Source organism: Nonomuraea sp. NPDC049152, from assembly GCF_040648355.1.
In the GTDB taxonomy this organism is placed as follows: Bacteria; Actinomycetota; Actinomycetes; order Streptosporangiales; family Streptosporangiaceae; genus Nonomuraea.
Map to the genome: position 1 here is coordinate 166026 of NZ_JBEZDO010000012.1, position 56364 is coordinate 222389.

The following is a 56364-nucleotide window of genomic DNA, read 5'->3' on the forward strand; positions in this document are numbered from 1 at the left end:
CCTCGGACACGCCGCGGTGTGGTCAGCGGGCCGGCGATCGGGGAGCCGGGCGGTCTTGACGCGGTCTTGACGCCTGACCAGGGCAGACAGGCACGTGTGCGTTCGTCGATATGAGAGCGTGATGTCGGGGGTGGCCGAGAATGGCCAGGAGAAGGCAGCTCGCCTCGACGCCGGAAAGTCCGCTGCGGACCTGGTTGCTCGAGGGCCTGCAGACCGATCGCGAGCAGATCGAGCACGGCCCGCACGTGAAGCACCCGTGGTGGCGGGTCATGTGCCTGACGGGCGTGGACTACTTCTCCACGCTGGGCTACCAGCCGGGCATCGCCGCGCTGGCGGCCGGGGTCCTCTCGCCACTGGCCACGATCTTCCTCGTCGCGCTCACCCTGTTCGGCGCGCTGCCGGTCTACCGGCGGGTGGCCGAGGAGAGCCCCTACGGCCAGGGTTCGATCGCGATGCTGGAGCATCTGGCCCCGCAATGGTGGGGCAAGCTGTTCGTGCTGACGTTGCTCGGCTTCGCGGCGACAGACTTCGTCATCACGATGACGCTCTCGGCCGCCGACGCCACCGCGCACATCCTGGAGAACCCGTTCGCCCCGCAATGGCTGGAAGGTCAGCGGGTCCCGGTGACGCTGTTCCTGCTCGCCCTGCTCGGCGGCGTGTTCCTGGTGGGATTCACCGAGGCGATCGGCATCGCCGTCCTGCTGGTCTTCCTCTACCTGGGTCTCAACGCGATCGTCGTGGGGTCCGCGATCACGCACGTCCTCGAGACGCCCGGCCTGGTGGTGAACTGGCAGAACATGCTCACCGCGACCTACAGCAGCCCGATCGCCATGATCGGCCTTTCCCTGGTGGTGATGCCCAAGCTCGCCCTCGGCATGTCCGGGTTCGAGACGGGTGTCGCGGTGATGCCGATCATCGAGGGCGACCTGCGGCAGCGGATCAAGGGCGCCAAACGGCTGCTGACCGTCGCCGCGCTGATCATGAGCGTGTTCCTGATCCTGAGCAGTTTCGTCACCACCGTGCTGATCCCTCCCGAGGAGTTCCAGCCGGGCGGCAAGGCCAACGGCCGTTCCCTCGCCTATCTGGCGCATGGCTTCCTCGGCGAATGGTTCGGCACGCTCTACGACGTCAGCACCATCGCCATCCTGTGGTTCGCGGGCGCGTCGGCCATGGCCGGGTTGATCAACCTGGTCCCCCGCTATCTGCCCCGGTACGGCATGGCACCTGAGTGGACCGGCGCCGTGCGCCCTCTGGTGCTGGGCTTCTCCCTGATCGCGTTCACCATCACGATCATCTTCGACGCCGACGTGGTGGCGCAGGGCGGCGCGTACGCCACGGGCGTCCTCGTCCTCATGCTGTCGGCCGCCGTGGCGGTGACCCTGTCGGTCCACAAGCGGGGCCTGCGCCGAGCGCGGCTCGGGTTCGGGCTGATCTCAGCCGTGCTCGCCTACACCCTGGTGGACAATGTCATCGAGCGTCCGGAAGGCGTGAAGATCGCCTCGTTCTTCATCGCCACGATCATCGTCACCTCGCTGATCTCCCGGGCGACCCGCTCCACCGAGCTCCGGGTCACCGAGACGCACCTCGACCCACTCGCCGAGCGCTTCGTCAACGAGGCCTGCGGCGAGATCCACGTGATCGCCAACGAGCCGCACCGGCGCGACCAGGCCGAGTACAACGACAAACTGCGCGAGGTCTGGCTCAACCACCGGCTGCGCAGCTCGGAGCCGGTGATGTTCGTCGAGGGCACCGTGCTCGACGCGTCCGAGTTCAAGACCGAGCTCCGGGTGAAGGGCGAAGAGCTGTACGGCCACCAGATCCTGCGCTTCGAGAGCTCGGCCATCCCCAACTCGCTGGCCGCGCTCCTGCTCTACCTGCGCGACCGCACCGGCGGCGCGCCGCACATCTACTTCCACTGGGCGGAGGGCAACCCCGTCGTGGCCATGCTGCGCTACCTGCTCTTCGGCGGCGGCGACGTGCCCGCGCTCACCCGCGAGGTCGTGCGCAAGGCCGAGCCCGACCTCGAACGCAGACCACGGGTCCACGTCAGCTGACGCTCATCGGTGTGTCGCGGGTCCCGCCGTTCCCAGGCGGCTACAGGTCAGGTCCACAGCGCCCCGAGGCGTTCGGCGGCGTCGGCCGCTTGCCGTACACCGGCCTGGAAGGAGGTCTCCCAGGCCGACGCGTCGTGCAGGTCGGGACCGAACGCCTCCAGTGTCGCCCGGTCGGGGGCGATCGAGATGGCGGCGCCGCTCGGGAAGACGTGGGCCAGCGGCTCGATGACCACCACCGTGTCGGCGTCGCCCGCCAGGTCTGCGTTGGCGCCCCCGCGGAAGGCGCCGTCCATGTAGCGGTGGCCGTTGACCGTGATCGGCGGGTAGACGCCCGGCACCGCGCAGCTGGAGGCGACGGCGGACAGCAGCGACGCGTCGCCGTCGCGATCCCAGACCGCGGGTTCGCCTGTTTCCGCGTTCACCGCGGTGATCAGGAGGCGCCGGCCGGGCCAGTCGCGTGCGGTGACGAGGGTGGCCATCCGGTCCAGGTGGGTCTGCTCAGGTGCGACGTCGGCGGTGAGAGCGATCTTCCCGACCCTGCGCAGCTTGTCCCCCTGTTCGAGCGAGGGGTCCGCGAGCGTCGCGAAGACCTCGGCCAGCCTCCCCTGCTCGCCGGTGCCGCCCGATCGTGTGGAGGTGGCCAGGCGGTCGAGGTTCTCGCCGGTGGCGAGCATGGCGCCGACGATGGCGCCTGCCGAGGTGCCGACGATCAGGTCGGCGTCGGCCAGGTCCACACCCGCGCGGCGCAGGCCGACGGCCAGCCCGGCCAGCCATGCCGTACCGACGACGCCGCCGGGACCGAGTACGAGAGCACGTGTCATGCGATCATCCTGTGACCTCAACAGGAGTTGAGGTCAACTCGGGTCAGCCTGGAGAAGGGCCGCGCGCCCCCGGGCAGCCGTCGCCGTCCGCCCGGCTCAGGCTCGCCCCTCCTTGCGCGCCCTGATGGCCCGGTTGGACGGGCCGAGCCACATCAGGACCAGTGCCGCGAGAGTGGCCGCCACGCCGACGCCGTCCAGGACGTGCAGCATCGTCGGGACGACGTCGGTGAGGTCCAGCAGCCAGATGCCGAGGCCGATCAGAGCGAACGGGATGATGGCGATCCGCGCCCAGTTCCTGCGTGCCCAGACGAACGCCCCGAACAGCAGGAACATCGCTCCGACGAACGCCATAATCGAGGTTCGCGCCGTGAGTGTGGAGTGGGCGTCGTCCAGGGCCGCCGCGATCAGCGCCTGCCCCAGGTCGGCGGCGTCGGCGGAGCCGCCGAGCTCCCTCTTCACCAGCTCGTCCATCAGGCCGCGCAGCATCTCCTTGCCGCCGGTCAGTGTGACGACGAGGCTGCCGATCCCGGCGAGCGCCGCAAGCGCGACGAGACCCGCTGCCGCCTTCAACGTCGCCGGTCTCGCCGGCGACGAGCCGCTGCGATTCTCGTCAAAGGAATGCTGACCGCGGTGCTGCGGCTCGGGCGCGTATGCGTGCTGTGATGCCATGATCACTCCTGGTCGAGGATGATTGTCATGCTGAAACGCCCGGCGAATCGACTGGCGCGGGCGGGCCCATTTTCGGGGTGAATCCCGGCGGGGTGAGTAGCAATGCTCTATGTTTCGATCACCGATGTCCATCGGAAGTCGAAAGAATCTTCGGATAAGTTCGGCGGGAACTGGGATCAGTTTCCGCGCGGCTGTCCGCGAAACAAGGAAAGCGAGGACGCGAGCCGGCCATGTCAGCGCCGCTTCCCGAACTGGTGCCGCCGACCGATGCGATCACCGAGCTTCTGAACTGCCCGCCCGCGCTGCTCGACACGACGTTAGACCAGTTCCGCACGTTGATCGTCGTACGGCAGACGGGGTCGGCCCTGCAGGCGGCACGGCTTCTCGGCAGGGAGCAGTCCAGCGTCCAAAAGCAGCTCGACACTCTCAACCGCTATTTCCAGTCGCTGTGCGGAGAGATATTGGTGAGTAAACGCGGCAGGGGAAAGGACTTCGTTTTCACCCCTACCGGCGAGCTCGTCGTCGATGGCGCACGAGACATGCTCGCTCGTTGGATGGACGACCTTGGCGAATGCCGGCGCCGTATCGGGAGAACATTGACCGTCGGCACGACGGAATTCACGCTCTGGATTCTCAACCGGGCCTGGGAGACGTTGGCGGACGAATTCGCGCGTCGTGGCGTCGAATTCCGGCTCGTGCACGTCCGCACCAGGGATTTCTGGTCCCGCCTGGACGAGGGCCAGGTGGACCTGTTGTGCGGCAGCGTCGTCACGCCGGTCGGTGACCGCGCCCGGCACGACAAGTACGACGTCATCGAGTGGCGCCGCGGCAGCCCTGTCCTGCTGACCAACCTGCCGGAGGCCGATCTGCCCGGCGCCTCGGTGGCGACGAGCGCGCTCGAGAAGCTGCCGCTGATCGTGCCCGTGAGCGGGCTGATCGCCGACTTCCTGGTGCGCTGGTTCGGCCCCGCGTTCCGCGACCGCCTGAACATCGCGGCCGAGATCGAGGATCTCCAGTACGGCGTCGCGCTGCTGCGCTCGCGGCTGGCCAGGGGCTGCATGATCGTGACCCGCACGCTCGGCCGGCGCGCGGTCGAGGGGGCGGCGGAGGGTACGGCACTGCGTGTCGTCGAGCTGACGCACGACGTCGAGCCCAAGCTGGAAATGGTCTCGGCGGTGTTCACCCGGAAGGGCGAGCGCGAGCGGTACGGGCCCGACCACCCGCTGAACCTGCTGTGGGAGGCCCTGCGCAGGGAGGCGGCCGAGACCGGCCACCCCTCGGGCGGGTAGCCGGGGGGTGGCAGGGCGATCGGCCTCGAAGCGGGCGGCCGGTCACGTCGAGCCGAGCGCGGTCCTGATGTGCTCCATCAGCATGGCCTCTCCGGTCCGGCCCGCGAGGCGGTGGCACGTCTCGTACGCCTCGCGCGCCGCCGCGTGGTCGCCTTGCTCGGCGCGCGCCTGCCCGAGCTGGAGCACTGCATGGACGACGTCCCCCGCGAGGTCCCCGGCCAGTTCCAGCACCCAGTGGAACGACGCCTCCGCCTGCGACGTGTTCCGGTGCGTCACCCACAGCAGGCAGGTCGCCGCGGGGTAGGCGTCGCTGGCCGTCCGCGGTACCCGCCGCCAGGCCGCCTCGGCGTCGGCCAGATCGCCGCGCCGCATCGCCAGCACCCCGTAGCAGAACCACGCCCTCGGTTCCAGCGGGCCGTACCCCACCTCGCTGAGCCGGCCGATCCCGATCTCCGCGCCCTGCGAGCCGTGCTCGTAGGAGAACATGAGCCCGACCAGGGCCGCGCCCCACGCCGCGTGCAGAGGATGCCCGGTGTCCATGGCCCGCTCGTACGACCGCAGTGCCGCGCCGAGGTCCCCCTGTGACAGGAAGTGGGCCGGTCAGGGCGAGACCCCGCGGGTCGGCCCGAGCCGGTGGGCCCCACCGGCTCGGGCGCGCAGACCTTCGTCATGGCCGTCGCCGCTGATGCCCGCGCGCCGCCGGGTGGGCCGTCGAAGCTGGTCAGTCGGTGCCGAACTCCATCGCGGCGCGGTCGAGCATCTCGTCGTCGCCGGAGACCTTGCCGCGTGAGGCGATGGTCTCGGCGCCGCCCTGGGGCATCGCGCCGATCAGTTCGGTCGAGGCCGCCTGGGCGGCACCCATGAGCGCGGGATGGGAGGTGCCGACCATGCCGAGGCCGGCGTACTGCTCGAGCTTGGCGCGCGAGTCGGCGATGTCGAGGTTGCGCATGGTGAGCTGGCCGATCCGGTCCACCGGACCGAACGCCGAGTCCTCGGTGCGCTCCATCGACAGCTTGTCCGGGTGGTAGCTGAAAGCCGGGCCGGAGGTGTCCAGGATCGAGTAGTCCTCACCGCGCCGCAGCCGCAGCGTCACCTCGCCGATGACCGCCGTGCCGACCCAGCGCTGCAGCGACTCCCGCACCATCAGCGCCTGCGGGTCGAGCCAGCGGCCCTCGTACATCAGCCGGCCGAGCCGCCGGCCCTCGTTGTGATAGGCCGCCAGGGTGTCCTCGTTGTGGATCGCGTTGACCAGCCGTTCGTACGCCGCGTGCAGCAGCGCCATCCCTGGAGCCTCGTAGATGCCGCGGCTCTTGGCCTCGATCACCCGGTTCTCGATCTGGTCCGACATGCCCATGCCGTGCCGTCCGCCGATCGCGTTCGCCTCCATCACCAGGTCGACCGGGGTGGCGAACTCCTTGCCGTTGATCGTCACCGGGCGGCCCTGGTCGAAGCCGATGGTCACGTCCTCGGTAGCGATCTCGACCTCGGGATCCCAGAATCGCACGCCCATGATCGGGTCCACGGTCTCGATGCCGGTGTCGAGGTGCTCCAGGGTCTTGGCCTCGTGGGTGGCGCCCCAGATGTTGGCGTCGGTCGAGTAGGCCTTCTCGGTGCTGTCGCGGTAGGGCAGGTCGTGCGCGAGCAGCCACTGCGACATCTCCTTGCGGCCGCCGAGCTCGGACACGAAGTCCGCGTCGAGCCAGGGCTTGTAGATGCGCAGGTGGGGGTTCGCGAGCAGGCCGTACCGGTAGAACCGTTCGATGTCGTTGCCCTTGAACGTCGAGCCGTCGCCCCAGATTTGTACGTCGTCCTCGAGCATCGCCCGCACCAGCAGGGTCCCCGTGACGGCCCGGCCGAGCGGAGTGGTGTTGAAGTAGGGGCGCCCGGCCGAGCGGATGTGGAACGCACCGCAGGTGAGCGCGGCCAAGCCCTCCTCGACCAGCACCGCGCGGCAGTCGACCAGGCGCGCGGTCTCGGCACCGTACGCCAACGCGCGGCCGGGCACCGAGGCGATGTCGGGCTCGTCGTACTGGCCGATGTCGGCGGTGTAGGTGAACGGGACGGCACCCTTGTCGCGCATCCAAGCGACGGCGACCGAGGTGTCGAGGCCGCCCGAGAACGCGATGCCGACGCGCTCGCCGGTGGGCAGGGAGGTAAGAACCTTGGACATGAGAGAAGTATGCATTGTGGCGCATGATCATGCAAGATCTCGAGAACGCCCGGGGTGGGCGCGCCGATCTCGGGGTATCGGGCACCGGCCCGCGCTTGCCGCCACCGATTGCCCGCCACATATCCCGGACGGCCGGACAAGCACCCTGCGGTAATGCCTTTCAGCCTTTCGTCCAAGTACAGGTGTAGGCACTGGACGATGAAGGGAGCTGGGCCGGTGCGGCTCAGACAAGCAGGACCGGCGGTGATCGACTACCTCCCCGCCGGTCAGACCTGCCGGCAACCCCGGGGCGAACTCGTCCCTACGCCTGTGAGCCCGCTGAAAGACACCGAGGAGTATGGGACCTTCTGGATAGACCCGAAGGATTTGGGGCCGGATGAGACGCTCGTCGTGGTGATGCACTCCTCCCAAAACGATCTGAGCAAGAGCTCTGGGGGAAGTGTTGGTGTGATGCGTGGACCGGTCGCGCCGTGCGTACCGGTCGCCGAGGATGACAGCGACAACGCGCCGGGCGGAGGAGGAAGCGTCGAACCACCGTCCTCACCCGGCGTCCCGTAGCTCCCGTCCGCACTGTGCGTGATGCGGGAGGAGGCCGGCAGGGCTCTCGCTGCTGTAGATCGTTGAGTAGCCTGCCTGAGCAGATCTCGTAACGGCTACCCACCGCGGAGATGAAGTGCACCTTCGGGAGCTACAGGAACGCGCTATCCGTATCCACGATCTCTACGACGAGCTCAACCGTCGAGAGCGCAATCGAGCCTGGACGCGCGAGGAATTCATGTTGGGCTTCGTCGGTGATGTCGGTGACCTGGCCAAGCTCGTCATGGCCGAAGAAGGTGCGAGGGAGATGCCGGGCGGACGGGAGGCGTTGGAACACGAGCTGGCCGACTGCCTGTGGTCGGTTCTGATCTTGGCCTACCGTTATGACGTCAACCTTGGCGCGGCGTTTGAGCGGACCATGGATGAACTCGATCAAGCGATATCCACGAGGCTGAGCGCAGATCCTTCTTAGCGACGACCGCTGCGGGCATCTCAGGGCGTCTGCCGGAGCAGAGCACGGTGGCGGATGGCGAACCACAGCGCCCACACCACGAGCGTGGCGTTGGCCGCGTAGAGCACGAAGGCCCCGCCACGTGCGATCAAGATCAAAAGCCCGACCAGCATGCCCGCCGCGGGAAGGATCGACATCACCGTGAAGGCCGGCGACCGCCCACGCAGCAAGATCCCCATGACCACGATGGCCGCCACCACGGCCACGTAGAAGAGGGTCTCCACCCAGTAGAAGTCGTTCCAGAGCCAAACCGCGACTGTGGTGATCGTCCCCCCGACCAGGAGCACTCCGAACAGGATGGGCAGGGCGATCGCGGCGGCTGTGCGCCTGCGCAGGGCTCCCCACGTCGCCAGCACCGGCATCATGATCAGCAGACTGTGCAGGAAGTAGGCCGTCGGCATGATCTGGTTGAGGTCGTAGGGGGACTTCCACGGGGAGAACGCGGCGAAGATCGGCAGAGGCGCGCCCAGTACGGCAGCAAGACCGCTCACCAGCCCCAGCGCCGGATGGTGACCCGCTGGACGCGTCGCCCGGTGTCCTGAAGCAGGCTCATGGTGACCGGGCAGGACACCAGCAGACTGCGGTGCCGCCGAGCCGGGCAGGAGGAGGGTGGCAGGGGCGCCGTTGGCGGCCACAGGCCCGCCGAGCAGGGACTGCACCACCTGCTGAGCGGTCGGCCGCTGCTCGGGCCGCTTGGCCAGGCAGGCCGCCACAAGCCCGCGCAACCCCTCGGGCAGCGCCGACAGATCCGGCTCCACATTCAGCACCCGATTCCACACCGCGGGCACGCTGTCGTCGCCGAAGGCAGGCCGCCCGGTCGCGGCGAAGACCAGCATGAGCCCCCACGCGAAGACGTCGGTAGGAGGTCCCACCGCCTCGCCCGCTACCTGCTCTGGCGCCATGTAGGCGGGCGTGCCGATCAGCCCGCTGGTCATCGTGGCCGTGGACTCCAGCGCCCGGGCGATGCCGAAGTCGATGACTCTGGGCCCGTCCGGGCCAAGCAGCACGTTGCTGGGTTTGAAGTCCCGGTGCACGATCCCGGCCCGGTGGATCGCGGCCAGCGCGGCCGCGGTGCTGATCGCCAGCCGCCGCAGGCCGCCAAGGCCGCGCGGCCCGTCGCGTGCGACGAGCTCCTGCAGGGACTCGCCCGCCACGTACTCGCTGACCACGTACGGCTGCTCGCCGTCCGCGTCGACGTCCAGGACGCGCGCGGTGGAGAACTCCTCGACCTGCCGGGCCGCCGCCACCTCCCGCACGAAGCGCCGCCGCGCCTCGGGATCCTTCACCAGGTGGGGGTGGAGCACCTTCACCGCGACCTTGTCCCCGTTGGGGGAAACACCCAGGTACACCGTCCCCTGTCCACCCGAGCCCAGCACCGACTCAAGCCGATATCCAGCTAAGCGATCCAGCATGGTGGAGAGCGTAGTCCCGGATGATCTGGGCCCCCCTTATTCGCCGACCTCACCCGCGCCTTTCTCACGACTGCGGATCTGGCAGGCGCGATCCTCGACGGGGCCAGGAAGGCAGACCCGGGCCATCACCCAGGCCGTCAGCCGCGCGGGCAAGAACCGGCGCAGGCGGTTGTGGGGCGGCCCCGGGCCTCGGACGAGGAGGCCGGGGCCGGGGCCGGTCAGGCGTGGTCCGCCGGCACCTTCGGGGATTCGTCGGTCCAGCCGGAATCCACGACGGCGCTCCAGCGGGTCGGCCGTAGATCCGCGCAGCCCTGCTTGCCGGCAGACCTGGCGACGGACAGCAGGCGTCCGGTGTTCTTGTCGAACAGCACCCGCGACTCGGTGCCGTAACGGGGCTCGCAGCTCCGAAGCGCCACTCCCACGGCGTCGCGGCCCAGCGGATCCCGGACGTCGCCGAGGGAACGGACTTCGGGCAACTCGGCCATCATCCTGAACAGCGCGGCCCTGACCTCGGTCGGAGCCGGCAGGTCGAGCAGCAGCTCGGCCGCCTGTTCGAAGAGGATCTCATCTCGTAGCTCGTCGCTGATGTCGCCGGGACCCTGCCACTGGACCAGAACCTCCCTCAGCGCCTCCGGCTCGGTAGGCAGGCTCTCGATGTCGGCGACGGAGACCGCCTTTCCGTTGACGTTGGGCCAGCTCGACCCCGGCTCGGCGAAATCGTTCAGCCGCCCGGCGTAAGGCGTCTTGCCTGTCTCATCGTCCAGCGCCCGGTTGCCGCGGGTGCACGTGAAATGCGCCTGATCCGAGCTCCACTCGCCCTTCTTGGGCGGCGGTGCCCCCTTGGCGGCGTCCAGCCGGGCCCAGGAGTGGACTATCCACCAACTCGGATCCGCGGGTGATCTCGCCACCCAGGTCTCGTCCCTGCAGACGCCGTGGAATGTTCTCTCGTCCATGAACAAACCGCCCGAGTTCACACCCTGGGTGTGCCAGTACCGGCCGGTGGTGGCCGGGATCTTCACGGTCTGCTCCGCGGCGGCGAGCAGCAGGCCGCGGGCGGCGGGCTCGGCGGACCTGCCGCCGGCACCGCCGGAGGTCAGGGTCACGGCGACGGCGAGCACCGCCGCCGTACCCGCGGCGAACGTCCAGCCCAGACCGATGCGGCCGCGGCGGGGGACGACCGAGATCGTGGACCGCCGCGTCGCCGCGGCGGCGATGATCCGGTCGAGCCGTTCCGGGTCGTCGATCGGATCCATCGCGGCGGGACGGACATCGGCGAGCGTCTTCATCACATCGGTCTTCTTCACCGGGTCGACTCCTTTGCGGTGACCAGCGATTCGGAGCGGGAAAGGACAGTACGGGTGATCGTGTCGGCCTCTGCGGCCATCGCGCGCTCAAGCCTGCGCCGGGCGCGGTGCAAGCGGACGAAGAACGTCGCGGTGGAGCAGCCGACGACCTTCGCCGCTTCCGCGGGACGCAGCCCATGCCAGGCGACCAGCGTGAGCAGTTCACGGTCGTCGTCGGAAAGGGCAGCCAGCCCCCGCAGCACGGCTGTCCTCTCGGTCACCGACTCGGCGACGTCGGCCGCTGCCGGCTCCTCGGCCGAGATCCAGGCCGCCAGCTCGCTCTCCAGTGACTGGCGGCGAGCTTCGGCGCGGTACAACTCGCGCAGGATGTTGCGGGCGACGCCGAGCAGCCATGGGAGCGCCTCGTCGGGCACGGCGTCGATCCGACGCCACGCGACGCAGAACGTCTCACTCGCCACCTCCTCCGCGTGCTGCCGTCCCACTCGACTGACCGCGTACGCGTACACGTTCGAATAGCAGGAGTTGTACAAGCCGGTGAACCGGTCCTGAGGACCAGGTTCGGTCATGCGTGCTCCCTTCCCCTAAGTGCGCCATTACCAGGGAATGAGCGAATCGCTTCACTTCTTACAGCCTGAGTGGAACCTGTGCCGAGAGGTCAACGGGTGGGGAACGACGTCTTCGCTACCGTTCCGTCAGCACTCTTCGGTGAGGTCTCTGGCGGTGAGGGCGGCCTCCAGCAAGCGGGCCTCGGCGGGGATCATGAGGTCCAGGCCGGTCAGGGCGGTCACCCTGTGGAGCCGGTAGTCGAGGGTGTTGCGGTGGATGTGCAGGTCCTGGGCGGTCTGCCGGCGGTTGTGTCCCCGGTTGACGAAGGCGCGAAGGGTGTCGATCAGGTGCGGGCGACCGTTCAGCGGGTCGAGCTTCGCGGCGAGCCTACCGAGCCCGCTGCCGGGCCTGGCCAGCTGGTATTCGAGGAGGACGTCGTCGAAGCGGTAGAGGCCGGTCGGGCGGCCGAGGCGCTGGACGATCTCCATGACCTTGCACGCCTCGTCGGCGGCGTCAGGCACGAGAGCCGGCTCGGCGGCCCAGGCGGCGGTGGCGACGACGGGCCGGCCGGTGGCCTCAGCGATCCTGGTCACGAGGCCCGGCAGGTCGGGCGTCCCGGGTAACAGCGCCACACCTCCTCCGCCGGTGCAGCGGCCGCCAGGTGCGCGTCATGACAACCGGCAGGTCACCTCGGTCGCCATCGCGTTCGGCGGCTGCTCGGCGACCGCGTCGCGGCCCTGGTTGCGGGTGCAGCAGCTTGACCGCCACGGGCACGCCGTCGCCGCCCCCGACCCAGGTAGACGGTGCCCTGCCCGCCCACCCCGAGCCGCCCCTCCGTGCGGTAGGGCCCGACCTCCTTGGGGTCCTCGGCTAGGGCCAGCACCTCGGCAGCCTCCAGCCAGTCAAGTGGTCCAAGACCGTATCAGAGCGGCCCGGCGGCCAGTTGGGGGATGAGTGCTCAAGCGGCACCTCACGGTCGTCAGCCCGCCCGAGCAGGGGAGCGGCGGCTTCAGGATGAGACTCCCTCAGTACGGTCGATGAGCACCTGGACGCCGTCGAGGATGCGGTCAAGGCCGAAGTCGAGCGGGTCGACCGCCGCCGGTGCGAACGCGCCCTCCGCGATCGCCTTGGTGAGGGCTGGGAAGCGGTCGGCGTGGCGGTCGAGCAGTTCGCCGGTCAGGCGGCCCCATTCCCTGTTGTGGTCCTCGTCGAAGTCGGCCAGTTGCTGGGCGAGGTTGCGTACCTGCCCGACGACCAGGAGGAAGACCTGGTGGCGCTGGCCGGCCGCCAGACCGGTCGACTCCAGGGCGGCGAGCGCGGCGTCCATCCAGCCGAGTTGGGCCGGGCCCATGACCTGGCGGCGCATCGCGGTGGCCGCGAGCAGCCAGGGGTGGGCCTGGTAGAGCGCCCACAGCAGGCGGGCCCATGCGGTGAGCCCGGGCCGCCAGCCGGGGCCCGCGGCCAGCAGGTCGGGGCGCTCGGCGGAGACGGCTTCGACCATCAGCTCGACGAGTTCGGCCTTGCTGGGCACGTAGCGATACAGGGCCATCGCCGAGACATCGAACTCGGCGGCGACCCTGTTCATCGAGACGGCCTCCAGGCCCTCGGCGTCGGCGAGGGTCACCGCGGCCTCGGCGATGCGGCGGGGGGTGAGGCTGGGCTTGGGGCCGCGGGCGGGCTGGTCCTGTTCGCCCCACAACAGCGCGATGCCCGCCCGCAGGTCGCGCGTTCTCTTCTCCTTGCTCTCCCGTGGCTTGGCGGCCCTGGCCATGGCGGCTCCCTCGTCGCGGTGCTCGAACGGACGCCGGTTGACACCCGTCTTCAACTGTATATAACGTAAACCTCGCGGTTAACACCATAAACAGTTTAGGGGAGTAACTCATGCTTGGCATCGTCATCGCCTCCACCGCGGCCGTCCTGGCCGCACCCGCCGCGGGCCTGCTCGGCTACCGGCAGCTCAAGCGCGTCGCCCACGCCAAGCGGCTGCGCATCACCGGCCCGCACGGCATCGACGAGTCCGGGTTCATTCGCATCGGCGGCATCGACCAGTGGATCTCGATCCGGGGCGAGGACCGCCGCAACCCGGTGATCCTGGAGCTCCACGGCGGCCCCGGCGCCACCAACCTCGTCTTCGCCCCGCGCACCCGCGCCTGGGAGCGGCACTTCACGATCGTGCGATGGGACATGCGCGGCGCCGGCAAGACCTTCGGGCACGGCGGCCCGGACGGGCAGGGCGAGATGACCCTGGAACGGCTACAGCGCGATGCCCTGGAGGTGACCGAGCACGTCCGCGCCCGGCTCGGCGTCGGAAAGGTCCTGCTGGTCGCCCACTCCTTCGGTTCCGTCCTCGGGCTGCGCCTGGCCCGCAACCACCCCGAGCTCTACTCCGCCTACGTCGGCACCGACCAGAACATCAACGCAGGCGGACGCGACCACACCGCCTACCGCGCGCTGGTGGAGCGGCTCGGCAAGGCGGGCAAGCGCAAGGAACTGGCCGCCGTCACCGAGATGGGCCAGGACAGGTCGGCCTGGAGCGTCGAGCAGTGGTCGCAGTACAACAAGCACACCGTCGGCTCCGACCCGCTCACCTTCGACACCGTCAAGACCGTGGTGGTCGGCTCGCTGCTGACCTCGCCGCTGTACTCCCTGCGCGAGCTGCGCACCTACATGAAGGCCATGTCCTTCTCCGAACGCGTCGCGCCCGAGTCCGTGACGATCGACGAATGGGCCGAGGGGACCACGTTCGCCATCCCGTTCTTCATCTTCCAGGGCGAGCGCGACGTGATCACCCCGCCCGAGCCGGTCAGGCGGTTCTTCGCCGACGTCACCGCCCCGATCAAGGACTTCGCGCTCATCGAGGACGCGAGCCACTTCGCCTCCTTCCGCCGCCCCGACCGCTTCCTCGACCTGATGCTCACCAAGGTCCGTCCGGTGATCACCAGCAAGCCGATCGCCTCGTGAGGCGTCACGGCGCGGCACACCCGGGGCCCGCGCCACCTCGCGGAGCGCTCGCGGGCTTACCGCCTCCCGCCCGAGCAGGTGCGAGGTCGCGGCCGAGACCCGTCACCCGCTCGGCCGTCAGGTCGAAGGCCGGGAGCGAGCGCCCGTCGGCGCCGAGGGTGATCACGCCCGTTCCGTCGATGCGGCCGACCCTGGCCGCGGACAGGCCGCGGAAGGTGAAGGCGCGCACGCAGGCGTCGGTCCGGTCGGGCTCGCAGGTCAGCAGGAAGCCGTAGCAGGGGAAGCACGTGCACCACCACGCCAGAGGTACGCCACGGGGCGAGGGGAGAGCCTCCAGGCTGACGTCCGCGCCGAACGTGCCCCATTCGAGGAGCATCGCGAGTGAGCCGACCAGTCCGGCCATGCTGATGTCCTTGGCCGCCACGGCCAGGCCCTTGCTGGCGATATCGGCCAGGAGGCGGACGTCCTGCGCCAGATCCTCGCCGCGCTCGTCGAAGGAGGGAAAGAACGGGAAGTCCTCCCGCACGGCGCCTTCGGTGCAGGCGGCCACGACCAGGTCCTGACCGGCGCGGACATGGGTGGCGGACAGCACGGCGTCGGCGGATCCGACGGCGAAGGCGGAGATCGCAGGGGCGGCGTCGGAGGAGATCGTGAGATGGCCGCCGACGATCGGGACGTCATAGAGCCGTGCGGCGTACCGCATGCCTTCCAACGCCGTGCGCGCGCCGGCTTCGTCCGCGACGATCGTGTCCACGATCCCCAGGGGCAGCCCGCCCATCGCGGCCACGTCGTTGACGTTGGTCAGCACGGCCGCCACGCCGGCGCCGAAGGGGTCGGCGCGCACGAACGGTGGCCAGAGCGCCTCGCCGCAGGCGATGACCGTGCGGCCGGCCACGTCTACGGCGGCGCCGTCGTCGCCGGGCCCTTCGACCCATCCGGATGCGCCGAGCACCTCGGACACCAGCCCGATCGAGCGTTTGGCCAGGATCGCCGGACTGTTCGCCACTGCCGCGACGACGTCGTCGAGCTCGGCCATGAGGCCCACCTCTTGTCGGAAAGTAAACGAAAATCGTAATATAGACAACGTGGGACCTGGTTTCCTCTCACTACCCACCGTGGCGGGCCGCACTCACGTCCTGGACAGGGGCCTCGCCCCCGATGTCGTTGCCGGCGTGCTGGAGAGCGCCGGGGAGCACATCGACGTCTGGAAGTTCGGCTGGGGCATCGCCTACCTCGATCGCGGTCTCGATCGCAAGCTGCGCCTTCTGCGCGCTCACCACGTGACCTGTTGCATGGGCGGGACGCTGCTCGAGGTCGCCTGGTCACAGGGCAAGGCAGAGGAGTGCCTGGCCTGGGCGGAGCGTGCGGGGCTGGACGCCGTCGAGGTCTCCCGCGGAGTCGTCGAGATGGCCCTGGACGACAAGCGGGAGCTCATCAAGAAGGCAAGCCAGGCCTTCACAGTCTTCGCGGAGACGGGCCGCAAGGACGCCGAAGCGCCCCTGTCGGCAGGCCAGTGGCAGGAGGAGATCGCCGAGGACCTGGCCGCCGGTGCCACCTGGGTGATCACCGAAGGCCGGGAGAGCGGGACGGTCGGCATCTACGACGGATCGGGCCGTCCCCGGCTGGACATCATCGACGCCGCTGTCAGCGCGGCCGGCCTCGAGCGGGTGATGTTCGAGGCTCCCCGTATGGCGCAGCAGGCATGGCTGATCAACCGGTTCGGTCCTGCGGTCAACCTCGCGAACATCGCGCCGGATGACGTGCTCCCGCTGGCCACCCTGCGGCTGGGACTGCGGGCGGACACCGTCGCGCTCTCCGTGAAATGACGCCGAACATGATCCCGAGGGCCTACCGCGACGTTTCCGTGGCCCGCGTCGACAGGCCGGACGACCTGCGGCGGCTCTTTCTGGGGCGGGAGGCCTACCGGCGCACGCGGTTCCTGGTGGTCCGCGACGACGAGGGCGGCACGTCACTTCTGCGGGTCGAGAAGGAGTCGGACGAGCCGCTGTTCTCGCCGATCAAGACGGTCGAGGTGCTGGCGCGGCCAGAGGAGTGCGCGTACGTCCTGGCGCCCGAGGCTGATACGGCGGTGCCGTCCACGCTGGCGCGGATCGCTCTCTCGCGAGCTCCGGGCGTGCGGGCCGTGGTGGTCGAAGGCCTGTATGGACATGTCAGCTTCATCGTGAATCCCGACCCGTTGCGGCTGGCCGTACAGGAGGTCGTGCCGCCTGAGCCGCCCAAGCTGCTCGACCAGGTGCGGCGGCTGCTCGAGGTGGCTGAGGACCTCCCGCCGATCGTGCCGGTGGCCGATACGGTCACCTTCGAGAAGCTCGCCCTGCAGGCGCCGGCCGAGTGCTACCTGCTGCCGTGCAGCGGATCCGGCGTGACCGTCGCCGACGTGCCGACGGCCTACCTCGACCGGCGGCCCGAGCTCAGGAGCTGGGTCATGCTCGGCTGCGCCCGGTCGCGGGAGATTCACGAGTGGTTCTACGGCGAGCGCGCGGCCACGGTCGAGATCTGCCCCAGGTTGCGCGCCCGCGATCCCCGTGTCCCTACGCTCACCAAGTGCTGCCTGCTCGAGGACCGGATCGAGTACGCCGACCGGCTCGTCGTCGTGCCATGGGGCGCCACGTTGGCTCAGGTGCGCACAGCGCTGGAACACCTGGCGCGCGGATGGGAGCCGTCATGGCAACCCGTCTGACCGAATCTGCCGAGTACGCCCACCTGTGGAGCACGCCGTACCTCAGAGCCGTCTTCGACCAGCGGCTGCAGACCTGGCTGGACATCCTGGTCGCGTTGGCGGCGGCGCAGGCCGAGCTCGGGCTGATCCCGCAAGCGGCGGCCGGGCAGATCGCCGAGCACGCTCGGGCGGAGCATCTCGACCTCGAGTTCGTGGCCGCCGAGACCCGGCGGACGTCGCACTCCACGTTGGGACTCATCCGCGGGCTGCAACGGCTGCTGCCCGAGCCCGCGCGGGAGTACGTCTACTACGGCGCCACCGTCCAGGACCTCACCGACACCTGGTTCGGGCTGGTGATGCGGGACGTAGGCAGGCTCATACAGGACGACCTGATCAGGACCCACGGCTCGTTGCTGCGACTGGCCGCTGAGCACAGGGACACGGTCATGAGCGGACGCACGCACGGCCAGCCCGGCGCCCCGATCACCTTCGGTTTCAAGGTCGCGACCTGGGCCGACGAGGTGGGACGCCATATCGTCCGGCTCTCCGAGGGCGGCGAGCGCTGGTCGGTGGGCCAGCTCGCGGGAGCGGTCGGCGTGCTGGGCTTCTTCGAACCGCACGGTGCGGAGTTGCGCAAGCTGTTCTGCGCCAGGCTCGGGCTGCGCGATCCGCTCGTCTCGTGGACCACGGCGCGCGACCGCGTGGCGGAGTTCGGCACGGTCCTGAGCATGGTCGCGGCCACGCTGGCCCGCATCGGGAACGAGGTCTACGAGTTGCAGCGACCGGAGATCGCAGAGCTGTACGAGCGTACGGCCAAGGCCACCGTCGGCAGCATCACCATGCCGCACAAACGCAATCCCGAGATCAGCGAGCATCTGGACACGCTCGCCCGGCTGGCGAGGGCGGCCGCGAGCGTCCTGGTCGAAGGCATGGTCGGCGGGCACGAACGGGACGGACGCGCCTGGAAAGCGGAATGGGCGGCGCTGCCCGACGTCGCGCTCGCGGCGGGAACGGCCGCCAGCCTCGCCACCGGCCTCGTCGACGGTCTCGTCGTCGACAGCGACCGCATGGGGGAGAACCTCCGGAGAACCGGCTGGGCGTCGGAACGAGTCCTGGCCGGGTTGTCACGGCAGCTGGGCAAGCACCGGGCGCAGAATGTGCTGCACGAGGCACTACGCGAGGACGCCGACCTGGTGAGCGGGCTCGCCTCCCGTGGTGTGGCCGACCCCGCAGACCTCGCTCGCTGGACCGCGCGCCCAGAGCTCGCCACCGCGGCCGCGATGGTCGACGAGGTGGTCGCCCGCGGCACGCCAGAGGCCCGCCGATGAATCACCCGCGCCGTCCCCTGGCCCTGCTGCCCACGCCGCTCCAGCGGTTCGCCGGCATGTACCTGAAACGGGACGATCTCACCGGGTTCGGACTGGCCGGCGCGAAGGCGCGGGCTCTGGAATACCTCCTGGGCGATGCCCTGGCGCGCGGGGCCGACGTGCTGGTCACTGGTGGTTCCCCGGGTTCCAACTTCATCGCGGGGGCCGCGCTGGCGGCGTCGGTTTGCGGCGTGGAATGCGAGGTGCTCGTCTCCGGGACGGCCCGGGAACAGGCGCCCGCCACCCTCAACATGGTGACCTGCTCGGGCGCGAAGGTGCTCTACACCGGCTCCGACCGGGCCGAGCTGGACAAGCTGATCGACGAGCGCGTCGCTCACCTGCGTAAGAACGGGCGCACTCCCTACGGGATCCCCCGGGGTGGCGCCACGCCCGTCGGAGCGCTCGGCTTCGCGCGCGCCGCCGAAGAGCTGGCCGGGCAACTGGGCTTCGACGAGGCGGCCGTCGTGCTGCCGGTGGGATCGGGGGCCTCGATCGCCGGGCTGCTCGCGGGGCGGGAGGCCATCGCGGCCAGGTGGCACGTCTACGGCGTGTCGGTCAGCCGGCCGCTGCCCCAGATCCGGGGCGAGATCCTCGCGCTGGTCACGCGCATCCGCCAGGAAGCAGTGACGGGGTGGGAGCTGATCGACGCTACGGGGGCGGCGGACGATCGGGACGTGCGCACCATGCTGGCCGCGCTGCGCGCCGACGGCGTCCTGTTCGACGCCGAGCACGGCACGAAGACGCTGGCCGCGGCCACGCGGCTGCGCGCCAGAACGGAGCTTCCCATCGTGCTCTGGCACACCGGCGGCCTTCCCACCGCGCTGAGCCTGCTGGGCAGGGCGGCGACATGACCGGCGGGCCCGCGGAGGAACTGGTGGCGGCGGGCTACGCATGGGAGGCGGCCGACGCGCCCTGGCTTCACGACGCGCTGGGCCTCGCCGACCTGGCCCACTGCGTCGAGCTCGCGGACCGGGGAATCCTGCCTGACCGGGCCCGCGGCCCGCTGCTGGGCGCCCTGCTGGACCTCGCCGCCATGCCCGCCGAGGCCGTCGGCTACGACCCCAGCTGCGGCGAGCCGTACGTCTCCCGCGAACGTCACCTCCTGGCACGCGTCGGCGCCGACGCGGGGTGGCTGCGGGCGGGACGAACCCGCCGCGAGGCCGTGCGCACCGCCTTCCGCATCCGGGTGCGCCGGCAGATCCTCGACCTGGTCGAGGCCGCCGCCGCCCTGGCCGCGTCCCTCGCCGACCAGGCGGAGCGACACCTCGGCACGCTCATGCCCGACTACACCTACCTGCAGCAGGCACAGCCGACCAGTTTCGGGCATTACCTCCTCTCCTTCGCCGACCCCGCCCTCCGCGACGCGGCACGCCTGATCGCCGAATTCGGTCACGTCAACGCGGGGCCGGCCGGGTCAGGGGCCGCCAACGGCTCGCGGATCCTTGACGACCGTGACGCGACGGCCAGGGCTCTCGGCTTCGACCGCGCGATCACGCACACCCGCGACGCCATGTGGCAGACCGACCCGTTCATGCACGTCCTGGCCGCGGCCGCGAGCTTGCTCCTCACCCAGGACAAGCTCGCGGAGGACCTCGAGATCTTCGCCAGCGCCGAGTTCGGCTTCGTCTGCCTGGCCGAGGCGTACGGCCGCCCGAGCATCCTCATGCCACAGAAGCGCAACCCGTACGCCCTCACGGTCATCCGCGGGACGGCGGGCATCATGCTGGGCCGCCTGACCGGCCTGACCGCCGTCATCAAGACGCCGTCGGCCCGCAGCGACAACCTCATCTACCTGTACGGCGAGCTCCCGCGAGCCCTCGATCTCACCCACCGGGCCACCCGCCTGACCACCGGGGTGATCCGCACGCTCGAGGCTGACGCCGTACGCATGCGCAGCGCCCTGGACACCGGGCACACCCAGGCCGCCGACCTGGCGGAACTGCTCATGCGACGCTTCCGCACCGACTACCGCACCGCTCACCGGGTCGTCCAGCACGCCGTACGGCAGAGCGCCGCGGTGGACGCCGAGGCGATCGCGCGCGCTGCGACCGAGGTCATCGGAGACCGCTGGCAGCTCGACGACGCGGAGCTGCGGGTCGCTCTCACGCCCGAGGCGCTGGTCGCCTCGCGCACAGGCCTGGGCGGAGCCGCGCCGTCGGCCATGATCCCGATGATGGAAGGCGTCCGCGAGCAGGCCGCCGGGCTGTGCGAGGAGACGGCGACCCGCCGCGCGGCGCTCCAGGCGGCGGAGGACGCGATCCGCGCCCGCGCCGCCCGCCTGGCAGGACGGTGAGGAGGTGTCCATGATCCAGGTCGTCAATCTGGGACTCCGGGCATTCGCCGACGCGGTGGCGGCGCAGGGCGCGGAGGTGGTCCATGTCGACGTCAGGCCACCGGCGCACGGCGATCCGGTGCTGGTGCGAGCGCTGACCGACCTCTACCGAGCCGATCAGGAGACCGCGAACGCCGAGGTGCTGCGCAGGCTCGACCAGGAGGTTCCCTACGTGGTCGACGTCCGCCCGGCCAAGGACGTGGTCCCAGGGATGGGCGACCGGATGATCCTGCACGCCGGGCCGCCGATCGCCTGGGACGCGGTGTGCGATCCGTTGCGGCGCTCGATGCGAGCGTCGGTCGTGGCGGAGGGCTGGGCGGACGACCTGGCCGGAGCCGAGAGGATGCTGGTAGCTCGGGAGGTCGACGTGGCCGCGGCCAACGAGCATGACACCGTGGTGCCGCTGGCGACGGCGCTCGGGCCGAGCATGCCGGTCTGGGTGGTGGACAATCCCGCGGGCGGAACGCGCGCCTTCGCGCCGCTGGGCCAGGGGTCCGGTGACGTGGCCTGGCTGGGCAGGGAGTCCGTCGCGGCCATCGAGCGGCTGGTCTTCCTTCGCGCTGTGGCCGGTCCGATGCTCAAGGACGTCGTGGCGCGGTTGGGGCCGATCGACCCGTTCGCGATCGCCGCTCAGGGCGTGCAGATGGGCGACGACGTCCACATGCGCGTGCAGGCGTCGACCGGCCTCCTCCTGCGTTCGATGCTGCCCGGGATCGCCGCGCTCGACGACGCGGTGCCGCTCGCCGCGTACCTGTCGGCCAACCACCTGTTCTTCCTCACCATGGCGATGGCGAGCGCGAAGGCGCTCACGCTGTCGGCCGAGCGGGTCCCTGGCTCCAGCATCGTCACCACCATGGCGCGCAACGGCACCACGTACGGCGTGAAGCTGGCGGGGGACCGGCGATGGTTCGTCACGGACAGCCCACCGGTGGAGGCGGCGCTCTTCTACTCTGGCTACGGGCCGTCGGACGCCGCACCCGACATCGGCGACAGCGCCGTACTCGAGCTCGTCGGGCTCGGCGGCGCGGCGACCGCGGGGTCGCCCGCGGTGGCGGCGTTTGTGGGCGGCTCCATGGCAGAGGCCGCCCGTGTCACCGGCGAGATGCGCCGGATATGCGCGGCCGAGAGCACCCGGTTCAAGCTGCCCACGATGGACTTCCGCGGCACACCCCTCGGCGTGGACGTGCGCAGGGTCGTCGAGACCGAGGTCACGCCGCGGGTGAACACCGGCATCCTGCACGCCCGCGACGGAGCCGGCCAGATCGGCGCGGGCGTGGCGACGGCACCCTTGGCGGCCTTCCGTGAGGCGCTGCTGGCTCTGGCGGAGGTCCGATGAGCACGCGGACGGTCGATGCCCGGTGGCTGGGCGGATACCAGGTCGCCGTGAGCGCGGGCCGCTTCCGGTTGCTCGTCGACGAACCGGAGAGCGTGGGCGGCACCGACACCGGCCCCCAGCCCACCGACTACCTGCTGGCTTCCATCGCATCCTGCTTCGCGCTCGCGCTGGTGCACAGCGCGCGCAAGCGCGGCGAGGAGCCGGACGCGGTGAGGGTGAGCGTCACCGGGACCTATGACGGGCCGCGCTACAGCGAGATCGCGATCGAGATCGTCTCTTCTCTCTCCGACGAGCAGGCGCAACGCCTCATCGAGGCCGCCGAACGCGTCTGTTACGTCAGCAACACGCTGCGCGATCCGCCGCGGATCACGATCCGTCATGCCGCGGCCTAGCCGTTGCGCAGCGCGATCCAGATCGCCCTGGCCGGGCGGTCGATCTCGTTGGCCCAGCGGTGCGGCACCTCACCGGAGAAATGAAGGGAGTCGCCCTCGGACAGGGGATAGGTCTGATCACCCACGCGGAAGGTCAGCGTGCCCTCGGTGACGTGAACCAGTTCCTCGCCCGGGTGCCGCATGAGCTTGTCACCGCTCGAAGCGCCGGGCGTGACCGTCGCCATGGCCGCCGCCGTCTGGAACTGCCGGTAGGAACCGGTGATTCCGGCGAGGGCCAGGCCCTGGTGCGGCGTGTAGACGGTCGGGCGCTGATCACGAGGGGTGTAGTGCACCGGCTCGGGTGGCTGCTCGTCCTCTTCGACGAAGTAGCGGACGGGGACGTCGAGCGCCGTCCCGAGCTTGAGCAACGTGGTGATCGTCGGGACCATCCCGTTGCGTTCGATCTTGTGGATGGCGGCGGCGGACACGTCGCTGAGGGCGGCCAGCTGTTGCAACGAGTATCGCTGTGCCGTACGTACGGCACGCAGTTTAGGACCGATCTGGCTGACGATCTCGTCGACCTGAGGACCCTCGGTCATGAAATCCCCTCGTCATTGACATCACGAAAGACCATGCAGGATAGTCAACGTGTAGTCCTCTATAATGTATGGATATTGTGCCGCACGGCGGGGGCTGGGTCCATGGCACAGAGGGTGATCATCATTGGCGGGGGCGCCGCCGGCATCGGTGCGGCAGGTGCGGCGAAAGCCGCTGCGCCCTCGGCGGAAGTGATCGTCTACACCGAGTTCGAGGACGTGGGATACAGCCCGTGCGGCATCCCGTACGTCCATGGCAAGGAGATCCCTGACTTCCAGCGGCTGTTCCTGGCCGACAGGCAGGCCTACGTCGACGCCGGGATCGACGTCAGATACGAGACGAGGGCACTGGGCTTCGATCCGGCGGCGCGGACCGTCCAGATCGAGGGTGAGGACCAGGCCGGCTACGACGCCCTGATCGTCGCGACCGGCTTCGGCTACAGGCGTCCAGGCGTGCCCGGCGAGGACCTCGACGGCCTCTACTACGTCAAGAACATCCGCAGGGCCATGGCCTGGGACGAGGTCCTCGACAGCGTACGGCACGCGGTCGTCGTCGAAGCCTCGCCGCTCGGCCTCGAGATGGTGACCGCCCTGGCCCATCGCGGCATCGACACGCACGTCGTCGACCCGCATCCGTGGGCACTCGGCGAGCTGTGCGATCCCGACACCGTCGCCCCCGTCCAGGAATCCTGGGCCGAGATGGGCGTGACGATGCACTGGGACACGAAGCTCCAGGGCTTCATCGGCGACGGCGACGGGCACGTCAAGGCCGTGGCGACCAGTGACGGCGAGTTGCCGGCGGAGCTGGTCGTGGTGGCGACCCACAAGGCGCCCAACAACGCGCTGGCCGTCGCCGCCGGGCTCAGAACCGGTTCGACGGGAGGGCTGGTCGTCGACGACCACATGCGCACGTCCGCGCCGCACGTCTGGGCGGCGGGCGACGTGTGCGAGATCCCGCACGGTCTCGGCGGACTGCCTCTGCAGGGGCTCACCGGGAGCCACGCCTACGCCCAGGGCAAGGTGGCGGGCACCAACGCCGCGGGCGGAGACCGCGCGTACCAGCCGGTCTACGTGCCATGGGCGATGGTCGCGGGCGCGTGGATGATCGGCGGGGCCGCGCTGGGCGAAGTGGCGGCCACCGCGCTGGGCGTCCCGCACGTGGTCGGCAGGGCGACCGGTATCTCCCGGGCGCGATACTTCCCTGGCGTCAGGCCGATCACGATCAAGCTCCTCGCCGAGCCGGGCACGCTGCGCCTGATCGGCGCGCAGATGGTCGGCGGCGAAGGGATCAAGGAAAGGGCCGACTTCCTGGCGCTCGCGATCAGGAAGGGCATCACCCTGTACGACCTGGCGTCGATGGAGAACGTCTACTCGCCGCCGATCGGCGCGCTCAACGAGCCCATCGTGACGGCCGCGCAAGCCGGGGTGGCGACGTGATCAGCCGGTGGGTGCGCGAGAACGCCCAGCGCTACCTGCTCAGGGACGCGCAGGCACGCGTGGCCCGCGCCCACGGCCGGACTCCGCCGCCGGTCCGCGGCTCCTTCTTCTGGCGCAGGATCTTCGTCCCGATCTGTCGGCTCGCACCGTGGCCGGTACGTCGCAGGGTGATGGCCGCGATGCCCGGTAGCCACCGCGAGCACTGGCCCAAGCCGACGACGCCGGCCGGCCCCGCGATCTAGTCCAAGGAGGTCACCATGCCGAAGACCGTCTCCACCGAGCTGCCAGCCGAAGGCGAGACCCTGTACGACCCCGAAGAGAAGGTGTTCCCCGACGTCCAGGCCGAGCCAGGGCAGAAGGCCTTCATCTTCATCCACACCGTCCCGTACGAGGGCTCCGTGGCCCTCGTCAACCTGCTCACCTCGACCCGCCTGGTGCGCAAGGGCTTCGACGTGAACGTCGTCCTGTACGGCCCCGGCGTGCTGCTCGCGTCGGGCACACGGGGCTATCCCGGCGTCGGCCAGGAGGCCTTCCCCGGTCATCTCGCCATCAACAACCAGATCAAGACCCTCCTGAAGGAGGGCGCCACGATCTACGCCTGCCGGTTCGCGATGGGCGCGCTGTACGGCTTCCGCGAGGACGACCTCATCCCGGGCGTGACCCCGTTCAACCCGCTCGACGTGCTCGACTCCGCGCTCACCGCGTGGAAGGAAGGCGCGTTCCAGCTGAACACCTGGACGGTTTGAGCGCCCGCCCGATGCCGGGTGAGGGCGCGCTTTCACCCGGCGGGCAGCTGGGAGGCAACGATGAGCAAGGCCACCGGGATACACGACATGGGGGGCACTCAGGGCTGGGGCCCCGCGCCCGTCCCCAGACCCGATGAGCCGGTCTTCGCGGAGCGATGGCAGGCGCGCGCCTTCGCCCTCACCCTGCTGTCGATACGGCTGTCCGGCACGAACCTCGACGCCTTCCGTCACGCCGTGAACCGGCTCGACCGGCAGGATTACCTGGACGACGGCTACTACGGCCGGTGGTTGCGCGGCGCGGAGAACCTCCTCCTCGACAGCTCGATCATCGCGCCGGGCACGGTGGAAGCGCGCGCCGCCAACCTCTCAGGGAGCCTGGCCGAGGAGCCCGGACCGCCGGTGCCGAACAGGCCGGATTACGCCCCGGCCGCCGCGGGCTCCCTCCGGGAGGTGTCGTCCGCGCCCCGGTTCGCCGTGGGCGCCGCCGTACGGGCGAAGACCTTCGATCCATCGGGGCACACGCGCCTGCCGCGGTACGTGATGGGACACCGAGGCAGCGTCGTGATCGTCCAGCCCGCGCAGGTCCTGCCCGACACGAACGCCCACTTCCAGGGCGAGAACCCGCAGTGGGTGTACACGGTGCGCTTCACCTCGGCCGAGCTGTTCGGATCGGGCGCGGAGCCGTTCGCGCTCAATGTCGACCTCTACGAGGACTACCTGGAGGAGGCGCCATGACGGATGAACGGGTGCCGGCCGAGCTGCGCGTCGAGGCGCTCGAACAGCTGCTGGTCGAGCGTGGCCTGGTCGATTCCTCGGTCATGGACAAGTACATCGCGATGTACGAGACGGACATCGGCCCGATGAACGGCGCGCGCGTCGTGGCCAGGGCGTGGACGGATCCCGGCTATCGGGAGCGGCTGCTCGGCGAGGGCACCGCCGCCGTCGCCGAGCTCGGGTTCAAGGGACCGCAGGGCGAGCACATCGTGGTCCTGGAGAACACGCCTCGCGTCCACAACGTGGTGGTGTGCACGCTCTGCTCCTGCTATCCATGGCCGCTGCTCGGCCTGCCGCCCTCCTGGTACAAGGATCCGGCCTACCGATCCAGGATGGTCCGCGAGCCGCGCGCGGTACTGGCCGAGATGGGCCTGCGGCTGCCGGACGACGTCGAGGTCCAGGTGTGGGACAGCAGCTCGGAGGTGCGCTACTTCGTGCTCCCGATGAGACCCGCGGGGACCGAAGGGCTCTCGGAGGAACAACTCGTCCCACTCGTCACGCGGGACGCGATGGTGGGCGTCGCCCAGGTGACGGCATGACGCTCCCGATCCGGCTGGACGTGGACACCCCGGCCGCGCCGCCCCGTTCGAACGGCGAGCTGGTGTTCGCCGAGCCGTGGGAGAGCCGCGCGTTCGCCATGGCCGTGGTGGCCGGCGAAGCGGGCGCCTTCGCCTGGGAGGACTTCCGCCAGGCACTGATCGCGCGGATCGCGGCCAAGCCGGACGCCCGCTACTACCTCTCCTGGCTCGAGGCGCTCGAACAGGTGCTCGCCGTCGAAGGTGAGGTACGCGAGCGGGCGGCGCGGCTCGCCGCCCGGCCGGCGGGGCACGATCACATGATCGACTGATAGATCTCGGCGTGTCGAGCGGCGCAGGCCGCCCAGGTGAACCGCGGCACGACCAGGCGGCCACCGGCGACCAGCGTGACCCGCTGCGCCTCGTCGGACATGATCCGCTCCAGCGCCGCCGCGAGCGCCACCGGGTCGCCCACGGCGGGCAGCAGGGCGTCCACGCCGTCCGTGAGGAACTCCCTGAACACCGGCAGATCGCTGGCCACGACCGGCAGATCGGACGCCTGCGCCTCCAGCGGGGCCAGGCCGAAGCCCTCTTCGATCGACGGGTACGCCAGGGCGTCGGCACTGCGGTACCACGCCGCCAGCAGCTCCTCGGAGACCGTCCCCAGCTGCACCACGTCGAGGCCGAGACCGGGCAGCAGAGCCAGCGCCTCACGGCGGTAGGTCTCGTAGTCGCGGAAAGAGTGGCCACCCAGGATCACCAGCACCGGCCGCTCACCCCGCAGCAGGCCCAAGGCGCGGAACAACGTCTTGCTCCCCTTGCGCGGCTCGATGCCGCCGACGGCCAGCAGCAGGAACCGGTTCCGCGCACCCACGGACGCGCGCAGCGCGGCTCTCCGGCGGGCGCTGACCGGAGGGAACCTGGCCGGGTCGACGCCGTTGCGAACGACCTGGGCGGCGACGCCGTAGTCCTGGAGCAGCACGCGGCGCCAGTGCTCGCTGACGACCAGGACGTGGCCGGGCTCCACGATCGCCCTGCGCTGGCAGTCGATGAGGGCCTGCGTCGTGAAGTCGTCGACGTGATGCACCGTGCGCACCACCCGAGGGTGCACCTGCGGCGCCGCACGACCGGAGATGCAGTCCTGAGCGTGCAGGATGTCGAACTCGCCGGCCACCTTGCCCAGCCCGGTGACCATGGCGTCCACCGAGGCGAAGACCTTCTCCTCCAGGGAGTCGCTCGTGACCGTGACGGGGAACAGCGTGAACGGCACCTTCAGCGCGCGGAAGAAGCCCTCGGTGCCGAGAGCGAAGACGTGCACGTCGACACCCAGGTCGGCGAGCGCCTCGGCCAGAGCGAGGGTGTGGACGACTCCGCCGCGCGGTCTGGTGGAGTAGGTGAGGAGGGCGACGCGGCTCATGAGGCGGCCTTGCGGGTGGCGATCGCCGCCGCGGTGAGCGCCGCGCGGGCGGCGGTCCCGGTGACGACGCATCCCGCTCCGGTCAGCTCGCGTACCTGGTGTCGGTATCCCTGTGGATCCAGCTCCGTGCCGAGGACGTACGCGACCACCTGCGGGCCGTTGAGACGGGCGAGCTCCGGTGCCAGGATCCCGGCGGGATCGGGGTGAGCGCCATGGCCGAGCACGACGTCGAGCAGCACCACGGCGACGTCAGTCCCGGTCTCGCGCAGCAGCTCGATCCGCGCCTCCGGGTCGATCATCGGGTGCGGCCTGCCTCGCGTGTACTCCTCTTCGCCCAGGTCCAGGCAGACATGGGAACGCGGTGGCGCCGGCAGGCCATAGCGGGGGTCGATCGGTGTGTTGGACCAGACGGGACCGAGGACGCGGCTCAGCACCACGATGGCCTCGTAGCAGAGCGTGCCGCCGGAGAACAGCCCCCGCACCGTGGTACGTGCCGGCGCGAGGCGGGAGACGGCCTCCTCCACGCTCGGGCCGTAGCACCGATCGAAGGACGGCACCGGCCTGCCCAGCAGCTCGAGCGCCTTGACCACAGCGCCTTCGAGCGTGTCACCCTCCACCCCTACCAGGGCCGTGACGACAGGAGTCCTGCGCGCCGCCGCCACCACGCGCCGCGCCACCTCGTCGTCGGGCGGTTTGGAGACCAGGAGGATCAGCGCCGTCGCGGGGTCGTCGTCGAGCATCCGGACGGCCCGCTCCGCCATAAGCCCGCCGACCTCGGCCGTCAGGTCGCGGCCACCCACGCCGACGACCTCCGACACGCCGACGCCGCAGCGATCGAGCAGGCACATGACCTCCTGTGCCCCGGTGCCGGCCGCCGCCACGACCCCCACCGGTCCGGCGCGCACCACGTTGGCGAATCCCAGACCCACCCCCGAGAGCATCGCCGTACCCGCGCCAGGGCCCATGAGCAGGCGGCCCCGCCGTACGGCGTGGTCCTTGAGCGCGATCTCGTCGGCGACGGAGACGTTGTCGCTGAACAGCAGCACGTCGAGGTCGTGGCCGAGCGCCTTGTGAGCCTCCAGGGCGGCGTAGTCCCCTGGAACGGAGATGACGGCGATGCTGCTGCCGGGCTGCTGCCCCAAGGCCTCCTCGAGCGAGCGCGGGCGCTGCTCGACCGGACCGCCCTCGCGGGCCCCGAACATCGCCCGCTCGCCCTCCGCGAAAGCCGCCTCCGGGTCGCTCGCCCGAACCGCGAGGATCAGATCGTACGGCGACGCCTCCGGAGGGTCGAAGCCTTCCTGCCGCAGGGCATCGAGGTTGGCCGCTGTCGCCATCACGGCGGTCGCCGACTCCACGCCCTCGGCGTCGCGCATCGCCCGGGCGCCGAGCAGTTGAAGGACGGAGTCCAGGTAGGTGTCGCGCAGCACGCGTACGGCCCGCTTCACGCCGCTCCCCGACCGGTGAGACAGCCGACGACGCGGGTGGTCATGGCGTGCGCGACGACCGCGGTTCTGTTCACGGGGTCCACCCTTCGCCGTTCTGGCGAATCACCCGAATGCCGTCTAGGATCCGACTTATCTCACTGACGATAGTGAACGAGTGACGCCTTGCCAAGCAGCCGGATCCCACCGGAGTACGCCGAGCTTGCCCGGCGGCTGCGAGCCGCCGAGGACAGGCTGTTTCCGCTCGCGATGGTCGACACCGAGCGCTACCAGCGGGCGTTGCAGCTGGTGGGCGCGCTCGCCAGGCGCCTGGCCCGTGCCGGTGACTACGCGGAGCTGGCCGCCGCCGAGGGGCGGATGCGCGGCTGGCTCGACGAGGTGGGCGTATCCCTGGACGGGCTCGACGCCCAGCTGGTGATCGAGGCCGCGATGTCACACCGGTTCCGCGAGCTGCTCACCTCGTCGCGGGAGCAGGCGGTCGAACGTGCCCGTGCCGCCGGGCTGGAGTGGGCGGTCCTCGAGGAGCCCGACGACGCGGCCTGGCGCGGCGGATCGGCGCGGTGGGTCGAGACGCACCTCCCGACCGGCACCGTCATGGTCCGCTCGGTGGTCGCCGAGCCGGTCATCACCTACAGGCTGGAAGTCACCGGCGACGCGGTCCGCGTCGAGGAGTTCACCTCACGGGAGGCGTGGCTCGCGGCGGTCGAGGAGGTACGGCGGGCGCTCACATCGGAAAGTTAACGCCGCTTCTATTTTGGTAGAATCGAGCGATCTGGTCGTACGGCACGGGAGGTGCCTGTCGTGACGGCTACCGAGGTCAGCGAGCTCATCCTCGATCTCCAGGCCCGAGGTCTGCGGCTCGAGGCGCAGATGGAGCGGCGCAGCGGCGGCGCCGGGCCCACCGACTGCGGGATGCTCTGGGTGGACGGGCTTCCCGTCACCGCGCCCACCGAGGGTGTCGCCAAGGACTCCCCGTACGTCCTGCGCGCCGACGACGACGGTTACGGCATCTACCGAGACGGTGTACGGCTGGCCGACGCATCAGCCCAACGCCGGCCGCGCTTCTACGACCTGACCACCGCCGACGGCGTGCCGTACTGGCAGATCGCCCTCCTGCACCTGGACTCGGTGGCCAGCACCGTGGTTCAGCACTGCGCCTACTGGGGCAACGACGACCAGTGCACGTTCTGCGGCATCGGCCTCTCGCTCGCGGCCGGCCGTACCATCGCGCGGAAGACACCCGAGCAGCTCGCCGAGGTCGCGACAGCGGCCCGCGACCTCGACGGCGCCGTCGACGCCACCCTGACCACCGGCAGCACGCGCGGCGTCGACCGCGGCGCCCTGTACGTGGGACGCTGCGGGCAGGCCGTCAAGCAGGCCAGCGGGCTCCCCGTCGAAGCGCAGTTCGAGCCGCCCGCGGATCTGGACGTGATCGACGAGGTGGGCGCCATGGGCGTCGACTCGGTCGGCATCCACATCGAGACCTTCGACCCCGCGGTGCTGGCACGCGTCGCGCCCGCCAAGGCGCGCACCGGCATCGACGGCTACTTCGCTGCGTGGGAACGGGCCGTCTCCGTCTTCGGCGCAGGACAGGTCTCGACCTACGTGATCCTCGGCATGGGGGAGGACCTCCAGATGACGATCGACGGCTGCAAACGGGCTGTCGACGCCGGCGTCTACCCGTTCATCGTCCCGCTGCGCCCGGTCGTCGGCACTCCCATGGCCGGCTGGAAGCCGCCCCCGCGCTCCTACACGCGTCCGATCTACGCCAAGGTCCTCGCCTACATGGCCCGGCGCGGCATGACGTCCGCCACGACCAAGGCAGGCTGCGCCCGCTGCCAGGCCTGCTCAGGGCTGAGCTCGATGGAGTCCCTGCTCCACATCGGCCCACGTCCGGCCGCCTGAGGCCGCCATGCTGCGAGCGCTCGGCAGAGACTGTCACCCGGCCGCCACGCCGGAGGAGCTCGCGGCCCACTACGCGGTACGCCATCGCGTCTTCGTCGACGAGCAGCGCATCTTCCACGGCACCGACCGCGACGTCCGCGACGACGACCCGCTGACCCTTCACGTGATCGCATACGCCGCCCAGGTGATCGGCGGGGCCGTCCGGCTCTATCCCCTGGACGAGGCCGGCGAGCTCTGGCAGGGCGACCGCCTCGCCGTCCTGCCGGAGCACCGCGCCCACGGCCTCGGAGGTCCCCTCGTGAGATACGCGGTCAGGACCGCGAGCGAACGCGGCGGCCTGCTGATGGTCGCCCACATCCAGCTGCGCAACGTCGGCTATTTCCAGCGCCTGGGCTGGCATCGCGACGGCGACGTGGAGGTCTACGCCGGCCTCCCGCATCAGCCCATGGCGATCGACCTGCGAACATAGCCGGCTCACATGATCATCCCGATGACCGGCGGCGCGTAGGCTTCGAACATGGACGCCACCTACACTCTCGGACCCGAGTCCGGCCGGCTCCTGGTCAAGACGTCCAGGACCGGCCTGGGCGCGAAGGCCGGTCACGACCTCACCATCGAGGCCACGCGCTGGCACGGCGAGGCCACGATCGACATGACCGCCCCTGCGGGCTCCTCGGTGACAGTCGAGGTCGACGTCGCCTCACTCGAGGTCCGGCAGGGAACCGGCGGCGTCAAGCCGCTGACCGACGCCGATCGCGCGGAGATCGGCAAGATTCTGCGAGAGAAGATCCTGCGCACCGACCGGTTTCCCACGATCACGTTCCGGTCCACCCAGGCCGAGGGGACAGCGGAGTCGTTCCACGTTGAGGGCGATCTCACCATCGTCGGCGTCACACGACCCGTCACGGTGGAGGGACGGTTGGCCGAGGGCAGGGCCAGTGGCTCGACGACCGTCGTGCAGAGCCGATGGGGCATCCGGCCCTACTCGGCGTTCTTCGGCGCGCTCAAACTGGGCGACGACGTCGAGGTCCGGTTCGACCTGGCCCTCACGCCGGGTGGGTGAGCTTCAGGAAACCGCTCAGCCTCGTGCGGGCGTGCCCGAGGGTGGTCTGCGTGGGGCGCGGCAGCGCACGGCTGCCTGGCCCGGTGGGCCTGACTCCCCGGCCCCACACTCGCCCGCCGAGCCCACCTCCCGCTGAACCCCGGGAACCGGGCCGCCCCTGCATCGTCACCGAGATCCGGGACGGCCATTCGTCACAGCCACCCCCGCCGCTTGAACACCATGAAGAGCACGGCAGACGCCAGCACCATCACGATCAGCGCCGACGGGTAGCCGTAGGCGAAGTTCAGCTCCGGCATGTGGGTGAAGTTCATGCCGTACACAGTGCCGACCAGCGTGGGTGCGAAGAAGATCGCAGCCCACGCGGAGATCTTCTTGATCTCTTCGTTCTGGGCGTAGCTGGCCTCGGTCAGGCGCTTGACCTCCGTGTTCTGCGCTTGACCGACCAGCGCGGCCTTGATCGTGAGAGTGGTCTGGTAGAACTCGATCACCCCTTGGAGATACTCCCTTTCGCCATCGGCCACGCTACGGAATCGGTCGAACTGGTCCGCGATGTCGACCACCAGCCGTTGCCCTGCGGGCGAGATGCGGGTGAGATTGGTCATCCTCCCGTAGATCGCGGCACTCAGCGCGCCCATGGTGCGTACGGCCAGCAGTCCGTGGCGGGCACGGAACAACTCGTTGAGGAACTCCTCGGGCTCGCCGACGCCTCCGCCCGTGACCCGCTGCTCCAGCCGCCACACGTCGCTGGTCACCGTCTCCAGGTAGTTCTCCTGATTGCGGATCAGGGCGGAGACGATCGCGTATGACAGTTCGAACGGCGTGGCCGGGTGCAGGCGCCCCGCCTCGATCCGCGTGAGCACCGCGCGGGTCTCGCGCAGGGCGGAGCCCGGTTCGACCGCCGGGTTGATCGGTCCGTGTACGGTCACCAGGTAGTTGTGGCCGATGAACTGGTCGAGCTCGATGAAGTGCACATGGCCGTGCTTACCTCGTTCGGGGGCGTGCAGGACGACGAACACGTGGTCCGCATAGGCGTGCACCTTGGGCACACGGTTGCGCTCGACGCAGTCGCGGATCGCCATCGGATGGAAGCCGAACACCTCCGACAGGACGCCCACGGCCTCCGCGTCGCAGCTGGAGATATCGATCCAGACCAGGCCGTCTTCTCGGTCCAGCAGCGCTTTCAGTTCTGCGACGGGACGCTCTTCGACGCCCTCGTCGCTGACCAGGCGAATGTCCATTCGGATCACCCCCTCAAGCGATCCCGCGGGAAGCCGGGCATCGAAAGGCGCCCACGCGTACCCACCGTCCCATGCTCTCGCAAAAGTGCTGAAATACCTCGAGGGGCAAACCACCGACTTCACGCACGGCGGCGACCACGCCGCCGGCAGGGGGCGAATCGCGCGGTCCTGTTCGACCGGCAGCGCCAGGGGGACGGAGCGTCGACGTCCCTGGGCCATCTGGCGACCTCCCGGCAGCCGGTGATCTGGTGGCAGGCTGGGACAAGAGCACCAGCCGGCGCTCGGACGTGTCCCCGTTGTCGTCGGCAGCCGGCCACCCGCTACCGCGGCGCCATCACGCGACCACGAAGGGCCCGGACTCCGTTGAGCTGGAGGCCAAAACTCCTCCGACGGTGACGGCCGCGGCGGGGGGCCGGGCCACGAACAGGCTCCGGTTCTGATCCCGGCCGCCCACCGGTGGGGGAGCGGCGCGGCGCGGCTTCGGAACGGCAGCCGTCGAGCGGCCCTCGGGTCGCGTGCACAACCACATCAGCAGCAGCCCCGCCAGAGCCAGAACGACGTCGATCAGGACGATGAACGCGATCATTTGCGCCTTTCCTCGGTGCGCGCCCCGGGCGGATCGCGCCTCCGGCCACAGCGAACGCCGCGCCCCGTGCCGCCGGGCGCCGTGGTGGCCAAGTGTGACCCCGCCACCACGGACCCTTGGCGAACATCACCGCGAGAGCGCGGAAAGGTCCGGGACGTCCAGCCGGGCGGTGTCCGCCGCCTGGTCGTCCTGCTGCTGCTCGGCCGCGTGCTGGGCCTCGACATGGAGCCGATGGTGCTCCGTCTCGCGCCACACGTCCTCCGCGTCCCAGCCGAGGACGGGCGCCATGAGCTCGGCGACCTCGGGCGCGGCGGCCAGCCCTCGGTCCTTCTCCTCTGTCGCGATGCGGGTACGGCGAGCCAGGACGTCCTCCAGGTGCCGGGCTCCCTCGTGGGAGACGGCGTAGACGACCTCGACCTTGAGACAGTCCCGGGTCCCCGGCACGCGCTCGCCGAGCGCCGGGTCGGCCGCGATCATCTCGAGGAGCTCCTCGACGAGCGAGCCGTACCGGCGCAGCAGCCGCTCGACCTTGACGAGGTCCATTCCGTAGCGTTGCGCGAGGTGCCGTCGACCGTTCCACATCGTTTCGAACCCGACGGCGCCGAGGATCGGCAGCCGGTCGGTGACGGACGCGGGCGCGGCGGTGCCGAGGTCCCGCACCGCCATGTCGACGGCGTCCTTGGCCATCACCCGGTAGGTGGTGTACTTGCCGCCGGCGACCGTCACCAGGCCGGGCGCCGGACGGGCGACCGCGTGTTCGCGGGACAGCGCGGCGGTGTTGGAGACGTCCTTGGCAGGCAGCGGCCGCAGGCCGGCGTACACGCCTTCGATGTCGTCCCTGCCAAGCGGCGTGGCGAGCACCGAGTTGACCTGGTCGAGCAGGTAGTCGATGTCGGCGCTGCTGGCGGCCGGGTGTGCCTTGTCGAGGCGCCACGCGGTGTCGGTGGTGCCGATGATCCAGTGGCGTCCCCACGGGATGACGAAGAGCACGCTCTTCTCTGTGGGCATGATCAGGCCGGTGTCGAGGCGGAGCCGCTCGCGCGGCACGAGGATGTGGACGCCTTTGGACGCCTGGACGGTGGGCGGGCCGTCGCCGCCTGCCATCTGGCGCGTCTCGTCCGTCCAGACGCCGGTGGCGTTGACCACCTGGCGGGCGCGGACGACGATCTCGTCGCCGCTGTCCAGATCATGGACGCGCGCCCCACACACCCGCGCGCCGTCGCGAAGGAGGCCGGTGACGCGGGCCATGGTCGTGACGGCCGCACCGTACTGGGCCGCGGTGCGCGCGAGCATCATGGCGAACCGCGCGTCGTCCACCTTCGCGTCGAAGTACTGGACGGCGCCGACCAGGGACTCCGGACGCAGGGCGGGGGCCACGGCGAGCGCCTTCTGGCGGCTCATGTGCCGATGACGGGGCATGGTGCGGGCGCCACCCAGGACGTCGTAGAGGGCCAGGCCCGCGCCGACGTACAGCCGCTCGGCGACCCTGTGCCGCAGCGGGAACATGAACGGGACCGGCCGTACCAGGTGGGGGGCGAGCCGGGTCAGCAGCAGGCCCCGCTCCTTGAGCGCCTCACGGACCAGCCGGAAGTCCAGCTGCTGGAGGTATCGCAGGCCTCCGTGGACAAGTCTGCTCGACCGGCTGGAAGTGCCTGCCGCCCAGTCGCGGGCCTCCACCAGCGCGACCGAGAGGCCGCGGGAGACCGCGTCGAGCGCCACTCCCGCCCCGACCACACCGCCGCCGATGACCAGCACGTCGAACTCGGTCTCTCGCATCCTTCGCAGCGTGGCGGCGCGGTGGGACGGCCCCATCGGTACAGACGTCATAGCAACTCCTTGCGTCGATCAAGAGGTGTGGATCCGCGGGACCCGGCCGGGCCCCGCGGATCCGCGTTTCAGTCCAGCTCGACCCAGTCGAGGGTGCGGGACACGGCCTTCTTCCAACTGGCGTAGCCGCTGGAACGCTGCGACTCCGACCAGTCCGGGTACCAGCGCTGGGCTTCGTTCCAGTTACTCCTGAGCTCGTCGGTCGACTTCCAGAAACCGACGGCGAGACCGGCGGCGTACGCGGCGCCGAGCGCCGTGGTCTCGGAAACGACCGGCTTTGACACCGGGACACCCAGGATGTCGGCCTGCATCTGCATGCACAGGTTGTTGGCCGTGACCCCGCCGTCCACCCGAAGGACGTCGAGAGCGACGCCGGAGTCCTGCCGCATCGCCTCGACGACGTCGCGGCTCTGGTAGCAGATCGATTCGAGCGTGGCGCGTGCCACGTGGGCGTTGTTGTTGAAGCGGGACAGCCCGACGATGGCGCCGCGGGCGTCCGACCGCCAATACGGCGCGAACAGCCCGGAGAAGGCGGGCACGAAGTACACGCCGCCGTTGTCGTCCACCTGCGCGGCGAGTGACTCGCTCTGGGCCGCGCCCGAGATGATGCCGAGCTGGTCGCGCAGCCACTGCACCGCCGAGCCCGTGACGGCGATCGATCCCTCCAGCGCGTACACCGGCTTCTCGTCGCCGAGCTGGTAACAGACGGTGGTCAGCAGGCCGTTGTTCGACCGGACCGGCTCATGACCGGTGTTGAGGAGCAGGAAGTTGCCGGTGCCGTAGGTGTTCTTGGCCTCGCCCGGTGAGAAGCACACCTGACCGACGGTCGCCGCCTGCTGGTCGCCCAGGTCGCCGGAGAGGGGAACCTCGCCGCCGAGTGGCCCGCCGGCCCGGGTCATGCCGTAGAACCCCGGATTGGACGACGGCTGGATCTCGGGCAACATCCGCCTGGGGATGCCGAAGAACGACAGCAGCTCGTGGTCCCAGTCCAGCGTCTCGAGATCCATGAGCATGGTACGGCTGGCGTTGGTGGGGTCTGTGACGTGCACGCCTCCGTCGGGGCCGCCGGTGAGCTGCCACAGCAGCCACGTGTCGGTGTTGCCGAAGAGGGCGTCTCCTGCTTCGGCCGCCTCGCGCACGCCGTCGACGTTCTCGAGGATCCACTGGATCTTGCCGCCGGAGAAGTAGGTGGCAGGGGGCAGGCCCGCCTTGCGGCGGATGATGTCGCCTCGGCCGTCCTGGTCCAGGGCGGAGGCGATTCGGTCGGTCCTGGTGTCCTGCCAGACGATGGCGTTGTAGTACGGCCTGCCGGTAACCCTGTTCCACACCACCGTGGTCTCGCGCTGGTTGGTGATGCCCAGCGCGGCCAGGTCGGAGGCGACGAGGTTCGCCTTGTTCATCGCGGTCTCGATCACCGCGCGCGTGCGCTCCCAGATCTCGGTCGGGTTGTGTTCGACCCAGCCGGCCCGCGGCAGGATCTGCTCGTGCTCCAGCTGGTGCCGGGCGATCTCGTTCCCGCCGTGATCGAAGATCATGAAGCGGGTGCTCGTCGTTCCTTGGTCGACGGCTCCGACGAAGTCGGCCATGAAGATCGTGCCTCCTCGGGCAGGGTGGGGGATGTCAGACGGTTTCGTACGCGGCCTTCGCCGGCACCTGGACAGGCTCGGGCTCTTCGACGGGCGGCAGGAAGCGGCTCACGAGAACCTGGTAGAGGCCCGCGCCGATCAGTCCGCCGATCACCGGGGCCACGATCGGCACCCAGAAGTACAGCGCGCCGTACTGGTCTTGGAAGGCCGTCTCGTATCCGGTGAGGAAAGAGGCCAGACGCGGGCCGAAGTCACGGGCGGGGTTGATGGCGTAGCCGGCGTTCGTTCCCCAGGCCATGCCGATAGCGACGACGAGCAGACCGACCACGAAGGGCGCGAGGTTCGCCGCGGGCGAGGAGTTGCGCAGATCGGTGATGGCGAGGATGAGGAACAGCAGGATGGCCGTGCCGATGATCTGGTCGCGGAAGGCCCCCCACGTGTGGACGGGCAGAGCTCCGTTGCCGGGAAGCGTCGAGAAGACGCCCTGGGTCTTGATGGTGAGCCCCGGGTCGACCTTCGCCAGCACCTCGGCGTAGTTGAACCGGACGATCAGGGCGGCCACGAACGCGCCCGCGGTCTGCGCCAGCGAGTACGGCAGGACCTTGCGCCAGGAGAAGCCCTTGAACACCGCCAGGGCGACCGTGACGGCCGGGTTGAGATGCGCGCCACTGACGCGGGCCGCGACGTAGACGCCGAGCGTGACGCCGAGGCCCCATGCCCACGCGATGCTGTCGTGATCACCGATGCCCGCGGCGGCGACCTGGGCCACCACGCCCACCCCGAAGAGGATCAGGATCAGGGTGCCCGCGAACTCGGCGGCCAGTTCGCCAAGCAGCCCATGGGCCTTGAGTCGTTCCGCCATGTGTCTCTCCTTACAGTGCCGTGCTCCCGCCTGTCCGAGGCCGCGAGCAGACCGTCGCCGTGAGGGCGTCGTCCCAGGTGGTGTGACCGGCCTCACGGTTGTCGTGGACGCTAAGTGAGAGAAAGTCGGGGGTCAACGGCGAGGTGCCGACAATGTCGAACACTAGTCAGCCATGGCATGCCGGGTTAGGGTTTGGCGACTATGAGGCAGGTCACGAAAAACCTGATTTGTGCTCGAATGCGTAGATCGCCCCAATCCCGCCGCCGACATTGTCGAACATCTGCCGACCGCACTACGATCGGACATATGCCAGGTCCAGTTCAGTCCATCGAGCGGGCGGCGGCCATCCTGCGTCTTCTCGCACGCAGTTCCGGTCGGCTCGGTGTCGGTGAGATCGCCACCGCGTTGAGTCTGGCCAGGGGCACCACTCACGGCTTGCTGCGCACCCTGCAGCGGGTCGGCTTCGTGGAGCAGGACGAGGCGACCGGCAAGTACCATCTCGGGGCCGCCCTGCTTCACCTGGGCACGAGCTACCTCGACGTCAACGAGCTCCGCTCGCGGGCGATCAACTGGGCCGACGCGCTCGCCGCCCGGAGCGGCGAAGCCGTCCGCATCGGCACCCTTCTCGACGGCCAGATCCTCATCGTGCATCACGTCTTCCGGCCCGACGACACCCTGCAGACGCTGGACGTGGGTGCGCTGCTGCCGATGCATGCCACCGCGCTCGGCAAGGTCCTGCTGGCCTACGACGTCGGCGCCGCCGCCACCCTCGGCGACGGCGACCTGGAGGCGTTCACCCGCCGGACGATCGTCATGCCGAAGGCGCTGGCGCGCAACGTGGCGGCGGTACGCGAGGTCGGCTGGGCCGTCGAGATCGAGGAGATGACCATTGGAGAGGCCGGCATCGCCGCGCCCATCCGCGGGCATGGAGGACTCGTAGTCGGCGCCATCGGGATCTCCGGTGCCGTCGAACGCATCTGTGACACGAAAGGTCAGCCGAACGCCTCCCTTGTGACGTTCGTACGCGACGCCGCGCGCGCGGTCTCCAGGGACCTCGGCGCATCCCGCTGGTGAGCCAGCTCATCCACATATGCCTAGGTAGGATGCCATGGTCATGCGCTATGTGATGTCTATCGATCAGGGCACGACATCGACGCGGTGCATCCTCTTCGACCAACGAGGACGCCTGGTGTCGGTCGCGCAGCGCGAACATCGACAGCACTTCCCCCGCCCGGGCTGGGTCGAGCACGACGCCGTCCAGATCTGGCGAAACCTCGAGCGCATCGCGCCCGAAGCGCTCTCCCAGGCAGGGATCGGCCTGGATCAGGTGGTGGCGATCGGCATCGCCAACCAGCGCGAGACCACGCTCCTGTGGGACCGGCGCACCGGCGTGCCGCTCGGGCACGCCATCGTGTGGCAGGACACCAGAACCGACGCCTTGGTGAACGAGTTCGCCGCCCGGCCCGACGCGTCGATGGTGCAGAAGCGCTGCGGTCTTCCGCTCGCCACCTACTTCTCCGCTCCCCGCATTCGGTGGCTGCTCGACCACACGCCAGGGCTGCGCGAACGCGCCGAGCGGGGCGAGGTGCTGTTCGGGACGATGGAGACCTGGCTCATCTGGAACCTCACCGGCGGCCCCGAAGGCGGCCTGCACGTCACCGACGTCACCAACGCCAGCCGTACTCTCCTCATGGACCTCGCTTCGCTGGCCTGGGACCCCGATCTTCTCGACTTCTTCGGCATACCGCCCGCGATGCTGCCGCAGATCCGTCCGTCTACCGAGACGTACGGCCAGGCCACCCGCGTGCTTCCCGGCGTCCGCATCGCGGCCGCGCTCGGCGACCAGCAGGCGGCGCTGTTCGGCCAGACCTGCTTCGCGCCGGGCGAGGCCAAGTGCACGTACGGCACCGGCAGCTTCCTCCTGCTCAACACCGGCGCCGAGCCGGTCCGCTCCAGCCACGGGCTGCTCACCACCGTCGGCTACCAGGTGGGCGACGAGCCTGCGGTGTACGCCCTCGAAGGGCCGATCGCCATCACCGGAGCCCTGGTGCAGTGGTTCCGCGACGGGCTCGGCCTCATCAACAGCGCCCCCGAGATCGAGACGCTCGCGCGGACCGTGCAGGACAACGGCGGGTGTTACATCGTCCCCGCGTTCGCCGGGCTGTTCGCGCCGCACTGGCGCAGCGAGGCCCGCGGCGTCATCGTCGGCCTGACCTCCTACATCACCAAGGGCCATCTCGCCAGAGCCGTGCTCGAGGCCACCGCATGGCAGACCCGCGAGGTCCTGGACGCCATGAACGCAGACTCAGGGCTCGAGCTGCGCATGCTCAAGGTCGACGGAGGCATGACCGCCGACAACCTGCTCATGCAGTACATCGCCGATGTTCTGGACGTGCCGGTCGTGCGCCCCATGGTGGCCGAGACCGTGTCCCTCGGAGCGGCGTACGCCGCAGGGCTCGCGGTCGGGTACTGGGCCGACCTGGAAGGGCTGCGCCGTAACTGGCACCGGGCCGCTCAGTGGCTGCCCAGCATGGACCATGCGCGCCGCGCCACCGAGTACGACAACTGGCACCGGGCGGTGGAGCGGACGTTCGGCTGGATGAAGCCGGGCGATGGAATGTGATGCCGGAAGAAGCTTGAGTGCTCGGCTCGGGAGGAGGCCTCCATGGCGCGCAAGAGGACGGTCCACGTCCGCAGGGTCTACGAGGCTCCGGCGCAGGCAGACGGCGCCAGAGTGCTGGTCGACCGGATCTGGCCCCGGGGGATGACCAAGGAGAAGGCCCACCTCGACGAATGGTGCAAGCAGGTCGCACCGTCCACGGAGTTGCGCACGTGGTACGGCCATGACCCCGAGCGTTTTGCCGAATTCAGCCGCCGCTACCGCGCCGAGCTCGAAGATCCCCAGCACGCGGACGCGCTGGCGCACCTGCGCGACCTCGCCGAGGACCGGCCCCTGACGCTGCTCACCGCGACCAGGCGTCCCGAGATCAGCGAGGCCGAGGTGCTCGCCGAGCTGCTCCGGGACTGACCGCGCAGGTCAGCTGGGCGCACCCTCGCGAACTGCCGGGTGAGGTCTGTCTCCTTTCCCGATGGAGCTGGTCAGCGGAAGTCGGTGATGCGGAGCACGGCCATCATGTCCGCCGCCCGGGAGGAGCCGGTCGAGAAGGAGGCTTCGGCGCCGACCCACCCGCGGAAGGCGCCCTTGTCGTCGATGATCTGCATGAGCGGTTTGACGTGAGAGTTGCCGGTGTAGCAGAACTCGCCGCGCTCCATCGCCAGACAGGTGCACCAGTGCCACAGCGTGTCGCGGCGATCGGAATTGGAGATCTTGGTGAGGTAGTACTGGATGGAACTCACGTTCGCTTTCGTTCCGCCCCCGTACTTGGGGCAGCCGCCCGACTTCTGGCAGGCGCCCCTGGACGACGGCTGCAAGTAGGTCATGCACCAGGTGGTGCTGGCGCAGGCGCGGAAGGAGGAATGGGCGAACCTCTCACCGCTGGAGGTGACGATCTTGCCGCCCGCCCAGCTCGTCAGATCCTGCTTGAGCGTGCCGGGGAACGCCTTCACCGAGCCCATCGCGCGCCGGGTGCCGAGCGCCGCGTTGCTGCCGTATCCGTAACCGTGGGTGGCCAGCGTGCTCTGCTTGAGGTCCAGACGGGCGAGCGCGCCGTCGGGGGAGGGCCGCACGTACCACTGCTCGGTCCACGTCTGGGCGATCTTCCACCGGATGCTCACCACGTTGCCGGACACGGTGTACGTCCCGGTGCGGTTCTCATCGGGGGCGCCGGTGAAGCCCCCGGCGGTGAGCACCTCGCAGGTACGGGGGCGCGATCCGGAACCGCCTGCCTTGGTGGTGCAGCTTGAGTCGGGGATGGTGCCGGTGGGCTGCCTGGCCTCGGGATGGCGCTGCCACCACAGATGCAGAGCCGCGGTCACCGTGCCGTCGGCGGCGAAGCGGTAGCTGCCGAGTCGTACCCAGTTCTGGCTGGATGCGGCCTTCAGGTGTCCTTGCGAGACGACATAGGTCGCCTTGCCGCCCGGCAGGGTCGCGGTGGAGGCGGCAGCAGGCCGAGGGACGACCGTGCAGGTGAGAAGGATGATGAGGGCTGCCGCGATGGAAGGAACCGCGCGCATGAAATCTCCCGATCATTTACGGACTTTGCCGAAAAGGCTCTGGATCATACTGCCGGACGTTGAACCCCTTGTCCGCCGAATGGTCGGTTTGCGCATCGGCGCCGCCTCGCCCACGCCCGAGGTCACTGCCTCCGGCCTCGGGCGCGGTCCGTTTCCCTGGGAACGCGAAAAGCCGGACACCCCTCCCGAAAGGGCGCGGGCGTCCGGCTTCAGGACCGGTCAGGCCTGTCGGGCGAGGCCCTTCTCGACCGCCTCGATGATGCGCGGCCGCAGCTCGGCGCAGCTGATGATCGCGTCCACCGAGCCGACGTCGACCGCCCGCTGGATGCTGTGCACGCGGTCGAACTCGGTGGCCACCTCGGTGAGCTTCTCGGCCCGTACGGACGATCGCAGCTCGGCCAGCTCGGCGGCCAGCGCGGCCCGCCGGGCAGCCGGCGCCTCCGCGACACGGGCGGCGAGCGCGAGCACGCGGGGGTCGTTGCCTGTCCGCTTGTCGACGTCGCGCGCGAAGACCACCGCGGCGGCCGGAGCACCGCCGAGCACCGAGGCGAACGAGCCCTCGACCGCGAGCACGGTCATGTTCGGGTTGAGCGCCTTGGAGAACACCACGAACGCGCCGCCGTGGTACCGCGAGATCACGCAGAACACGATGGGGCCCTTGAAGTTCACCACCGCGCGGCCGATCTCGGCGCCGTACTCCAGTTGCAGCTTGCGCATCGACTCGGGCGACCCGTCGAACCCTGACAGGTTGGCCAGCACGACCAGCGGACGGTTCCCGCTGGCGGCGTTGATGGCCCGAGCGGCCTTCTTGGACGACCGCGGGAACAAGGTGCCCGCGGTGTAGGTGTCCGGGCCGTCGGTGGGAGGGAATCCGCGACGCGGCACGGCCCGGGACTCGATGCCCAGCAGGCACACCGGTCGACCACCGAGGTGGACGTCCTGGACGGCGGCGGTGTCGGCGTCGGCCATGCCCGCCCATCGCTCCAGCACCGGGTGGTCCTGATCGGACAGCGCACGCATGACCGTGCGGATGTCGAACGGCTTCTTGCGGTCCGGGTTGGACTCGACGGAGAAGATCTGACCCACTGTCGTGAAGTCGCTGTCCGGTACGGCGTGCGGGAACGCCGACACATCGCGGTCCACCGGGTCGCTGGTGACCGTCTTGCGCGGCCCGCTCTCCCCCGGCGCGATGTAGCTGTGGTCGTAGTGCGACATCAGGACTTCCCGCGCACCGCGGATGTCCGGCGCCCAGTACTGCGCCTGGCCGTTCGGGCCCATGATCCGGTCGTATCCGCCGATGCCATGGTTGTCCTCGGCCGACACGCCGCCGGAGAAGTCGAGCGACTGCTTGCCCGTCAGCACCATCGCGGAGTCCGGCGTCATCACCAGGATGCCCTTGGTGTGCATGAGCATCGTGGCCTCGGCGTTCCAGTACGGCTGGGCGCCGACGTTGATGCCCGCGACCACGATGTTGATCTCGCCGCCGTCCTGGGTGAAGGTCACGATCCGCTTCAGCGCGGCCGCCACCCAGTCCATGTTCTCGGTGCCGGACGACATCGAGATCCGGGCGCCGGCGGACAGCGCGAACCACTCCAGCGGCACCCGCATCCGCTCGGCCAGGTCGAGCGCGGCGATCACCCGCGCGCACTCGGGCTCGGACAGCGCGCCGAGCGCCTTCGTCGGGTCGCCCAGCAGCACGACGCGGGTCATGCCCTCCGGGTGGCGCGGCGTGGGCGTGCTGACGACACCCGCGACGAGCGCGGCGGTGTTGCGCCCCTTGGGCCGGTTCACCGGCACCAGCTTCGCGTGCTCGTCCAGGTCGTACTCGGTGAACGAGCCGAACGGCCCGGCGAGCATGCCGGTCAGCTCGTACGGGTAGTGCGTGCCGCGGCTGTGCGCGCGCAGCACTTCCTGGCGGTAGTCGTCCAGCGGCTCGATGGGCTCGGTCGGCGGCGGCACGACGGACAGCTGCACGCCGGAGCCCACGTCGTAGCCGATCCGGACGGCGATGTCGACGAGCTCGCCGGTGGCGCTGTCGCGGCGCCTGCCGAGGAAGAGCACCTCCTCCAGGCCCGCGCCGGCCGTCGTCGGCAACACGCGCTTCGCCACGGTGTTCAGGTCGTCCGGCGAGAGGTCGGTCGGCGGCCACACGTAGATGACCATCCGGTTCGTGGCGGACGTCTTCGCGCCGGGCTTCTTGGCTCGGCGGATCGCGTCCAGGCAGGTGGCCAGGGTGTCCTCGGCCGCGGGCAGCGCGACGATCCTGCCGTCGTCGTCGCGCAACGGGGTCAGGTCGCGGACCTGACCCAGGGCGACGAGGCGCTCGTCGGACGGGTTCTGCCGTGCCGCGGCCCGGAAGAGGTAGACCTCCTCGTCGGGCGAGGGCAGCCGGGTGAGATCGAAGTCGCGCAACCGCTCCAGCTGCATGCGCTCGGCGATGCGCGGGTGCAGACCGCGCAGCAGCCGTTCCTCCACGAAGCCGTCCGCGGACGGCCTGAAGGTGAAGTGGTGGTGCATCACCGCGCCGCTGTTGCCCGCGACGGTCGTGGTGACGCGGCCGACCCGGTTCGACGGCCGCTGCGCGACCAGGACCTCGCGCAGGCGCGTGGCCATCTCGTCGGGGTCGCTCGGACCGTCCGACCAGCTCAGGTAGACGTCCGCCACCAGCTCGCCGTCACCGGCGAACGTGTCGACCGCCTTGACCGCCTCGGCCAGCGCCGCGAAGTCGACCGCGGTGGTCACGACGCGGCCGTTGCCGGTCGCGGCGCGGTGGTCGGCGACGACGAACGTGCAGCCCGCCACCTTGCTCACCCGGATGTCGCCGAGCGCGCGGTTGCCGTAGTAGCGGCGGCTCAGCACCTCCAGCAGCGGCACGGGGTCCGCGCCTTCGCGGCCGATCCGCTGGCCGACCAGCCGGACGAGAGGCTCGGCGCTGGCGACCATCGCGGAGATCCGCTCGGCGCGGTCAGGCGCGTCCGGGTGCTGGTCGAGGTGGCGCAGGTGCTTGCGCACGGTCGCGTAGACCTTGGCGCGGGTACGGCGCAGCAGCGGCTGGACGAACCAGGCGAACACGACGCCGCGCGCCAGGTCCGCGACGGCGGGGAACCGGACCTGGGTGGCGGCGACCAGATGCTCCAGCGCGAGGCCGACGGTGACGCGGTCCGCCTCGGCGGGCGGGGCCTCGTTCACCCACTGGCGCAGCAGGGTCGTCACCACGGCGGCGTCGGCGGACGCGCGCTGCTGGGCCAGGAAGATCCGGAAGACCGCGTCCTCCAGCTCCGGCGTGCGGTCCAGGCCCTCGACGCCGTAGTGGGACAGCACGTGCGTGAGCCGCTGCCGGAAGCTCTCCGACAGGCCGGCCCGGTCCGGGTCGAGGTACTGCAGGTAGGTGTGGAAGTACTCGCGGGGGCTGCGCACCGCGAAGTCGGACTTCGACTCCTCGCCGGCGGGCCGGTTGCGGCTCAGTTCGCTCAGGTCGGCGAATAGGCTCAGCAGTTCGACCTCACCGGCCGGCTCGTGTTCGCCCGCCGCGACGAGCTCGGCGCGCGCGGCCAGGTAGTTGGCGAGCAGGCGCTTCTCGTCCCGCGAGTCGATGTCGAAGCCCAGCAGGAGGCTGCGCAGATCCTGCAGGCCACGCGCGGCCCGCTCGGCCGCGGGCACGTCCACCGGCTCGGACGGCAGGTCCAGCTCGACTTCCTTCCCCGCGGCCGCGGGACCTGCCACCTCGTCGCCGTCACCCAGTGGCTCCAGGCGGAGCAGGCGGGCGCCCGCCTCCACCTGGCTGCCGACCGACACCGCGAGCTCCCGCATGCGGCCGCGGAACGGCGCGCGCAGGACGGTCTCCATCTTCATGCTCTCGACCACGAGCAGCGGCGCACCGGCCTCGACCTCGTCGCCCACCTGCAGCGGCGTGGCCACCACGAGCGCGGGCACGGGCGAGCGCACGATGCCGCCCTCGTCGCGGCTGATCCGGTGCGTGATGCCGTCGACCTCGACCAGGTGGATCGGGCCGTGAGTGCTCGTGACGACCTTGAAGCGGACGCCGTTCACGATGATCTGGCCACTGTGCTCGTCGAAGCGCTCGATGTCGACGTCGGCCGCGCGCTCGGGGCCGCCCGCCGAGATGCCGATGCGGAACCTGTGGCCGCCGGTGCGGGCGACCTGGACGCGGTAGCAGACCTCGCGGAGCTTGAGCTCCAGCGCGCGGCCGCTCTCGTGCTGTGACTGCGGACGGCCGCCGTGCGCGGTCGACAGGAAGCGCTGCCGCGTCACGGCCTCCTCGTCCTCGTAGGCCTCGATGGCGGCCGCGATCAGCGCGATCGCGGAGTGCTGGTGCGACACGAGGGCGCCCTGGGCGCGCACGCGGTCGATCCAGCCGGTGTCGGCGGACCCGTCGATCACCGCGGGCTCGTCGAGCAGCACGCGGACGAAGCCCTTGTTGGTCACGCCGCCCTCGATGATGACGGTCGTCTGCGTCATCGCGCGGCGCAGGCGGGCCAACGCCTCCGTTCGGTCACGGCCGTGCGCGATGATCTTGGCGATCATCGAGTCGAAGTCGGCGGGGATCGTGTCGCCCTCGCTGAACCCGGTGTCCACCCTGATGCCGGGGCCGCTGGGCAGCGCCAGCCGCGCGATCCGGCCGGGTGAGGGTGCGAAGTCGCGGTCGGGGTCCTCGGCGTTGAGCCGCGCCTCGACTGCGTGACCCCACTCCTCGGGCGCGTCACCTTCGAGCTTGCCGCCCGCCGCCACGTGCAACTGGGCCTTCACCAGGTCGACGCCGGTGGTGATCTCGGTGATCGGGTGCTCGACCTGCAGGCGCGTGTTGACCTCGAGGAACGCGAACAGCCGCTCACCGGGGTGGTAGAGGAACTCGATGGTGCCCGCGCCCTGGTAGTCCACCGCGAGCACGAGCCGCTCGGCCGACGCCTTCAGCTCGGCCACCTGCTTGGCGCTGAGGACCGGGGAGGCGGACTCCTCGATGATCTTCTGGTTGCGCCGCTGCACGGAGCAGTCGCGCACCCCCAGCGCCCACGCGGTGCCCTGCCCGTCCGCGATGACCTGCACCTCGACGTGCCGGGCGCCCGTCACCAGGCGCTCCAGGAACACGACGCCACTGCCGAACGCGCGCGCGGCCTCCTGGCGCGTCAGCTCGTAGGCGTGGGTCAGCTCGTCGGCGTCGGAGACCATCCGGATACCACGACCACCGCCGCCCGCGGTCGCCTTCAGCATCAACGGGTAGCCGATCCGGTCCGCCGCCGCCTTCGCGTCCTCCAGCGTCTCCACCGGACCGCGGCTCCACGGCGCGACGGGCACACCGACCTCTTCGGCGATCAGCTTCGAGCCGATCTTGTCGCCCAGCTTGCGCATCGCCGCGGCGCTCGGGCCGACGAACGTCACGCCGATCTCGGCGCACAGGTCGGCGAACGCCGGATCCTCCGCCACGAAGCCCCAACCGACCCAGGCCGCGTCCGCGCCGGTCTCGATCAGGGCTTTCTTGAGGACCGCGTGGTCCAGATAGGGCCGGTTCGCGGCGAGCCCCAAGTCGTAGGCGATGTCGGCCTCGCGGACGAACGTGGCCGTCCGGTCGGAGTCGGTGTACAGGGCGACGGTCTCGATCCGTGTCCCCGTCTCCGCGGCTAGGTCCCGAACGGCGTGGATGAGCCGCATGGCGGCTTCACCGCGGTTGACGATGGCGACACGACTGAACACTAAGCGGGCCTTTCGAAGACAGTGAACACGGCGGCCGTCCCCGCCCCAACCGGTGTACATACTCTCGGCTGCCCCCGGATACCGGAATGGTGGGGACGAAGCGTGCTTCGCGGCCGGAGTTGTGGGGATCGCACAAACGCGCCCGTCGGCGCGGCCGTGAATCCGCCCCGCCTGGCTCGCCACCAGTCAGGCACATCCTTCCACCATCCCGGCGTGTCAGGCGCCCCAGGCGTCGGCGGCGTCCTTGGCGAACTGGGTGAAGTCGCGCGCAGGCCGGCCCAGCGCCTGCCGTACTCCGTCGGCGAGGCTCTCGTTGCGGCCGTCGAGCACCTCGGCGAACAGCGCGTTGAGGCCGACGACCTCGTCCTCGGGCACGCCCGCCGCGCGTGCGCCCTCGGCGAACTCCTCGGGGGTGACCGGCACGTAGGTGACCTCGCGCCCGACGGCGGCGGAGATCTCCGCGGCGGCGTCGGCGAAGGAGAGCAGGCGCGGCCCTGTGAGCTCGTACACCTTCCCTGCGTGCCCGTCCTCGGTGAGGGCGGCGGTGGCCACGTCGGCGATGTCCTCGACGTCCACGAAGGGCTCGGTCACGTCCCCTGCGGGCAGCGCGATCGTGCCGCTCAGCACCGGGTCGAGCAGCCAGCCCTCGCTGAAGTTCTGCATGAACCAGCTGCAGCGCACGATCGTGGCCTCGACGCCGGAGCTCAGCACGACCTGCTCGGCCTGCTGTGCCAGCTCCTCGTTGCGGCCCGACAGCAGCACCAGGCGGCGCACTCCGGACTGTACGGCCAGCGCGGTGAACCGGCGGATGCGGTCCAAGGCGCCGGGGAAGGCCAGGTCGGGGTAGTAGGTGATGTAGACGGCATGCACGTCGCGCACGATCGGCGCCCAGGTGCCGCTGTCCTCCCAGTCGAAGTCTGGGCGGGAGCCGGCGCGCACGTCGCGGCCCATCGCCTTCAGGCGGTCCGCCACGCGACGGCCGGTCTTGCCGGTAGCTCCGAGAACCAGGGTGGTGGTGTTGTTCGTCATGGCTCTAGTCCACCAGCCTGCAATGAGACTGAACATGGTCGAGACGCCCGAGCGCATAAGCGATCGTCTCATCCGTGATCAGATACGGCATTCCCGCCCATCGGGCCTGCCCTGGCCGCCCTGTCCTCTCCGGACGCCACGGTCGGTGATCACCGATGATGAATTCAACACTGGCCCCAGAGGGAGATGATTGCGGCATGGCGTTGTCCACGGCATTCACGAAGTTGTTCGGTGTGCGGCATCCGATCGCGCTGGCGCCGATGGGCGGGTCGGCCGGTGGCGCGCTGACCGCGGCCGTCTCTCGCGGCGGCGGGCTCGGATTGCTGGGCTCCGGGAACGGGGATCGGGACTGGATGGCCCGCGAGCTGGCGATCGTCGCGCAGAGCACCGTGAAGCCGTGGGGGATCGGCTTCCAGAGCTGGGCGATCGATGTCGGCGCGGTCGATCGGGCACTGGAGCACGACCCCAGGGCGGTGATGCTGTCCTTCGGCGACCCCAGCCCGTTCACCGAACGCGTCCGCCGGGCAGGTGCGGTGCTGATCCTCCAGGTCACCGACATGGAGGAGGCCAGACAGGCGGTGGACCTCGGCGCCGACGTCATCGTGGCGCAGGGGACCGAGAGCGGTGGGCATGGCGCGCGGCGCGGACGATCCACGTTGCCGTTCGTGCCGGTCGTGGTGGACCTGGCGGCACCGGTGCCGGTGCTGGCGGCCGGAGGGATCGCCGACGGCCGCGGCGTGGCTGCCGCCCTGGCGTTGGGTGCCGCAGGGGCGCTCATCGGCACCCGCTTCCAGGCCACGGCCGAGGCCCTGGTCGACCCCTCGATCGCCGCGGCGATCGTCGAGGGACGCGGGCAGGACACCGAGCGCAGCAGGGTTCTGGACATCGCCCGAGGCTCCCGATGGCCGTCGAAATACCCGGCTCGCACCCTCGGCCATCCCTACCTCGACCAGTGGCGCGGCCGGGAGGCGGAACTGGCTGCGGACCCCGACGCCAGGCAGGCCTACCAGGAGGGCGTGGCGCGCGGGGATCTGCCTCCGCTGCCGGTGTGGGCCGGCGAGGCCGTGGACCTCATCACCGACCTGCCGCCCGCAGCCGATCTGGTCGCCGCTCTGGCCACGCAGGCCGAGGACGCCCTGGCCCGAGCGGGAAGGCACTGACCGCAACGCTCTGCCATGAGCGGTGACGGCGCCAATACCAACCTCGGGACGGTGTCTGAACCGGTGGCCGCTGTCAGCGCGACCGCGTGGTCGTCTCGCCTCACGGGGATTCTTACCGGCACCCCATGCGGGGCGGCCGTGCCGCTCGACGGCCACCCTCTGGGCGCACGGGCCGGCCTGTAGGGCCGACGACATCAACCTGGCGCGGGACGTCAGACGGGCAGGGCATCGGCGGTGGGCACCACCAGGCCGAACAGGTCACCGATCGTGGTCAGAGCGGCGTCGTGCAGGGCGTCTGCGGGCAGCAGCGCGCCGTCGGGGCCGGAAAGCGGGCGGGTGGCGCAGGCGTCGGCGACGACGGTCGGGCGGTATCCCAGGTTGAACGCTCCCTGTGCGGTGAAGGCGACGCACATGTGAGTCATGAAGCCCGCCAGGATCAGGTCGGGGCCGGCGTTCAGGTCCGTCAGGACCTGCTGCAGGTCGGTCTGGTGGAAGGCGTTGGGAAACGTCTTGACCACCACCGCTTCACCGTCGCGCGGCGCGACCTGTGGGCTGATGGCGCCGATCTCGGCCCGGACGTCGTAGGGGGTGCCGGGACCGCCGTCGTTGACGACGTGGATGACGTGGGATCCGGCGGCGCGGGCGCGTTCCAGCAGACGCGCTCCCGCCGCAAGGGCCCGATCGGCGGCGGGCAGGGCCATGACGCCGGTGCGGTAGGTGTTCTGATAGTCGATCAGGACGAGGGTCGCGTCGGCCAGGCGCGCCAGGTCGCTGGGCAGGCCGATGACCTGGCGGAGGGTGGGCGAGGCGGTGGTGCTCATGGCGGGTTTCCTTTCGGGTTTTCGGGCATGCTCGCGCCGCCGTCGGGTGTACGGCGAACGGGGTGAAGGGAGTCAGGCCACCGTGTGGAAACGGCGGCGGTAGGAGCCGGGGCCGGTGCCCAGGCGGCGTCGGAACGCGCGGTGCAGGGTCTCCACCGAGCCGAGCCCGCTGTCGGCCGCCACCTGCGGCAACGGCAGGTCGGTGGTCTCCAGCAGCCGTCGCGCCACCTCCACCCTGGCGGACTCGATGTAGGTGGCAGGGGTGGTGCCGGTCTGCTGCCGGAACACGCGGGTGAACTGGCGTTGGCTCAGCCCCATCCGAGCCGCCAACTCCACGATGGTGAGCTCCTCGGCGAGGTGCTCGGCGATCCACAGGCGCAGGTCGTCGATGTCCCGGCGGCCGGAGGCGGCATGAGCCAGGGGGACACTGAACTGGCTCTGACCGCCCTGCCGTTTGAGGTACATGACCAGCTCGCGAGCCACCGCCAGTGCCGTCTCCTCGCCATGGTCCTCAGCCACCAGCGCGAGGGTCAGGTCCAGGCAGGCGCTGATGCCCGCCCCCGTCCACACCCGGCCGCTTGACCGCACGAAGATCGGGTCGGGGTCGACCGTGACGTTCGGGTGGTCGGCGGCCAGTTGCGCGGCGGTGGACCAGTGGGTGGTGGCGGTCAGCCCGTCCAGCAGCCCGGCCTCGGCCAGGATGTGCGCGCCGACGCACACCGACGCCACGCGGCGCGTGGCGGGAGCAGTTCGCCGCACCCATGCCACCACCTCGGCATCCGTCAGGGCGCGCGGCCCATCAGGGGTGACGCTCACGGCGCCGGGGACCAGCAGGGTGTCCACCTGGTCGCCGACCTCGTCGAACGTCAGGTCGGCGACCAGCCGCACCCCGGCGGCCGTGGTGACGTGGCCACCTTGGGGTCCGGCGAGGCGCACGTCGTACAGGGCGCGGCCACCGATCCGGTTGGCCAGGGCGAACACCTCGGCCGGGCCGGTGACGTCGAGCAGGTCGACGTTCGGGAAGAGCGCGATGACGACGCGGTGAGCCGTGGACATGACCTGATTGTCACCGACCACTCAGGGTGACCGCAACGACAGTTATCTGTCACATACGGACATCACCGCAGCTCTTCCGCAGTCGGCGGCACCTCAGCGCCAGGCCATGGGCATCGGGGTTGCCTTGGGCGCGTGGTGGCGGGGTGCCGGTCCTTCGTCCTGCCCTTGGTGATGACGAGCCGGGCGGCGATGTCTCGCCGGCTCAGGGTCTGTTCGCGCAGGTGGGGGGTGTCTCAGGGGTCGAGTCGATAGAGGCGGAAGAAGTCGTTCTCGACAGGTAGCACGGTGCATCCACTGAAGCCCGCCTCCGTGGCGTACCGGCCCACGGTGACGGCCCGAAGCACGGTGCCTATGGCCGCCGAGGGCTGCTCGACGAGCTGGGTGGGCAGACAGTGCGTGACGCTCCAGCCGTACATCATCCGCTCCACCTCGTCCCCTGGCGCGGTGAAGCGGTCGGCCACCCGTTCGTCGGCGACGAGCACCGTGCCGTCCGCGGACAGGGCCTCGCGAATCGCCCGTAGCGTCTCCACCGGCCGGGACAGATCGTGCAGGACCTCCATGAGGAGCACGAGGTCGTACGGTCCTGTGTCGCGCAGGGACGTCGCGTCGGCGCGCGTCAGCCGGACGCGGTCACCGAGGCCGGCCTGCTCGGCGTGGGCACGCGCATCGGCGATCGAGGAGGCGTCCGCGTCCAGCCCGTCCACCACCGCGTTCGGGAAGGCGCGGGCCACGGCGAGGGCCGACCAGCCTTGCCCGCAGCCGATGTCGGCGATGCGCGGGCGCGGCTCCGACTCCAGCCTGGTGACGACGTCGGGCATGGCGGCGATCCAGCCGGCGGCCAGTTCATGAGTGAAGGCCGGCCGGTTGATGTGGCCCTGACCGTGGCGGAAGGCCCTCCCATACGCCTCGTACGGCACGCCTGCGCCGGTGCGATAGGCCTGCGCGACCTCGGAGATGACGCCGCCGATCCCGGCGAGCATGTGCGCGAACGGCGCGGCGTGCGCGGGGTCGTCGGCGTCGACCAGCACCCGGGCGTACGCGGGGTCGAGGCGGTAGCGGCGCTCCTCCCCGGGCTCGTCCGAGTCGGTCTCCAGCAGCCCGGCGACGGCCTGCTGCTCCAGCCACTCGGCGGCATAGCGGGGCGCTATCCCGGCCCGCTCGCTCAGCTCCGCCGCCGTCGCCGGGCCGTGCTCCCTGAGCGCGCGGTAGAGGCCGAGTTCGCCGCCCAGGTAGACCGAGAACAGTTCGAGCGCGCCCAGGGTGCTCTCGAACAGGCGCTCGGCGAGCTGGGCAGTGCGGTCGGTGCCGGTGTCCAAGGCATTCATGATGACTCTCTCCGAGTGAAGAACCGAGGCTCGCCGGAGTCTCCGGCGCGGATGCCGTGGCGGTATGGAAAAGGTCGTCTATCCCGGTACGCGTGTCCGGCGCCGACCCTGGCGGGACCATCGCGGGCGGTCCGGCGCATCAGGCTTGCTACGACCCACGTTAGCCGGGCACAGGGCAGGTCGACACCCTCCCACATGGGCAAATGCCCGTACGTCAGGCGCGTCGAGAGCGTCTACGCAGCGCCGGCTCAGTGGCTGCCCACCGAGTCGACGATGGCACGGCGAAGGCCGCGGCAACGGCTCCGGGCTCCAAGCGCCCGTGCCGGCGTTCGATTCGTGCGGTGGCAAGATCTTCACGCCGCGCGCCTCGCCGCGGCGGATCTGGTGCTCAACCACAGCGGGTTGGCCAAGCCGGCGACGGACTTGTCGAGACGATCGACGTTGCAGAGGATCCAGTCGGTGTCGACGCGCTCGGAAGCGCGCCGTGCACAGAGCCAGTGCAGGTCTTCGTGGTTGACCAGGCAGGGGGTCGGCATGTCGCCTTCGGAAGGGCTCTCCAGCGGGCGGTCGGTGCCGTGCACCCCGGCCAGCAGCAGGTCCAGGTTGGCGGTGATGCGGCGGCCCATGCTCGCCAGCCGTTCGTCGCCGGCCATCCTGGCCGGTCTGGCCTGCGCCGCGAGCGCGCGGATGTAGTAGGCGCAGCTGTCGAGCACGTTCAGCAGGTAGTCCAGGTCGCTGCGCTGGGTGCGGAACGGGGTGATCGGGTGGGTCAGCGGCGCCGCGCTGCTGTGGAGCGTGTCGAGTCGGCGGTCGATGTCGCGGGACTCGCTGACCAGGTCATACCGCTGCCCGGTGGACAGCAGTTCCATCGCGTGCTCGACGAACTGTTGCATGTTCTCCAGCAGTGCGGCCAGATCGGATCGGACGGTCGTACTGGTGTGTGTCGGCAGGATCAGCACGGCGGCCAGTGCGCCGGCGGCGATGCCGATCGCGGTCTCCTCCAGCCGCAGCTCGAGCAGGTGAGGGGTGAAGGTCCCGAGCAGGCTGTAGAGCAGGGCGAGCATCACCGTGATGAAGAACATCATCGAGCTCTGCGAGACCGGGGCCAGGTAGTAGGCGCAAAAGACGCACCCCAGCAGCAGGAGGAGTGTGAGGGGCAAATTGCCGGCGACCACGGTCGCCACAGCGATCCCCGCCACCATGCCCAGCACGGTGCCCAGGGTTCGCCGGAACCCTCCGAGGAGGATGTCCCCTCGCGAGGTGGTGTTGGCGAAGACCAGGAAGGCGGCCACCACGGCCCAGTACCAGCGCTGGGGGGAGACCAGTTCCCCAATGGTGATCGCCAGCGCGGCCGCCGCGGTGGCCTGGATGGCCTGACGGGTGGTCAGGCGCAGACCGGCGGGTGGGCCCGGCTCGGCGGCTTCGGCTTCCTCCTCGGACCGCTCACCGGGCGGTTGCTCGGCGGTCTGGTGATGCTCTGCCGACTCCTCCTCCACCGGATCGCCCGGGGTCCCCAGGGACGCCATCGCCCGCCGCGCCCTGATCCACGTGACGGCGAACTCCCGCATCGCGGCGTGTAGCCCGCGCAGGCCAGGACCGCTGTCCGCGTCAGGGAGCCCGGCACTGTCGGCGAGCCGACGCAGGATGCCCTCCTCGTGGGCGACTGCGGCGGCGTGCGGGGCCCGGCTGACCAGGGATCGGAGAACGTTCAGCTCGGCGCGCAGGCGCGGCCGTACCCGGGGCGGCAGCCCCTCTGCCACGGCCCGGGAGGCGGACATGGACAGCCGCTCGACGGCCAGCTCGGTCGCGATGAGATGGAGCCGGCCGCCAGTGGAGCCCTGGGCCACGCTTTTGGCCAGCTGCTCCTCGATCAGCAGCGCACTCTCGTGTATCCGCCTCATCCGCCCGCGGAGCCGACGTTCCCGCCGGGCGTCCGCTCGTCCGCCCTGGATCAGCCGGCCGACCGCGTCGATCACTTGAACCATCTGGATACGGAACGCGCCGATCATCAGGCTCAGCGACCGCTCGGGCCGTTCGCGTACCACCACGAAATGACTGAATGCGGCGCAGGCGACACCGATCAATGCCGCCGGAAGCAGGGCGGGGAGCTGGGCCGTGGTGGCGTGGAAGAGCATCACGATGAAGAACGTCATGAAGGCGACCATGCCGACGGCGAAGCCTCGAGGGGCGAAACGCCGCAGGTAGACACCGCAGAAGACGACGGCAAGGAAGGCGGCGTCCACGATGTGCGGGTATGGCTCCTGTACGGCTTCGATGACGACCGGGAGCCCGGCCGCCACCGGGAGCAGCAGGAAGGTGATCGCCTTCTGCCGGGGGCTGGAGTCGGTGACCGTGAACGCGGCGGTCGCCGCCACGATCGCACCCGGCACCATCGCCGCGCTCGGCAGGCCGGCCAGGAGCAGGACGGCCTGGGTGAGCAGGACGGCGGTCAGAACACGTAGCGCCCTCCGCAGGCGGAACAGCCCGGGATCGGAGGCGCTCGCCAAGGCCGGCACCCTGCTCAACATGGGTCTTCAAGACGGTGTAGAGGTGTCATGTCCGCTGGTGGCTGGAACGATGCTGGATATGGGCGGCACGGCGACCTCCGGTTCGCGCGTCGAAGGTGCCGGGGATTCCCGTCGGCTCCGCTCCGAAACGGCAGGTCGATGACCCGCGCGAAGGTGCCGAAGGCGACGTTGAGCTCATTCCCCGCCACTGGCGAGTGAACCAGGCCGGACCGGGGCCACCGCCCCTGGCATCACCCATGGCCAGGGCG

The 56364-nt window shown here is 70.2% G+C and carries 52 protein-coding genes (1 of these 52 cut by a window edge); 26 read left to right on the forward strand and 26 right to left on the reverse strand.

The genetic code is table 11. From position 1 onward, the window contains the following. A protein-coding gene (locus AB0B45_RS23150) for a glycerophosphodiester phosphodiesterase (RefSeq protein WP_358133765.1) crosses the window boundary here: on the reverse strand, positions 1-10 show its 5' portion. The gene continues 1061 nt to the left of window position 1, outside the view; only the first 10 of its 1071 coding nucleotides appear in the window; its start codon is at positions 8-10; its stop codon lies beyond the left edge, outside the window. 130 nt (positions 11-140) lie between these two features. Between AB0B45_RS23150 and AB0B45_RS23155 the strand changes: the two genes are divergently transcribed. Continuing rightward, positions 141-2054 (forward strand): amino acid transporter, encoded by a 1914-nt coding sequence (locus AB0B45_RS23155; protein ID WP_358133768.1) that lies wholly within the window; start codon positions 141-143, stop codon positions 2052-2054. A 47-nt stretch (positions 2055-2101) separates the two neighbouring features. Here the strand turns inward: AB0B45_RS23155 and AB0B45_RS23160 are convergent, their stop codons facing one another. Together AB0B45_RS23160 and AB0B45_RS23165 are read right to left on the reverse strand one after the other, a co-directional pair. Next, positions 2102-2875, reverse strand: a complete 774-nt coding sequence (locus AB0B45_RS23160; protein WP_358133769.1) for a patatin-like phospholipase family protein — start codon at positions 2873-2875, stop codon at positions 2102-2104. Between the two features lie 96 nt (positions 2876-2971). Then, a complete protein-coding gene (locus AB0B45_RS23165; protein WP_358133772.1) occupies positions 2972-3544 on the reverse strand; it encodes a hypothetical protein in 573 nt (190 codons plus the stop codon). Between the two features lie 230 nt (positions 3545-3774). Here AB0B45_RS23165 and AB0B45_RS23170 point away from each other — a divergent pair, with 230 nt between their 5' ends. Continuing rightward, a complete protein-coding gene (locus AB0B45_RS23170; RefSeq protein ID WP_358133775.1) occupies positions 3775-4833 on the forward strand; it encodes a LysR family transcriptional regulator in 1059 nt (352 codons plus the stop codon). Between the two features lie 42 nt (positions 4834-4875). Here the strand turns inward: AB0B45_RS23170 and AB0B45_RS23175 are convergent, their stop codons facing one another. After that, on the reverse strand, positions 4876-5373 hold the full coding sequence (locus AB0B45_RS23175) for a tetratricopeptide repeat protein (RefSeq protein WP_358133778.1): 498 nt from the start codon (positions 5371-5373) through the stop codon (positions 4876-4878). 181 nt (positions 5374-5554) lie between these two features. Continuing rightward, the gene (gene argG / locus AB0B45_RS23180; protein ID WP_358133780.1) at positions 5555-7003 is read right to left on the reverse strand and encodes an argininosuccinate synthase; all 1449 of its coding nucleotides are present in this window, start codon (positions 7001-7003) and stop codon (positions 5555-5557) included. Positions 7004-7246: 243 nt separating this feature from the next. Between argG and AB0B45_RS23185 the strand changes: the two genes are divergently transcribed. Then, positions 7247-7561, forward strand: coding sequence for a hypothetical protein (locus tag AB0B45_RS23185; protein ID WP_358133783.1), 315 nt, complete (start codon positions 7247-7249; stop codon positions 7559-7561). 115 nt (positions 7562-7676) lie between these two features. Further along, entirely contained in the window at positions 7677-8012 is a 336-nt protein-coding gene (locus AB0B45_RS23190) for a hypothetical protein (protein WP_358133786.1), read from the forward strand. A gap of 20 nt (positions 8013-8032) precedes the next feature. Here the strand turns inward: AB0B45_RS23190 and AB0B45_RS23195 are convergent, their stop codons facing one another. The 5 genes from AB0B45_RS23195 to AB0B45_RS23215 form a co-directional block, all read right to left on the reverse strand. Beyond that, entirely contained in the window at positions 8033-9463 is a 1431-nt protein-coding gene (locus AB0B45_RS23195) for a serine/threonine-protein kinase (protein ID WP_358133788.1), read from the reverse strand. Positions 9464-9681: 218 nt separating this feature from the next. After that, a complete protein-coding gene (locus tag AB0B45_RS23200; RefSeq protein WP_358133791.1) occupies positions 9682-10767 on the reverse strand; it encodes a CU044_5270 family protein in 1086 nt (361 codons plus the stop codon). Then, complete coding sequence (locus tag AB0B45_RS23205) at positions 10764-11333, reverse strand: sigma-70 family RNA polymerase sigma factor (RefSeq protein ID WP_358133793.1); 570 nt, start codon at positions 11331-11333, stop codon at positions 10764-10766. The genes AB0B45_RS23200 and AB0B45_RS23205 overlap by 4 nt, the downstream gene beginning before the upstream one ends. A gap of 126 nt (positions 11334-11459) precedes the next feature. Next, complete coding sequence (locus tag AB0B45_RS23210) at positions 11460-11945, reverse strand: helix-turn-helix domain-containing protein (RefSeq protein ID WP_358133796.1); 486 nt, start codon at positions 11943-11945, stop codon at positions 11460-11462. Between the two features lie 377 nt (positions 11946-12322). Continuing rightward, positions 12323-13138: a TetR/AcrR family transcriptional regulator gene (locus AB0B45_RS23215; RefSeq protein WP_358133799.1), complete on the reverse strand. Its 816-nt coding sequence runs from the start codon at positions 13136-13138 to the stop codon at positions 12323-12325. A 56-nt stretch (positions 13139-13194) separates the two neighbouring features. Here AB0B45_RS23215 and AB0B45_RS23220 point away from each other — a divergent pair, with 56 nt between their 5' ends. Next, the gene (locus AB0B45_RS23220) at positions 13195-14274 is read left to right on the forward strand and encodes an alpha/beta hydrolase (RefSeq protein ID WP_358133801.1); all 1080 of its coding nucleotides are present in this window, start codon (positions 13195-13197) and stop codon (positions 14272-14274) included. 4 nt (positions 14275-14278) lie between these two features. Here the strand turns inward: AB0B45_RS23220 and AB0B45_RS23225 are convergent, their stop codons facing one another. Beyond that, positions 14279-15310 carry an AIR synthase related protein gene (locus AB0B45_RS23225; RefSeq protein WP_358133804.1) on the reverse strand — a complete coding sequence of 344 codons (1032 nt, stop codon included), beginning with the start codon at positions 15308-15310 and terminating at the stop codon, positions 14279-14281. A 49-nt stretch (positions 15311-15359) separates the two neighbouring features. On the opposite strand from AB0B45_RS23225, the gene AB0B45_RS23230 reads away from it, so the two are divergent. The 7 genes from AB0B45_RS23230 to AB0B45_RS23260 are packed head-to-tail and all read left to right on the forward strand — an operon-like array spanning position 15360 to position 22381. Continuing rightward, positions 15360-16100, forward strand: coding sequence for a phosphosulfolactate synthase (locus tag AB0B45_RS23230; RefSeq protein WP_358133806.1), 741 nt, complete (start codon positions 15360-15362; stop codon positions 16098-16100). Next, complete coding sequence (locus AB0B45_RS23235) at positions 16097-16975, forward strand: hypothetical protein (RefSeq protein WP_358133809.1); 879 nt, start codon at positions 16097-16099, stop codon at positions 16973-16975. Before AB0B45_RS23230 ends, AB0B45_RS23235 begins: the two co-directional genes overlap by 4 nt. After that, the gene (locus AB0B45_RS23240) at positions 16960-18282 is read left to right on the forward strand and encodes an adenylosuccinate lyase family protein (protein ID WP_358133812.1); all 1323 of its coding nucleotides are present in this window, start codon (positions 16960-16962) and stop codon (positions 18280-18282) included. The genes AB0B45_RS23235 and AB0B45_RS23240 overlap by 16 nt, the downstream gene beginning before the upstream one ends. After that, positions 18279-19172 (forward strand): pyridoxal-phosphate dependent enzyme, encoded by an 894-nt coding sequence (locus AB0B45_RS23245; protein ID WP_358133815.1) that lies wholly within the window; start codon positions 18279-18281, stop codon positions 19170-19172. Before AB0B45_RS23240 ends, AB0B45_RS23245 begins: the two co-directional genes overlap by 4 nt. Then, a complete protein-coding gene (locus AB0B45_RS23250) occupies positions 19169-20614 on the forward strand; it encodes a lyase family protein (RefSeq protein WP_358133818.1) in 1446 nt (481 codons plus the stop codon). The genes AB0B45_RS23245 and AB0B45_RS23250 overlap by 4 nt, the downstream gene beginning before the upstream one ends. A gap of 10 nt (positions 20615-20624) precedes the next feature. After that, positions 20625-21989 (forward strand): DUF1116 domain-containing protein, encoded by a 1365-nt coding sequence (locus tag AB0B45_RS23255; RefSeq protein WP_358133821.1) that lies wholly within the window; start codon positions 20625-20627, stop codon positions 21987-21989. Continuing rightward, positions 21986-22381: an OsmC family protein gene (locus AB0B45_RS23260; RefSeq protein WP_358133823.1), complete on the forward strand. Its 396-nt coding sequence runs from the start codon at positions 21986-21988 to the stop codon at positions 22379-22381. Before AB0B45_RS23255 ends, AB0B45_RS23260 begins: the two co-directional genes overlap by 4 nt. Here AB0B45_RS23260 and AB0B45_RS23265 read toward each other — a convergent pair. Beyond that, positions 22378-22959, reverse strand: coding sequence for a cupin domain-containing protein (locus AB0B45_RS23265; RefSeq protein WP_358133825.1), 582 nt, complete (start codon positions 22957-22959; stop codon positions 22378-22380). The two genes, AB0B45_RS23260 and AB0B45_RS23265, sit on opposite strands and share 4 nt — an antisense overlap. Before the next feature lie 102 nt (positions 22960-23061). Here AB0B45_RS23265 and AB0B45_RS23270 point away from each other — a divergent pair, with 102 nt between their 5' ends. The 6 genes from AB0B45_RS23270 to AB0B45_RS23295 are packed head-to-tail and all read left to right on the forward strand — an operon-like array spanning position 23062 to position 26760. After that, positions 23062-24393 (forward strand): FAD-dependent oxidoreductase, encoded by a 1332-nt coding sequence (locus tag AB0B45_RS23270; RefSeq protein ID WP_358133828.1) that lies wholly within the window; start codon positions 23062-23064, stop codon positions 24391-24393. After that, positions 24390-24635, forward strand: coding sequence for a hypothetical protein (locus tag AB0B45_RS23275; protein WP_358133831.1), 246 nt, complete (start codon positions 24390-24392; stop codon positions 24633-24635). The genes AB0B45_RS23270 and AB0B45_RS23275 overlap by 4 nt, the downstream gene beginning before the upstream one ends. A 15-nt stretch (positions 24636-24650) precedes the next feature. Then, positions 24651-25139, forward strand: a complete 489-nt coding sequence (locus AB0B45_RS23280) for an MSMEG_0572/Sll0783 family nitrogen starvation response protein (RefSeq protein WP_358133833.1) — start codon at positions 24651-24653, stop codon at positions 25137-25139. A gap of 60 nt (positions 25140-25199) precedes the next feature. Then, positions 25200-25874 carry a nitrile hydratase subunit beta gene (gene nthB / locus AB0B45_RS23285; protein ID WP_358133835.1) on the forward strand — a complete coding sequence of 225 codons (675 nt, stop codon included), beginning with the start codon at positions 25200-25202 and terminating at the stop codon, positions 25872-25874. Beyond that, positions 25871-26452: a nitrile hydratase subunit alpha gene (gene nthA, locus AB0B45_RS23290; protein ID WP_358133836.1), complete on the forward strand. Its 582-nt coding sequence runs from the start codon at positions 25871-25873 to the stop codon at positions 26450-26452. The genes nthB and nthA overlap by 4 nt, the downstream gene beginning before the upstream one ends. Beyond that, on the forward strand, positions 26449-26760 hold the full coding sequence (locus AB0B45_RS23295; RefSeq protein WP_358133838.1) for a nitrile hydratase accessory protein: 312 nt from the start codon (positions 26449-26451) through the stop codon (positions 26758-26760). Before nthA ends, AB0B45_RS23295 begins: the two co-directional genes overlap by 4 nt. Here the strand turns inward: AB0B45_RS23295 and AB0B45_RS23300 are convergent. Continuing rightward, positions 26745-27845: an MSMEG_0565 family glycosyltransferase gene (locus AB0B45_RS23300; protein ID WP_358133841.1), complete on the reverse strand. Its 1101-nt coding sequence runs from the start codon at positions 27843-27845 to the stop codon at positions 26745-26747. The two genes, AB0B45_RS23295 and AB0B45_RS23300, sit on opposite strands and share 16 nt — an antisense overlap. Further along, positions 27842-29290 carry an FdrA family protein gene (locus AB0B45_RS23305; protein WP_358133843.1) on the reverse strand — a complete coding sequence of 483 codons (1449 nt, stop codon included), beginning with the start codon at positions 29288-29290 and terminating at the stop codon, positions 27842-27844. The genes AB0B45_RS23300 and AB0B45_RS23305 overlap by 4 nt, the downstream gene beginning before the upstream one ends. Positions 29291-29452: 162 nt before the next feature. On the opposite strand from AB0B45_RS23305, the gene AB0B45_RS23310 reads away from it, so the two are divergent. The 4 genes from AB0B45_RS23310 to AB0B45_RS23325 are packed head-to-tail and all read left to right on the forward strand — an operon-like array spanning position 29453 to position 32255. Continuing rightward, positions 29453-30028, forward strand: coding sequence for a hypothetical protein (locus tag AB0B45_RS23310; protein ID WP_358133846.1), 576 nt, complete (start codon positions 29453-29455; stop codon positions 30026-30028). Between the two features lie 60 nt (positions 30029-30088). Continuing rightward, positions 30089-31192 (forward strand): MSMEG_0568 family radical SAM protein, encoded by a 1104-nt coding sequence (locus AB0B45_RS23315; protein WP_358133849.1) that lies wholly within the window; start codon positions 30089-30091, stop codon positions 31190-31192. A 7-nt stretch (positions 31193-31199) separates the two neighbouring features. Beyond that, on the forward strand, positions 31200-31661 hold the full coding sequence (locus AB0B45_RS23320) for an MSMEG_0567/Sll0786 family nitrogen starvation N-acetyltransferase (RefSeq protein ID WP_358133852.1): 462 nt from the start codon (positions 31200-31202) through the stop codon (positions 31659-31661). Positions 31662-31709: 48 nt separating this feature from the next. Then, positions 31710-32255, forward strand: coding sequence for a YceI family protein (locus AB0B45_RS23325; RefSeq protein WP_358133855.1), 546 nt, complete (start codon positions 31710-31712; stop codon positions 32253-32255). Positions 32256-32446: 191 nt separating this feature from the next. Here AB0B45_RS23325 and AB0B45_RS23330 read toward each other — a convergent pair whose 3' ends face one another. The 5 genes from AB0B45_RS23330 to AB0B45_RS23350 all read right to left on the reverse strand — a co-directional run bounded on the left by AB0B45_RS23330 (position 32447) and on the right by AB0B45_RS23350 (position 38354). Then, positions 32447-33493, reverse strand: a complete 1047-nt coding sequence (locus AB0B45_RS23330) for a magnesium transporter CorA family protein (RefSeq protein WP_358133858.1) — start codon at positions 33491-33493, stop codon at positions 32447-32449. Between the two features lie 334 nt (positions 33494-33827). After that, the gene (locus AB0B45_RS23335; RefSeq protein ID WP_358133861.1) at positions 33828-34079 is read right to left on the reverse strand and encodes a hypothetical protein; all 252 of its coding nucleotides are present in this window, start codon (positions 34077-34079) and stop codon (positions 33828-33830) included. A gap of 126 nt (positions 34080-34205) precedes the next feature. Continuing rightward, positions 34206-35906 carry a glycerol-3-phosphate dehydrogenase/oxidase gene (locus tag AB0B45_RS23340; protein ID WP_358133863.1) on the reverse strand — a complete coding sequence of 567 codons (1701 nt, stop codon included), beginning with the start codon at positions 35904-35906 and terminating at the stop codon, positions 34206-34208. 68 nt (positions 35907-35974) lie between these two features. Next, positions 35975-37492 (reverse strand): glycerol kinase GlpK, encoded by a 1518-nt coding sequence (gene glpK, locus AB0B45_RS23345; protein WP_358133866.1) that lies wholly within the window; start codon positions 37490-37492, stop codon positions 35975-35977. 34 nt (positions 37493-37526) lie between these two features. Next, positions 37527-38354: an MIP/aquaporin family protein gene (locus AB0B45_RS23350; RefSeq protein ID WP_358133869.1), complete on the reverse strand. Its 828-nt coding sequence runs from the start codon at positions 38352-38354 to the stop codon at positions 37527-37529. 306 nt (positions 38355-38660) lie between these two features. Between AB0B45_RS23350 and AB0B45_RS23355 the strand changes: the two genes are divergently transcribed. Genes AB0B45_RS23355 through AB0B45_RS23365 form a run of 3 tightly spaced genes read left to right on the forward strand, consistent with a single transcriptional unit; the run spans position 38661 to position 41382 of the window. Continuing rightward, the gene (locus AB0B45_RS23355) at positions 38661-39428 is read left to right on the forward strand and encodes an IclR family transcriptional regulator (protein WP_358133872.1); all 768 of its coding nucleotides are present in this window, start codon (positions 38661-38663) and stop codon (positions 39426-39428) included. Positions 39429-39462: 34 nt separating this feature from the next. After that, the gene (gene glpK / locus AB0B45_RS23360) at positions 39463-40977 is read left to right on the forward strand and encodes a glycerol kinase GlpK (protein ID WP_358133875.1); all 1515 of its coding nucleotides are present in this window, start codon (positions 39463-39465) and stop codon (positions 40975-40977) included. A gap of 42 nt (positions 40978-41019) precedes the next feature. Next, positions 41020-41382, forward strand: coding sequence for a DUF488 family protein (locus tag AB0B45_RS23365; protein WP_358133877.1), 363 nt, complete (start codon positions 41020-41022; stop codon positions 41380-41382). A 71-nt stretch (positions 41383-41453) separates the two neighbouring features. Here the strand turns inward: AB0B45_RS23365 and AB0B45_RS23370 are convergent, their stop codons facing one another. The 3 genes from AB0B45_RS23370 to AB0B45_RS23380 all read right to left on the reverse strand — a co-directional run bounded on the left by AB0B45_RS23370 (position 41454) and on the right by AB0B45_RS23380 (position 49226). Then, complete coding sequence (locus tag AB0B45_RS23370) at positions 41454-42488, reverse strand: hypothetical protein (RefSeq protein WP_358133879.1); 1035 nt, start codon at positions 42486-42488, stop codon at positions 41454-41456. A gap of 219 nt (positions 42489-42707) precedes the next feature. Beyond that, positions 42708-48197, reverse strand: a complete 5490-nt coding sequence (locus tag AB0B45_RS23375; protein ID WP_358133882.1) for a carboxyl transferase domain-containing protein — start codon at positions 48195-48197, stop codon at positions 42708-42710. 216 nt (positions 48198-48413) lie between these two features. Continuing rightward, positions 48414-49226, reverse strand: a complete 813-nt coding sequence (locus AB0B45_RS23380) for an NmrA family NAD(P)-binding protein (RefSeq protein ID WP_358133883.1) — start codon at positions 49224-49226, stop codon at positions 48414-48416. A gap of 197 nt (positions 49227-49423) precedes the next feature. Between AB0B45_RS23380 and AB0B45_RS23385 the strand changes: the two genes are divergently transcribed. Next, positions 49424-50386 (forward strand): nitronate monooxygenase, encoded by a 963-nt coding sequence (locus AB0B45_RS23385; protein WP_358133884.1) that lies wholly within the window; start codon positions 49424-49426, stop codon positions 50384-50386. Positions 50387-50598: 212 nt separating this feature from the next. On the opposite strand, the gene AB0B45_RS23390 is transcribed toward AB0B45_RS23385, so the two are convergent. The 4 genes from AB0B45_RS23390 to AB0B45_RS23405 all read right to left on the reverse strand — a co-directional run bounded on the left by AB0B45_RS23390 (position 50599) and on the right by AB0B45_RS23405 (position 56095). Further along, the gene (locus AB0B45_RS23390; protein ID WP_358133886.1) at positions 50599-51207 is read right to left on the reverse strand and encodes a cysteine hydrolase family protein; all 609 of its coding nucleotides are present in this window, start codon (positions 51205-51207) and stop codon (positions 50599-50601) included. 72 nt (positions 51208-51279) lie between these two features. Beyond that, complete coding sequence (locus AB0B45_RS23395; protein WP_358133889.1) at positions 51280-52263, reverse strand: helix-turn-helix domain-containing protein; 984 nt, start codon at positions 52261-52263, stop codon at positions 51280-51282. 233 nt (positions 52264-52496) lie between these two features. Continuing rightward, complete coding sequence (locus AB0B45_RS23400) at positions 52497-53588, reverse strand: methyltransferase domain-containing protein (RefSeq protein WP_358133892.1); 1092 nt, start codon at positions 53586-53588, stop codon at positions 52497-52499. Between the two features lie 353 nt (positions 53589-53941). Further along, a complete protein-coding gene (locus AB0B45_RS23405) occupies positions 53942-56095 on the reverse strand; it encodes an FUSC family protein (RefSeq protein WP_358133894.1) in 2154 nt (717 codons plus the stop codon). Positions 56096-56364: the final 269 nt, after the last annotated feature.

What these genes read in the sequence shown, in the direction of transcription:
- AB0B45_RS23195 (WP_358133788.1), bottom strand. Translation starts at nt 9,463, where the DNA reads ATGCTGGATCGCTTAGCTGGATATCGGCTTGAGTCGGTGCTGGGCTCG.
- AB0B45_RS23245 (WP_358133815.1), top strand. Translation starts at nt 18,279, where the DNA reads ATGAATCACCCGCGCCGTCCCCTGGCCCTGCTGCCCACGCCGCTCCAG.
- AB0B45_RS23340 (WP_358133863.1), bottom strand. Translation starts at nt 35,906, where the DNA reads ATGACGTCTGTACCGATGGGGCCGTCCCACCGCGCCGCCACGCTGCGA.
- AB0B45_RS23170 (WP_358133775.1), top strand. Translation starts at nt 3,775, where the DNA reads ATGTCAGCGCCGCTTCCCGAACTGGTGCCGCCGACCGATGCGATCACC.
- nthA (WP_358133836.1), top strand. Translation starts at nt 25,871, where the DNA reads ATGACGGATGAACGGGTGCCGGCCGAGCTGCGCGTCGAGGCGCTCGAA.
- AB0B45_RS23235 (WP_358133809.1), top strand. Translation starts at nt 16,097, where the DNA reads ATGACGCCGAACATGATCCCGAGGGCCTACCGCGACGTTTCCGTGGCC.
- AB0B45_RS23260 (WP_358133823.1), top strand. Translation starts at nt 21,986, where the DNA reads ATGAGCACGCGGACGGTCGATGCCCGGTGGCTGGGCGGATACCAGGTC.
- AB0B45_RS23365 (WP_358133877.1), top strand. Translation starts at nt 41,020, where the DNA reads ATGGCGCGCAAGAGGACGGTCCACGTCCGCAGGGTCTACGAGGCTCCG.
- AB0B45_RS23225 (WP_358133804.1), bottom strand. Translation starts at nt 15,310, where the DNA reads ATGGCCGAGCTCGACGACGTCGTCGCGGCAGTGGCGAACAGTCCGGCG.
- AB0B45_RS23155 (WP_358133768.1), top strand. Translation starts at nt 141, where the DNA reads ATGGCCAGGAGAAGGCAGCTCGCCTCGACGCCGGAAAGTCCGCTGCGG.
- AB0B45_RS23175 (WP_358133778.1), bottom strand. Translation starts at nt 5,373, where the DNA reads ATGGACACCGGGCATCCTCTGCACGCGGCGTGGGGCGCGGCCCTGGTC.
- argG (WP_358133780.1), bottom strand. Translation starts at nt 7,003, where the DNA reads ATGTCCAAGGTTCTTACCTCCCTGCCCACCGGCGAGCGCGTCGGCATC.
- AB0B45_RS23380 (WP_358133883.1), bottom strand. Translation starts at nt 49,226, where the DNA reads ATGACGAACAACACCACCACCCTGGTTCTCGGAGCTACCGGCAAGACC.
- AB0B45_RS23160 (WP_358133769.1), bottom strand. Translation starts at nt 2,875, where the DNA reads ATGACACGTGCTCTCGTACTCGGTCCCGGCGGCGTCGTCGGTACGGCA.
- AB0B45_RS23265 (WP_358133825.1), bottom strand. Translation starts at nt 22,959, where the DNA reads ATGACCGAGGGTCCTCAGGTCGACGAGATCGTCAGCCAGATCGGTCCT.
- AB0B45_RS23395 (WP_358133889.1), bottom strand. Translation starts at nt 52,263, where the DNA reads ATGTCCACGGCTCACCGCGTCGTCATCGCGCTCTTCCCGAACGTCGAC.
- AB0B45_RS23335 (WP_358133861.1), bottom strand. Translation starts at nt 34,079, where the DNA reads ATGATCGCGTTCATCGTCCTGATCGACGTCGTTCTGGCTCTGGCGGGG.
- AB0B45_RS23325 (WP_358133855.1), top strand. Translation starts at nt 31,710, where the DNA reads ATGGACGCCACCTACACTCTCGGACCCGAGTCCGGCCGGCTCCTGGTC.
- AB0B45_RS23240 (WP_358133812.1), top strand. Translation starts at nt 16,960, where the DNA reads ATGGCAACCCGTCTGACCGAATCTGCCGAGTACGCCCACCTGTGGAGC.
- AB0B45_RS23255 (WP_358133821.1), top strand. Translation starts at nt 20,625, where the DNA reads ATGATCCAGGTCGTCAATCTGGGACTCCGGGCATTCGCCGACGCGGTG.
- nthB (WP_358133835.1), top strand. Translation starts at nt 25,200, where the DNA reads ATGAGCAAGGCCACCGGGATACACGACATGGGGGGCACTCAGGGCTGG.
- AB0B45_RS23270 (WP_358133828.1), top strand. Translation starts at nt 23,062, where the DNA reads ATGGCACAGAGGGTGATCATCATTGGCGGGGGCGCCGCCGGCATCGGT.
- AB0B45_RS23330 (WP_358133858.1), bottom strand. Translation starts at nt 33,493, where the DNA reads ATGGACATTCGCCTGGTCAGCGACGAGGGCGTCGAAGAGCGTCCCGTC.
- AB0B45_RS23280 (WP_358133833.1), top strand. Translation starts at nt 24,651, where the DNA reads ATGCCGAAGACCGTCTCCACCGAGCTGCCAGCCGAAGGCGAGACCCTG.
- glpK (WP_358133875.1), top strand. Translation starts at nt 39,463, where the DNA reads ATGGTCATGCGCTATGTGATGTCTATCGATCAGGGCACGACATCGACG.
- AB0B45_RS23320 (WP_358133852.1), top strand. Translation starts at nt 31,200, where the DNA reads ATGCTGCGAGCGCTCGGCAGAGACTGTCACCCGGCCGCCACGCCGGAG.
- AB0B45_RS23165 (WP_358133772.1), bottom strand. Translation starts at nt 3,544, where the DNA reads ATGGCATCACAGCACGCATACGCGCCCGAGCCGCAGCACCGCGGTCAG.
- AB0B45_RS23300 (WP_358133841.1), bottom strand. Translation starts at nt 27,845, where the DNA reads ATGAGCCGCGTCGCCCTCCTCACCTACTCCACCAGACCGCGCGGCGGA.
- AB0B45_RS23250 (WP_358133818.1), top strand. Translation starts at nt 19,169, where the DNA reads ATGACCGGCGGGCCCGCGGAGGAACTGGTGGCGGCGGGCTACGCATGG.
- AB0B45_RS23385 (WP_358133884.1), top strand. Translation starts at nt 49,424, where the DNA reads ATGGCGTTGTCCACGGCATTCACGAAGTTGTTCGGTGTGCGGCATCCG.
- AB0B45_RS23205 (WP_358133793.1), bottom strand. Translation starts at nt 11,333, where the DNA reads ATGACCGAACCTGGTCCTCAGGACCGGTTCACCGGCTTGTACAACTCC.
- AB0B45_RS23400 (WP_358133892.1), bottom strand. Translation starts at nt 53,588, where the DNA reads ATGAATGCCTTGGACACCGGCACCGACCGCACTGCCCAGCTCGCCGAG.
- AB0B45_RS23390 (WP_358133886.1), bottom strand. Translation starts at nt 51,207, where the DNA reads ATGAGCACCACCGCCTCGCCCACCCTCCGCCAGGTCATCGGCCTGCCC.
- AB0B45_RS23350 (WP_358133869.1), bottom strand. Translation starts at nt 38,354, where the DNA reads ATGGCGGAACGACTCAAGGCCCATGGGCTGCTTGGCGAACTGGCCGCC.
- AB0B45_RS23355 (WP_358133872.1), top strand. Translation starts at nt 38,661, where the DNA reads ATGCCAGGTCCAGTTCAGTCCATCGAGCGGGCGGCGGCCATCCTGCGT.
- AB0B45_RS23370 (WP_358133879.1), bottom strand. Translation starts at nt 42,488, where the DNA reads ATGCGCGCGGTTCCTTCCATCGCGGCAGCCCTCATCATCCTTCTCACC.
- glpK (WP_358133866.1), bottom strand. Translation starts at nt 37,492, where the DNA reads ATGGCCGACTTCGTCGGAGCCGTCGACCAAGGAACGACGAGCACCCGC.
- AB0B45_RS23295 (WP_358133838.1), top strand. Translation starts at nt 26,449, where the DNA reads ATGACGCTCCCGATCCGGCTGGACGTGGACACCCCGGCCGCGCCGCCC.
- AB0B45_RS23220 (WP_358133801.1), top strand. Translation starts at nt 13,195, where the DNA reads ATGCTTGGCATCGTCATCGCCTCCACCGCGGCCGTCCTGGCCGCACCC.